Annotated in this window: 64 protein-coding genes, 1 other RNA gene, 1 pseudogene and 1 riboswitch (1 of these 67 running past the window's edge); of the genes and pseudogenes, 45 read left to right on the top strand and 21 right to left on the bottom strand. The window is 49.4% G+C overall.

What is annotated here, in order from left to right; all coding sequences use genetic code 11:
- A protein-coding gene (locus NSMM_RS04830; protein ID WP_090285150.1) for an IS66 family transposase crosses the window boundary here: on the top strand, positions 1 to 66 show its end. Its footprint begins 117 nt before the window's first position; 66 of the gene's 183 nt are visible here — the last part of the coding sequence; its start codon lies off the left edge, out of view; the stop codon is at positions 64 to 66.
- Between the two features lie 615 nt (positions 67 to 681).
- Here NSMM_RS04830 and NSMM_RS04820 read toward each other — a convergent pair.
- Positions 682 to 990, bottom strand: coding sequence for an RnfH family protein (locus NSMM_RS04820; protein WP_090285148.1), 309 nt, complete (start codon positions 988 to 990; stop codon positions 682 to 684).
- Positions 974 to 1,414, bottom strand: a complete 441-nt coding sequence (locus tag NSMM_RS04815; RefSeq protein WP_090285146.1) for a type II toxin-antitoxin system RatA family toxin — start codon at positions 1,412 to 1,414, stop codon at positions 974 to 976. Before NSMM_RS04815 ends, NSMM_RS04820 begins: the two co-directional genes overlap by 17 nt.
- A 158-nt stretch (positions 1,415 to 1,572) precedes the next feature.
- On the opposite strand from NSMM_RS04815, the gene smpB reads away from it, so the two are divergent.
- The 8 genes from smpB (at position 1,573) to argB (ending at position 6,121) form a co-directional block, all read left to right on the top strand.
- Entirely contained in the window at positions 1,573 to 2,025 is a 453-nt protein-coding gene (gene smpB, locus NSMM_RS04810; protein ID WP_090285144.1) for an SsrA-binding protein SmpB, read from the top strand.
- A gap of 42 nt (positions 2,026 to 2,067) precedes the next feature.
- On the top strand, positions 2,068 to 3,138 hold the full coding sequence (locus NSMM_RS04805) for a COX15/CtaA family protein (RefSeq protein WP_090285142.1): 1,071 nt from the start codon (positions 2,068 to 2,070) through the stop codon (positions 3,136 to 3,138).
- Between the two features lie 26 nt (positions 3,139 to 3,164).
- Positions 3,165 to 3,629: an RDD family protein gene (locus tag NSMM_RS04800; RefSeq protein WP_090285140.1), complete on the top strand. Its 465-nt coding sequence runs from the start codon at positions 3,165 to 3,167 to the stop codon at positions 3,627 to 3,629.
- A gap of 217 nt (positions 3,630 to 3,846) precedes the next feature.
- Positions 3,847 to 3,978: a hypothetical protein gene (locus NSMM_RS16755; protein WP_281200888.1), complete on the top strand. Its 132-nt coding sequence runs from the start codon at positions 3,847 to 3,849 to the stop codon at positions 3,976 to 3,978.
- Positions 3,979 to 4,053: 75 nt separating this feature from the next.
- Positions 4,054 to 4,197, top strand: a complete 144-nt coding sequence (locus tag NSMM_RS15995) for a hypothetical protein (protein ID WP_218121013.1) — start codon at positions 4,054 to 4,056, stop codon at positions 4,195 to 4,197.
- Between the two features lie 105 nt (positions 4,198 to 4,302).
- Complete coding sequence (locus NSMM_RS04795) at positions 4,303 to 4,674, top strand: response regulator (protein ID WP_090285138.1); 372 nt, start codon at positions 4,303 to 4,305, stop codon at positions 4,672 to 4,674.
- Entirely contained in the window at positions 4,671 to 5,192 is a 522-nt protein-coding gene (locus NSMM_RS04790; protein ID WP_245654686.1) for a chemotaxis protein CheW, read from the top strand. Before NSMM_RS04795 ends, NSMM_RS04790 begins: the two co-directional genes overlap by 4 nt.
- 41 nt (positions 5,193 to 5,233) lie before the next feature.
- Positions 5,234 to 6,121 (top strand): acetylglutamate kinase, encoded by an 888-nt coding sequence (gene argB / locus NSMM_RS04785; RefSeq protein WP_090285136.1) that lies wholly within the window; start codon positions 5,234 to 5,236, stop codon positions 6,119 to 6,121.
- A gap of 21 nt (positions 6,122 to 6,142) precedes the next feature.
- Here argB and glgA read toward each other — a convergent pair whose 3' ends face one another.
- From glgA to NSMM_RS04770, 3 genes are all read right to left on the bottom strand, one after another.
- Positions 6,143 to 7,630 (bottom strand): glycogen synthase GlgA, encoded by a 1,488-nt coding sequence (glgA, locus tag NSMM_RS04780; RefSeq protein WP_090285134.1) that lies wholly within the window; start codon positions 7,628 to 7,630, stop codon positions 6,143 to 6,145.
- A gap of 66 nt (positions 7,631 to 7,696) precedes the next feature.
- Entirely contained in the window at positions 7,697 to 8,140 is a 444-nt protein-coding gene (locus NSMM_RS04775; protein ID WP_090285132.1) for a universal stress protein, read from the bottom strand.
- A gap of 68 nt (positions 8,141 to 8,208) precedes the next feature.
- Positions 8,209 to 9,078: an alpha/beta hydrolase gene (locus NSMM_RS04770; protein WP_090285130.1), complete on the bottom strand. Its 870-nt coding sequence runs from the start codon at positions 9,076 to 9,078 to the stop codon at positions 8,209 to 8,211.
- Positions 9,079 to 9,383: 305 nt separating this feature from the next.
- Between NSMM_RS04770 and NSMM_RS04765 the strand changes: the two genes are divergently transcribed.
- On the top strand, positions 9,384 to 10,172 hold the full coding sequence (locus NSMM_RS04765) for an SH3 domain-containing protein (RefSeq protein WP_090285128.1): 789 nt from the start codon (positions 9,384 to 9,386) through the stop codon (positions 10,170 to 10,172).
- A gap of 148 nt (positions 10,173 to 10,320) precedes the next feature.
- On the opposite strand, the gene NSMM_RS04760 is transcribed toward NSMM_RS04765, so the two are convergent.
- The 10 genes from NSMM_RS04760 to rluD form a co-directional block, all read right to left on the bottom strand.
- Positions 10,321 to 10,845, bottom strand: a complete 525-nt coding sequence (locus NSMM_RS04760; protein WP_090285126.1) for a cytochrome P460 family protein — start codon at positions 10,843 to 10,845, stop codon at positions 10,321 to 10,323.
- 127 nt (positions 10,846 to 10,972) lie between these two features.
- On the bottom strand, positions 10,973 to 11,728 hold the full coding sequence (locus NSMM_RS04755; RefSeq protein WP_245654684.1) for a lysophospholipid acyltransferase family protein: 756 nt from the start codon (positions 11,726 to 11,728) through the stop codon (positions 10,973 to 10,975).
- Complete coding sequence (gene gmhB, locus NSMM_RS04750) at positions 11,712 to 12,251, bottom strand: D-glycero-beta-D-manno-heptose 1,7-bisphosphate 7-phosphatase (protein WP_090285122.1); 540 nt, start codon at positions 12,249 to 12,251, stop codon at positions 11,712 to 11,714. Before gmhB ends, NSMM_RS04755 begins: the two co-directional genes overlap by 17 nt.
- Positions 12,252 to 12,258: 7 nt before the next feature.
- A complete protein-coding gene (glyS, locus tag NSMM_RS04745; RefSeq protein WP_090285120.1) occupies positions 12,259 to 14,382 on the bottom strand; it encodes a glycine--tRNA ligase subunit beta in 2,124 nt (707 codons plus the stop codon).
- Positions 14,379 to 15,308 carry a glycine--tRNA ligase subunit alpha gene (locus NSMM_RS04740; protein WP_090285118.1) on the bottom strand — a complete coding sequence of 310 codons (930 nt, stop codon included), beginning with the start codon at positions 15,306 to 15,308 and terminating at the stop codon, positions 14,379 to 14,381. Before NSMM_RS04740 ends, glyS begins: the two co-directional genes overlap by 4 nt.
- 33 nt (positions 15,309 to 15,341) lie before the next feature.
- Positions 15,342 to 16,835: an apolipoprotein N-acyltransferase gene (lnt, locus tag NSMM_RS04735; RefSeq protein WP_090285116.1), complete on the bottom strand. Its 1,494-nt coding sequence runs from the start codon at positions 16,833 to 16,835 to the stop codon at positions 15,342 to 15,344.
- Positions 16,836 to 16,878: 43 nt separating this feature from the next.
- On the bottom strand, positions 16,879 to 17,247 hold the full coding sequence (locus tag NSMM_RS04730; RefSeq protein WP_090285113.1) for a DUF6164 family protein: 369 nt from the start codon (positions 17,245 to 17,247) through the stop codon (positions 16,879 to 16,881).
- Between the two features lie 97 nt (positions 17,248 to 17,344).
- The gene (gene rpsI, locus NSMM_RS04725) at positions 17,345 to 17,737 is read right to left on the bottom strand and encodes a 30S ribosomal protein S9 (protein WP_090285111.1); all 393 of its coding nucleotides are present in this window, start codon (positions 17,735 to 17,737) and stop codon (positions 17,345 to 17,347) included.
- A gap of 9 nt (positions 17,738 to 17,746) precedes the next feature.
- Positions 17,747 to 18,181, bottom strand: a complete 435-nt coding sequence (rplM, locus tag NSMM_RS04720; RefSeq protein WP_090285162.1) for a 50S ribosomal protein L13 — start codon at positions 18,179 to 18,181, stop codon at positions 17,747 to 17,749.
- Positions 18,182 to 18,275: 94 nt separating this feature from the next.
- Positions 18,276 to 19,286 (bottom strand): 23S rRNA pseudouridine(1911/1915/1917) synthase RluD, encoded by a 1,011-nt coding sequence (gene rluD, locus NSMM_RS04715; RefSeq protein WP_090285109.1) that lies wholly within the window; start codon positions 19,284 to 19,286, stop codon positions 18,276 to 18,278.
- A gap of 146 nt (positions 19,287 to 19,432) precedes the next feature.
- Between rluD and leuC the strand changes: the two genes are divergently transcribed.
- From leuC to ppa, 18 genes are all read left to right on the top strand, one after another.
- Entirely contained in the window at positions 19,433 to 20,836 is a 1,404-nt protein-coding gene (gene leuC, locus NSMM_RS04710; protein WP_090285107.1) for a 3-isopropylmalate dehydratase large subunit, read from the top strand.
- A 34-nt stretch (positions 20,837 to 20,870) separates the two neighbouring features.
- The gene (locus NSMM_RS04705; protein ID WP_090285105.1) at positions 20,871 to 20,996 is read left to right on the top strand and encodes an entericidin A/B family lipoprotein; all 126 of its coding nucleotides are present in this window, start codon (positions 20,871 to 20,873) and stop codon (positions 20,994 to 20,996) included.
- 21 nt (positions 20,997 to 21,017) lie between these two features.
- A complete protein-coding gene (gene leuD, locus NSMM_RS04700) occupies positions 21,018 to 21,656 on the top strand; it encodes a 3-isopropylmalate dehydratase small subunit (protein ID WP_090285103.1) in 639 nt (212 codons plus the stop codon).
- 15 nt (positions 21,657 to 21,671) lie between these two features.
- Positions 21,672 to 22,733, top strand: a complete 1,062-nt coding sequence (gene leuB, locus NSMM_RS04695; protein WP_090285101.1) for a 3-isopropylmalate dehydrogenase — start codon at positions 21,672 to 21,674, stop codon at positions 22,731 to 22,733.
- Positions 22,734 to 23,011: 278 nt separating this feature from the next.
- Positions 23,012 to 24,133 (top strand): aspartate-semialdehyde dehydrogenase, encoded by a 1,122-nt coding sequence (gene asd, locus NSMM_RS04690; RefSeq protein ID WP_090285099.1) that lies wholly within the window; start codon positions 23,012 to 23,014, stop codon positions 24,131 to 24,133.
- Positions 24,134 to 24,344: 211 nt separating this feature from the next.
- The gene (locus NSMM_RS04685; protein WP_245654683.1) at positions 24,345 to 26,582 is read left to right on the top strand and encodes a motility hub landmark protein FimV; all 2,238 of its coding nucleotides are present in this window, start codon (positions 24,345 to 24,347) and stop codon (positions 26,580 to 26,582) included.
- Positions 26,583 to 26,870: 288 nt separating this feature from the next.
- Complete coding sequence (gene truA, locus NSMM_RS04680; RefSeq protein WP_090285094.1) at positions 26,871 to 27,653, top strand: tRNA pseudouridine(38-40) synthase TruA; 783 nt, start codon at positions 26,871 to 26,873, stop codon at positions 27,651 to 27,653.
- Between the two features lie 31 nt (positions 27,654 to 27,684).
- Positions 27,685 to 28,311, top strand: coding sequence for a phosphoribosylanthranilate isomerase (locus NSMM_RS04675; protein WP_090285093.1), 627 nt, complete (start codon positions 27,685 to 27,687; stop codon positions 28,309 to 28,311).
- Positions 28,298 to 29,497, top strand: a complete 1,200-nt coding sequence (gene trpB / locus NSMM_RS04670) for a tryptophan synthase subunit beta (protein WP_218121012.1) — start codon at positions 28,298 to 28,300, stop codon at positions 29,495 to 29,497. Before NSMM_RS04675 ends, trpB begins: the two co-directional genes overlap by 14 nt.
- A 54-nt stretch (positions 29,498 to 29,551) precedes the next feature.
- Positions 29,552 to 30,379 carry a tryptophan synthase subunit alpha gene (gene trpA, locus NSMM_RS04665; RefSeq protein ID WP_090285091.1) on the top strand — a complete coding sequence of 276 codons (828 nt, stop codon included), beginning with the start codon at positions 29,552 to 29,554 and terminating at the stop codon, positions 30,377 to 30,379.
- A 3-nt stretch (positions 30,380 to 30,382) separates the two neighbouring features.
- Positions 30,383 to 31,252 (top strand): acetyl-CoA carboxylase, carboxyltransferase subunit beta, encoded by an 870-nt coding sequence (gene accD / locus NSMM_RS04660; protein ID WP_090285090.1) that lies wholly within the window; start codon positions 30,383 to 30,385, stop codon positions 31,250 to 31,252.
- Positions 31,253 to 31,416: 164 nt separating this feature from the next.
- The gene (gene folC / locus NSMM_RS04655; protein ID WP_090285087.1) at positions 31,417 to 32,700 is read left to right on the top strand and encodes a bifunctional tetrahydrofolate synthase/dihydrofolate synthase; all 1,284 of its coding nucleotides are present in this window, start codon (positions 31,417 to 31,419) and stop codon (positions 32,698 to 32,700) included.
- Between the two features lie 16 nt (positions 32,701 to 32,716).
- Positions 32,717 to 33,385 (top strand): SPOR domain-containing protein, encoded by a 669-nt coding sequence (locus NSMM_RS04650; protein ID WP_090285085.1) that lies wholly within the window; start codon positions 32,717 to 32,719, stop codon positions 33,383 to 33,385.
- Complete coding sequence (locus tag NSMM_RS04645; RefSeq protein ID WP_090285083.1) at positions 33,386 to 33,883, top strand: CvpA family protein; 498 nt, start codon at positions 33,386 to 33,388, stop codon at positions 33,881 to 33,883.
- 94 nt (positions 33,884 to 33,977) lie between these two features.
- Positions 33,978 to 35,495, top strand: coding sequence for an amidophosphoribosyltransferase (gene purF / locus NSMM_RS04640; protein WP_090285081.1), 1,518 nt, complete (start codon positions 33,978 to 33,980; stop codon positions 35,493 to 35,495).
- A gap of 18 nt (positions 35,496 to 35,513) precedes the next feature.
- Positions 35,514 to 36,686 (top strand): O-succinylhomoserine sulfhydrylase, encoded by a 1,173-nt coding sequence (locus NSMM_RS04635; protein ID WP_090285079.1) that lies wholly within the window; start codon positions 35,514 to 35,516, stop codon positions 36,684 to 36,686.
- Positions 36,687 to 36,703: 17 nt separating this feature from the next.
- Positions 36,704 to 38,215: a threonine ammonia-lyase, biosynthetic gene (gene ilvA / locus NSMM_RS04630; RefSeq protein ID WP_090285077.1), complete on the top strand. Its 1,512-nt coding sequence runs from the start codon at positions 36,704 to 36,706 to the stop codon at positions 38,213 to 38,215.
- Positions 38,216 to 38,345: 130 nt separating this feature from the next.
- On the top strand, positions 38,346 to 38,894 hold the full coding sequence (gene ppa, locus NSMM_RS04625; RefSeq protein ID WP_090285075.1) for an inorganic diphosphatase: 549 nt from the start codon (positions 38,346 to 38,348) through the stop codon (positions 38,892 to 38,894).
- Positions 38,895 to 38,959: 65 nt separating this feature from the next.
- Here ppa and NSMM_RS04620 read toward each other — a convergent pair whose 3' ends face one another.
- A complete protein-coding gene (locus tag NSMM_RS04620) occupies positions 38,960 to 40,765 on the bottom strand; it encodes a S8 family serine peptidase (RefSeq protein ID WP_090285073.1) in 1,806 nt (601 codons plus the stop codon).
- A 79-nt stretch (positions 40,766 to 40,844) separates the two neighbouring features.
- A riboswitch (cyclic di-GMP riboswitch) is annotated at positions 40,845 to 40,927 on the bottom strand.
- 124 nt (positions 40,928 to 41,051) lie between these two features.
- Here NSMM_RS04620 and apaG point away from each other — a divergent pair.
- From apaG to NSMM_RS04605, 3 genes are read left to right on the top strand one after another with little or no spacing between them, the layout of a single operon-like run.
- Positions 41,052 to 41,435: a Co2+/Mg2+ efflux protein ApaG gene (gene apaG / locus NSMM_RS04615; RefSeq protein WP_090285071.1), complete on the top strand. Its 384-nt coding sequence runs from the start codon at positions 41,052 to 41,054 to the stop codon at positions 41,433 to 41,435.
- Positions 41,432 to 42,157, top strand: a complete 726-nt coding sequence (locus NSMM_RS04610; RefSeq protein ID WP_342671776.1) for an SAM-dependent methyltransferase — start codon at positions 41,432 to 41,434, stop codon at positions 42,155 to 42,157. The genes apaG and NSMM_RS04610 overlap by 4 nt, the downstream gene beginning before the upstream one ends.
- 2 nt (positions 42,158 to 42,159) lie before the next feature.
- On the top strand, positions 42,160 to 42,681 hold the full coding sequence (locus NSMM_RS04605) for a hypothetical protein (protein WP_090285067.1): 522 nt from the start codon (positions 42,160 to 42,162) through the stop codon (positions 42,679 to 42,681).
- A 228-nt stretch (positions 42,682 to 42,909) separates the two neighbouring features.
- Here NSMM_RS04605 and NSMM_RS04600 read toward each other — a convergent pair whose 3' ends face one another.
- From NSMM_RS04600 to NSMM_RS04590, 3 genes are all read right to left on the bottom strand, one after another.
- Entirely contained in the window at positions 42,910 to 43,722 is an 813-nt protein-coding gene (locus tag NSMM_RS04600; protein ID WP_143001860.1) for a PEP-CTERM sorting domain-containing protein, read from the bottom strand.
- A 214-nt stretch (positions 43,723 to 43,936) separates the two neighbouring features.
- Complete coding sequence (gene ssb, locus NSMM_RS04595) at positions 43,937 to 44,392, bottom strand: single-stranded DNA-binding protein (protein ID WP_090285064.1); 456 nt, start codon at positions 44,390 to 44,392, stop codon at positions 43,937 to 43,939.
- Complete coding sequence (locus tag NSMM_RS04590) at positions 44,393 to 45,751, bottom strand: MFS transporter (RefSeq protein ID WP_090285158.1); 1,359 nt, start codon at positions 45,749 to 45,751, stop codon at positions 44,393 to 44,395.
- Between the two features lie 216 nt (positions 45,752 to 45,967).
- Between NSMM_RS04590 and NSMM_RS16980 the strand changes: the two genes are divergently transcribed.
- Positions 45,968 to 46,072, top strand: coding sequence for a neutral zinc metallopeptidase (locus tag NSMM_RS16980; protein WP_218121011.1), 105 nt, complete (start codon positions 45,968 to 45,970; stop codon positions 46,070 to 46,072).
- A gap of 126 nt (positions 46,073 to 46,198) precedes the next feature.
- Here NSMM_RS16980 and typA read toward each other — a convergent pair whose 3' ends face one another.
- Positions 46,199 to 48,013 carry a translational GTPase TypA gene (gene typA / locus NSMM_RS04585; protein WP_090285062.1) on the bottom strand — a complete coding sequence of 605 codons (1,815 nt, stop codon included), beginning with the start codon at positions 48,011 to 48,013 and terminating at the stop codon, positions 46,199 to 46,201.
- A 142-nt stretch (positions 48,014 to 48,155) separates the two neighbouring features.
- Here typA and NSMM_RS04580 point away from each other — a divergent pair, with 142 nt between their 5' ends.
- From NSMM_RS04580 to NSMM_RS15990, 13 genes and pseudogenes are all read left to right on the top strand, one after another.
- Positions 48,156 to 48,749: a riboflavin synthase gene (locus NSMM_RS04580; RefSeq protein ID WP_090285060.1), complete on the top strand. Its 594-nt coding sequence runs from the start codon at positions 48,156 to 48,158 to the stop codon at positions 48,747 to 48,749.
- 6 nt (positions 48,750 to 48,755) lie between these two features.
- Positions 48,756 to 49,865 (top strand): bifunctional 3,4-dihydroxy-2-butanone-4-phosphate synthase/GTP cyclohydrolase II, encoded by a 1,110-nt coding sequence (gene ribBA, locus NSMM_RS04575; protein ID WP_090285058.1) that lies wholly within the window; start codon positions 48,756 to 48,758, stop codon positions 49,863 to 49,865.
- 40 nt (positions 49,866 to 49,905) lie between these two features.
- A complete protein-coding gene (gene ribH, locus NSMM_RS04570) occupies positions 49,906 to 50,400 on the top strand; it encodes a 6,7-dimethyl-8-ribityllumazine synthase (RefSeq protein WP_090285056.1) in 495 nt (164 codons plus the stop codon).
- The gene (gene nusB, locus NSMM_RS04565) at positions 50,397 to 50,885 is read left to right on the top strand and encodes a transcription antitermination factor NusB (RefSeq protein ID WP_090285054.1); all 489 of its coding nucleotides are present in this window, start codon (positions 50,397 to 50,399) and stop codon (positions 50,883 to 50,885) included. Before ribH ends, nusB begins: the two co-directional genes overlap by 4 nt.
- A 35-nt stretch (positions 50,886 to 50,920) precedes the next feature.
- Positions 50,921 to 51,904, top strand: a complete 984-nt coding sequence (thiL, locus tag NSMM_RS04560) for a thiamine-phosphate kinase (protein WP_090285052.1) — start codon at positions 50,921 to 50,923, stop codon at positions 51,902 to 51,904.
- A complete protein-coding gene (locus tag NSMM_RS04555) occupies positions 51,885 to 52,427 on the top strand; it encodes a phosphatidylglycerophosphatase A family protein (protein WP_090285050.1) in 543 nt (180 codons plus the stop codon). The genes thiL and NSMM_RS04555 overlap by 20 nt, the downstream gene beginning before the upstream one ends.
- 12 nt (positions 52,428 to 52,439) lie before the next feature.
- Positions 52,440 to 52,967: a CinA family protein gene (locus NSMM_RS04550; RefSeq protein ID WP_090285048.1), complete on the top strand. Its 528-nt coding sequence runs from the start codon at positions 52,440 to 52,442 to the stop codon at positions 52,965 to 52,967.
- 44 nt (positions 52,968 to 53,011) lie between these two features.
- An RNA gene (gene rnpB, locus NSMM_RS04545) (RNase P RNA component class A) lies at positions 53,012 to 53,316 on the top strand.
- A gap of 315 nt (positions 53,317 to 53,631) precedes the next feature.
- On the top strand, positions 53,632 to 53,760 hold the full coding sequence (locus NSMM_RS16750; protein ID WP_281200887.1) for a hypothetical protein: 129 nt from the start codon (positions 53,632 to 53,634) through the stop codon (positions 53,758 to 53,760).
- Positions 53,761 to 53,773: 13 nt separating this feature from the next.
- On the top strand, positions 53,774 to 54,019 hold the full coding sequence (locus tag NSMM_RS04540) for a hypothetical protein (RefSeq protein WP_090285046.1): 246 nt from the start codon (positions 53,774 to 53,776) through the stop codon (positions 54,017 to 54,019).
- A 53-nt stretch (positions 54,020 to 54,072) separates the two neighbouring features.
- Positions 54,073 to 54,276, top strand: coding sequence for a hypothetical protein (locus NSMM_RS04535; RefSeq protein ID WP_090285044.1), 204 nt, complete (start codon positions 54,073 to 54,075; stop codon positions 54,274 to 54,276).
- Between the two features lie 15 nt (positions 54,277 to 54,291).
- Positions 54,292 to 54,519, top strand: a pseudogene (locus NSMM_RS16975) (relaxase/mobilization nuclease domain-containing protein); the annotation flags it as partial.
- A 60-nt stretch (positions 54,520 to 54,579) separates the two neighbouring features.
- Positions 54,580 to 54,750 (top strand): hypothetical protein, encoded by a 171-nt coding sequence (locus NSMM_RS15990; RefSeq protein ID WP_218121010.1) that lies wholly within the window; start codon positions 54,580 to 54,582, stop codon positions 54,748 to 54,750.
- 81 nt (positions 54,751 to 54,831) lie between these two features.
- Here NSMM_RS15990 and NSMM_RS04530 read toward each other — a convergent pair whose 3' ends face one another.
- Positions 54,832 to 55,782 (bottom strand): IS1595 family transposase, encoded by a 951-nt coding sequence (locus tag NSMM_RS04530; protein ID WP_090285042.1) that lies wholly within the window; start codon positions 55,780 to 55,782, stop codon positions 54,832 to 54,834.
- Positions 55,783 to 55,784 lie beyond the last annotated feature (2 nt).

The raw sequence follows: 55,784 nt of genomic DNA, 5'->3' as shown, positions 1-55,784 counted from the left end.
ACGCTGTCGACGTGGATTGAAAAACCAGCCAGGTGTTGCGACGAAAGCTCGGCATCAGGTCCATGACCAAGAATGAAAACGACACAAACCATATTAACATTAGACAGCCTCAGCCAATCAATCACCGAAGCTTATATGAATGTTCCACCATAAGAAGGCATGACTGAAATTGAAGCAATAATCTCGGACAGCAGGCATCCTTAACGCCGTGATGGCGCAGCTTGGCATTGTATTGAATACAAACGTACTACTTTTCTGGTTCCATCCCAGGAAAAATACTCTCTGCTTGGATAAGTGACAGTTTGAATGTAATACTTTCGCACTATATCTTGGATGAATCACACGGCGTGTTGCCAAGACTTCATCATCGCTTGGGGTCGTCTAATCAAGAAATTCGAGATTTTGTGGAGTCGCTGGAAACGTCATATTCGCACTTGCGAGATGTGACAGATCATTCATTCTTGGAACACTTTTGGCTTCAAGCGCTAATTACCTCGTTACTGGTGATAAGAATCTGCTCACTTTAGTTGATAAATACCCAATTCTTACACCAACCAACTTTTGGCAATTACATGGAAGCTGATTTGCATAAAATAGCGAAAACGGTTTCAGGTTCATAACTAGGTACTCTTATTCTTGCGCAGAGTAATCCCAATCGTTGTTGGGCCCAATTGATAGAACTCACCGTTTTTGCCGGCCAGCCGAACGCATTCTGCGTTTCTCCTTGGGGTCAATTGCCAGCGGGCGATAGACTTCCACTCGGTCATTGGCTTGCAATACTGTTTGCATATTCGCGCGTTTGCCGAAAACACCGACGAACTGTGTTGTGCAATTTTTGTCCGATAAAAACTTTTCAATACCAGATAGCGCGATTGCCTGCGCAATGGTTGTGCCAGCGACTACTTCAAGTTTTTTCAGGAACTGGTGCTGAGGAAACGCGCAGGTAATTTCAATCGGAATGTGGGTTGGCGGATCAGGCTGATGTGCCATAAACTGCTTCCGCGCGCGCAACAAAAGCTTCCACAAAATTGTTGGCGATCAGGTAAAAAACCGGACCCACTACCTTTTCCAGCAGCTTATTCGAGAAAGTGTAATGCAGGCTGAATTCAATCTTGCAGGCATTATCTGATAGAGGAATAAAACGCCAGTGCCCATCGAGCTTCTCAAAAGGTCCTTCCAGCAGTTCCATCTGAATTAGTTCGGGTGGGCGTCGGTTGTTCTTGGTGGTAAAACTATGTTTGATGTGGTGATAATTGATGTGAATCGTTGCATGTGCCACTTCATCATCTTGTATTTGCATGGAGGCTCCAGAACACCACGGCAGGAAGGCCGGGTAGTTCTCTACCGTATCTACCAGATTAAACATTTGTGCTGCCGAATAACTAACTAACACGGATTTTTCTATTTCAGCCATACATTAAATTATCCTTTGCGAATGGTGTTATGCCAGAGGAAAGTCTGATCAAATGGTAGCGTGATCTTATCCGACCATTTTTCAGCCTTTCCCAAAAGCTGCTACACTAAACGAAATTTTTCTAAAAGTCATATTCCTTTTTCCCGTACAAATTGTCGATGAGTATTGCGCAAAATAAAAAAGCCTTTCACGATTACTTTATCGAAGAAAAATACGAAACGGGTTTGGTGCTCGAAGGCTGGGAGGTCAAGGCCATTCGTGCGGGGCGTGTTCAACTGAAAGAAGCTTATGTTGTTATTCGGCGCGGAGAATTATTTCTGATTGGCTGTCACATCAGCCCTTTACCTGCTGCTTCTACTCATATTCATCCGGATCCGGTTAGAACGCGCAAGTTATTGTTGCATGCGGCTGAAATTAGTAGGCTCATCGGAAATGTCGAACGCGCCGGCTATACCCTTGTGCCGTTGGATATGCATTATAAAACAGGTAGAATCAAACTGGAAATTGGCCTGGCCAAAGGTAAAAAACAACATGACAAGCGTGAAAGCGAGAAAAATAAGGAATGGGAGCGTGACCGGCAGCGTTTGTTGCGCATGCGTAACAACTCTTGATTGATAATAAATTTTGACAATCATGCATATAACTCATCTACCATGAAAACATCTGCAATCCCGGTTCTGCCAGTGCGCAGCCATACCGCCATCGCTGTTTGGTTGCTGATTTGTTGTGTGCTGGTCTTTGCGATGGTTGTTGTTGGTGGGGTGACTCGACTGACCGGTTCGGGATTGTCAATCGTCGAATGGCAGCCTTTGATTGGTACCATACCGCCGCTATCCGAACAGGATTGGGTGATCCTGTTTGAAAAATACCAGAAAATTCCGCAATATGAGCTGGTGAATAAGGACATGTCGCTGGATGCGTTTAAGGGTATATTCTGGTGGGAATACTTCCATCGCTTGCTTGGGCGGTTGATTGGGCTGGTCTATTTTGTGCCTTTGGTTTATTTCATCGTGCGCAAGCAGGTTGATCGTGCGCTGGGCCTCAAGCTGTTCGGTATTTTTATACTGGGAGGGCTGCAAGGATTGATGGGCTGGTATATGGTAATGAGCGGTCTGTCAGAGAATACTCATGTCAGTCAATACCGGTTGATGGCACATCTGGGATTGGCATTCGTTATCTATGCCGCAATGTTCTGGGTAGCAACCGGGTTGTTATCGCCTGGATCAAATGCAAGTGCTGATGCCAGCAACGCAGACTCTGCCAAATCTTTGGTCAAATTGCGCCATTTCTCGCTGGCGCTGACCGGATTGGTTTTTATCATGGTGCTGTCTGGTGGGCTGGTGGCCGGCATCCATGCCGGAAAGGCATACAATACCTTTCCATTGATGGATGGGTTCTTGATTCCTCCGGCATTGTTCGTGCTTGACCCCTGGTACCGGAATTTTTTCGATAACATTACGACGGTGCAATTCGATCATCGCCTGATTGCCTGGCTGCTGATCTTTTTAGTACCCTATTTTTGGTTCAAAGCCCTCCGCACGACAGATTTGTCGACTTCTGCCCGACTGGCATGTCACCTGCTCCTACTCACGTTGATAATACAGGTGGGATTGGGAATTACCACACTGCTGTTAGCAGTCCCGTTAACTTTTGCTGCCGCGCATCAGGCTGGCGCTGTCCTGCTGTTTACCGCGGTACTGTGGTGTACACGTAAATTGACCTAATATGTTGATAGCTACAATCAAAGGCAATGACCAAGCTGCTAAATAAAACACATTTTTCAACAGAAAGAGTGGTGCCGGGGTTCGGTCGGCGCGTGCTGGCCTTGTGCTATGAATTCATCCTGTTGCTTGGTGTATGGTTTGTAGTCAGTCTGCTGTTTCATCTCGTCTTTCGTGATCCGAACGCCGCTTATTTCAGGCCGTTATTTCAGTTCTACCTGCTGTCGATCGGTGGTATTTATTTCACCTGGTTCTGGACGCATGGTGGTCAGACGCTGGCCATGCAGACGTGGCGGATGAAACTGGTATCGATTGAGACAACAGGTGATGACCGGGTCACTGTCCAGCAGGCAGTCAAACGCTATGTAATGGCAGTCATCGGTATCAGTTTCTTTGGAATTGGACTATGGTGGGCGTTGTTCGACCGTGATCGCCAGTTTTTGCATGACCGATTGGCACATACGCGCATCGTTCAACACAGCAACCAGCCGTAAAGAAGCTTTATGAAATATCGTACCTGCCATGAACCCGTTGATGACTGGCGCCACTGGTCCTGATTGGCCAGCCGCTTGTAGCAAGTCTGCGAGCATCGGGATATTCAGTCAAGGTGCTTAGTCGCCACGCTGGACGTGCCCAGCCAGACACCCGGCACATCTGCGTATAACTGGGACTATAAGGCACGAATCGATACCTGATCAGGCACTTCCTGATGTGGATGGAATCGTTCATCTGATGGGGAAGAGCTTGGGTAAAGGCGGTGTGTTGGGAAAGCTGCTGCCACTATTCAGGATGGGGCTGGGTGGAAGTATTGGTGATGGCTACCGTGGATTCTCATCTCGATGATATTTTCCAATATGGCATAACGCAACGTGTAATACGCGTTACAGTGCTTCGGTCAATGCGGTCGCGCCCAACCTGGTGCGACACTTGGTATCTGCACAGATACTTGGCGAAGTATTGCGTCGACCAGCGCTGCTCACCACTCCGACTGGCGTGCCGCGGCTAATTCCCGGTGAGGCGGCGGAGCTGGGATTGGATAGCTATCGGATCTCCTCTCAATAATTGATGGAGACATATGATTTTAGCTTCAAATTTGATACCCTATCTGCAGCATTGAAGAATCTACTTGAGAAGTATTGAGATAGGTATTTAATATACAAGTAAAAGATGATAATCAACACGATACTGGTGATTGATGACTCACCAACAGACCGGCATATCCTGAGCAGAATGCTGACCAAAGGTGGTTATCAGGTTGGAACTGCTGAAAGTGGTGAAGAGGGTGTGCTCAAGATCAAGCAATACATGCCGGATCTGGTGTTGATGGATGTGGTAATGCCGGGAATCAATGGTTTTCAGGCTACCCGCATGTTAGCCAGGGATGATGAAACTCGGCATATTCCCGTTATTCTCTGCACATCCAAAGACCAGGAAACCGACAAAATATGGGGCCTACGGCAGGGGGCGCGAGCGTATATCACCAAGCCGGTGAGTATCGACGATTTATTACAAAAGATTAAGAACCTTGATTTTCCATGAGAAGCAAACCGGGCATCATGTTGGACTATCAGCTGGCATTAAACGCACAAATCGACAAAATCAACCCAAACCAACCGGCAACTATTCCGGTATTGGGATTTTTGATTGGGAATGATCGCTGGCTGGTTGGCATGAACGAAATTGGCGAGGTATTACCCGTTCCCAAAATTACGCCTGTATTTCTGACACGCTCCTGGTTTCTCGGTATGATCAATGTACACGGCAATCCTTATGGATTATGCGATCTTACTCAATTCATCGGAGATGCGCCAACTACTGGGCACAGCATAAAAAACCGGGTAATTCTCGCTACTTCGCGTCTGCATGCCAACTGTGCCATTTTGACAGGTGGCATGCTCGGGATCAGGAGCATGGCTGAGTTTACTCTGTCACCGGATAGCGATGACCCTCGTCCTTTTGTAACCGGCATTTATCATGATCGACAGGGTCGGTCGTGGCGAGTACTTAATCTTGCCAGACTGGTGCGATTACAAGCTTTTTATCAGATTGCCCGGTAGAGGTAGAAATAAATGCTGCTGTCACCTGAGCGTCCAACATTATGTTGAATCCCGTTACCGCCAATGAAAAGGCAAGGACTCTTGCCGAGGCACTCCCTTATATTCGTCGTTTTCACGACAAGACCATTGTTATCAAGTATGGTGGCAACGCCATGGTTGATGAAGCGCTCAAGCAAAGCTTCGCCAGTGATGTGGTATTGCTGAAGTTGGTTGGGATGAATCCGGTTATCGTTCACGGTGGGGGGCCACAGATTGACCAGATGCTGAAGCGCGTCGGCAAGGAAGGCGTCTTTATCCAGGGAATGCGTGTCACTGACAATGAAACGATGGATGTGGTCGAGATGGTCCTCGGCGGGCTTGTCAATAAGGAAATAGTTAATCTGATCAACCGACATGGTGGGCATGCAGTTGGATTGACCGGAAAGGACGGAGCTTTTATCCGCGCAAAACGAATGCTGATGGCGGATCAGAAAAAGGCGGGCGAGTGGATCAATATTGGTCAGGTCGGTGAGATCGAGCATATCGACCCATCCTTGATCGCGTTATTGGATAGTCGTGACTTTATTCCAGTAATCGCGCCGATCGGGGTAGGTCAGGAAGGGGAATCCTACAACATCAATGCAGATATGGTTGCCGGCAAACTCGCAGAGACGCTCAAAGCGGAGAAATTGATCCTGATGACCAATACATCGGGCGTGTTGGATAAAAGTGGTAGTCTGTTGACAGGCTTAACGGCAAGCCGGGTAGATGAACTGTTTGCCGATGGCACAATTTCTGGCGGTATGCTTCCAAAGATCGGTTCCGCACTCGACGCTGTCAAGCATGGTGTCAAATCCTGCCACATCATAGATGGCCGGGTAAAGCATGCCCTGTTGCTGGAGATTCTGACCGACGAGGGCGTAGGGACCTTAATCCGAGCAGATGAATAAAGCTGTTTCCAGCTTACCCGGTTAGTTGAATGCAATTTTTTGATAAATCGAGCGATAAGCTAGTGCGCTCGTTTTCCAGCTGAAGTCCTTGCGCATAGCATTGCGTTGCAGGCTGCGCCATAATCGGCGATTACCATAGGTAGCCAGGGCCCGCTCAATCGCGGCGAGAAAAGATTGTGGTGTCACGGCATCAAAAATAAATCCGCTGGCGGTCTCATTGGCGATGGTTCTGGGCGTAGTATCCACGACAGTATCCTGCAATCCTCCCGTGGCATGGACCAGTGGTAATGTGCCATAGCGTTGGCTGTACATCTGGTTTAACCCGCAAGGTTCAAAACGGGAAGGCATCAGGAAGCAATCAGCGCCCGCTTCGATCTGATGTGACAGCGGTTCATCGTAGCCAATGCGGACTACAATATTTTTTGGGAATGCCTGCTGCAGTGCAATCAGCTGATTCTCCAGTGCAGTATTTCCACTACCAAGCACAACCAGCTGTGCAGACCATTTTTCCAGCATGGGGGCAATCTGCAGCAATAGATCGTAGCCTTTCTGGTGACTGATACGGCTGATGGCGGCAAACAGGGGGATGGTAATATTGACTTCTAGTCCGAGTGACTGCTGCAAGGCGAGCTTATTAACAGATTTGGCCGCCAGCGTTCTGATCGAATAATTTTTGCAAATATAGGGATCGGTCTGCGGATTCCAGATAGTTGTGTCGATGCCGTTGAGGATGCCGGACAGATGATTACGGCGTTCAGTCAGCAATCCCTGCAGGCCAAAACCCAGTGTTTCTTGCTGTATTTCCTCGGCATAGCTGGGGCTGACGGTAGTAATGTGGTTAGCATAAAAAATACCCGCCTTGAGGAATGACATATTGCCGTAATATTCCAGCCCATGCATACTCAGACTTTCTGACGGCAATCCAAGTCTGCCAACTTCTCCGGGCGGGAAGCAGCCCTGAAAGGCCAGATTGTGCAGCGTCATGAGGCTGGCAGCTTTTTTTCCATCATGAAAATGTAGATAAGCCGGTGTCAGACCACTCTGCCAGTCATTGCAGTGAACAACTTCAGGTATCCAAGCCAGTGGGCTGGCGTCACTTGCCAGCAGCGCACCGATTCTGGATAGCAGGCCAAAACGCTGGGCATTATCCGGCCAGTCCTCTCCGGCAGCGTTGCTGTAAGGCCCGCCCTCTCGTTTATATAATTCCGGACAATCAATTACATAGATAGGAACATAGTCGTTCACATGTACCTGTAGTCGGGATGCAATCAGCGTAGCGACCGGAAAATGTGGCGAGAAATTGAATTCGGCCAGTTTGCGTTTGACTTTTAACCCGGATAATACTGACGGATAGCCTGGCAACAAAATACGGATATCGATGTTAAGATCGCGAAGTGCTGCAGGCAGGGCAGCACTGACGTCACCTAGTCCTCCGGTTTTGCATAGCGGAAAGATTTCGGGAGTAATGAACAGTGCGCGCAATTTTTTGCGCAAAGAAGAAGGCTTCACAGGGAACAGGCTCAAGAAATGTGTATTGTAGCGAAACGGTTATTGCCGTGCTGCCCCAATTGGCTATCAGGAATGTTGCAGTCTGACAGCCAGCACATCACATTTGGCGTGGTGCAGTACACCATTGGCAGTTGAGCCAAGCAGCAAAGCCAGGCCATGTCTGCCATGTGAACCTACTACAATTAGATCAACATTTTCCTGCTCGGCAATCCGAACAATTTCCTGCTTGGGTTCGCCCCACACTAGCCAGCGGTGTGCGGGTTCGATTGCTATCACTTCAGCCAGTTTGTTCAGTCTGTTTTTCTCAGCCTCAAGCATGGCATAGGTTGTTTTTGCATCAAGAGGGATCATGGTTCCATAAGGCGTATCCGGCATGGGAATATTATCCAGCACGTGAATGATGCTCATTTTGGCGCCCGTTAACGCGGCCTGGCCGCGTGCCTTTTGCATAACGTAGTCGTCCTGATCCGAGAAATCTACTGCCAGTAAAATATGTTGATATCCAGTCATGACAATCCATAAGACGTGAATTTAAAAAGGCCGATCAAAGACAGCATTGCTGAAAATCAGGTCTGTAGTCATTTCCGGAGGTAGCTGGACAAGAAATCATCAATCCGCTCCTCGTAGGTTTTTCCGGCGTAGGTATGCATATTATAGTGTTCTGCACCTTCAATTACCCAGAACTCCTTGGGTGGCGACGCAGCTACAAATAAATGTGCCGCTTCCGATTGCGTGGTGTGCTGGTCTTGTGTACCTGCAATCAGCAATAAGGGAGCATGTAAACTACCAATTCGGTCGATCGGATTCAATTCATTGACAGGTAAATCTAGCAGGAAAGCAAAATAAGGCAGCAGCAAAAACTTGAGATACACTCCTGTCTCTCCCAAGTGCAACCTCAGTCGATTCTCGACAGCTTGTGCAAAAGTGGGATGTACTGATTCCAATATCACGGCATCCAGTCTGAGTGGGGGATCAGCCAGTAAAATGGCAGCAGCCCCAAGAGTAGCGCCGATAGCGCCAATACGTTCCCGGGGAAACTGCTCGCGCAGATAAGCGATGGCAGCAGCTACGTCATTGGATTCACGCGCACCAAATGTGATTCGATCACCTGGCGTTTCGCCATGTGCCTGCAGGTCGATCATTAGCACACTGTAACCTTGATTACCAAGGAAACTTGCCCGCCCGAGCATTTCGAGGCGATTGCTGCGCATCGAATGCACAAGCAACACTGCGCCGTGGCCAGGTCGCCCTTCAATCAACCAGCCGTGGACAGTATGATGATTATTCGTATTTATTCTGACATTTTTTACCGGAAAGTCTGGGACCAGGATCTCGACCGAAGTCGGAGCTGGTCCGGTTGCAATTTCCCCCAGTATCACAGTGACGATTCCCAGCAGAATCAGAATGGCAGCAAATTGAATGGCTAACCAGCGCAATAGTGTTTGCATTTAGATCATTCAGTGTCTTGAATGCTGCATTTTAGGGCAGGAAAGGAGTCGCTGCAAATGTGTCGATACGGTAAATTGGAATCGCGATGACCTGACGTATATAATGGGTTTATGGTGGATTAAGCCCCTTTCCCCCAGCTTTTCGTGACTTGGCTTTGAGATATCAATGAAATAATTCGTCAATTAATGGTAATGCTTGTCATTTTCTTATGTATCGAGAAATACCAAATTACAGACAGTCGCGGCGTAGGCGTACTATCTTAACTCGACTCCTGTCGGTCAGTCTAATAGTAGTCAGCATTGGCGTGTCCGGATGTGCATTCCATCAACCAGGTCTCGGGAATACCGACAATGCTACGGCTACTCCTGTTCCCAAAAGATCAGTTGCATCCTGGCCGGGTAAGCGTGTCGTCATTCCTGTTCCAGAGAAAATGCCGACAGTGAAAGCATATCAGCATGAAATTGTCAGATTAAAACGGTTATTGACTGAAAAGGACAAACTTATCCAGAGCCAAGCCACCAGAGAGCTAGATCCGGATCAAACTCAGGAGCAGACCTTGCTGAGGCCAGCAAGCGGTGTTAGTCAGGCCAAGAGTCAGCAATATCGACTCGCCACGAAACCCGAAGCTGCTTCCAAAATCGCTGAAGTTGAAGTTTCGCTGAATATGCTGAAACAGTCTGCCGTCGCCAAATACAACCCTGCATTGCTATCGCTTGTGCAGTCTTTTCTGGATGCCGCCCTCCTGGCTTATGAACATGCAGATTTCAGTAGCGCCATGAGTTATGCCGCGCAATCCCAGGAAGGTATTGAAATGATCACTAGATTGACAGAAAAATCATACGAGCAACAGCCAACTTCTGCGATATTGAGTACTCCGCTTCTCTTGCAAACCAAGCAAAACGAATCACTGAAAATCGCTCCAAACGATAACGCAGAAACACAAAGCATGTTGGCACCGAACACTGCCGTAACTGCCACTACCTATCACGGGTACTGGCTACGTATTGAAACTCGGGATGGTCGCTCAGGGTGGATTCGGAGCCAGTCTATTGACGCCAGAATTAATCTCCCCAATCAAGAAAATGAGAATTGAATTTCTGGCCTTGCTTGTTTCCAATAAAAAGAGCGCTGACGTCCATGCATGGACACTCGTGATGTCCGACTTTCAGTCAAAATTTTGAGATAGCTAAGCGTGCATTCCCGTTTTTGCGGAAATGTACGCTTAAATAACCAATCTTTTATTAATGCCCGGTAGCAAAATCCACCAATTTCTGGAAACTGAATAAATAATCCTGCTGTTGCAGTGGAGTGTGACACTGCACGCAGTTGAGGTCATTTACTTTTACCGTACCATCGGGGTTATAGACAGCGAAACCCCAGTCTCCGGTACGGTCAGAGGATTGATAGGCGCTATCCCAGTTATTTCTTTTTTCCATAACCGCTACGGCTGCCAGTTTGTCAATTTCGAAAAGGCCATTCTGCCCGGAGATTATTTTGTCACTGGTATCTTTTTTTGGTTCATAGATTTCCATGATGACGACCGAACCGGGAGCGGCTTCTTCGCCTTTCTTGTAGCTCTCCACCGCAATCTGATTTGCGTAGAACTTTGCTACCTGGGTTTGATTGGCGCGATTGGCGACACTGTATTGAGAAAAAATCTGCTCATAGCCTTCCGGAAATTTGACGAAATCTGGATTGCCACCGCCATTGGCATGGAGTGGTACTAATAAACTTATCAGAGTCATAGCCCATATTCTTGACTTCATTTACGTTACTCCTCATTTCATTATTGGATTGATAATCAAAAACGGTCAAGGGCAGCTAGTGGCTACGCCTGCCGTTTTCGATTCCATTATAGACATACAGACTGAAACTCGAAAGTAGGTATTGTGATCAATCGCTGTTTCTACTTTCAGCATTGCTGATGCGCGCGGTTTCTGATTCGATCCATGTTTCCATCCTCTGGATCAGCTCAGCTGGTTCCATGCCAGCCGGGTTGACGGGTTCGCCGATACTTACTACGATTGTGCCGGGGTATTTGATGAACGAATTCTTTCCCCAGAATTCACCAGCGTTGTGTGCGACCGGAACGAGCAATGTATTGGCATGCACTGCCAGCCAGGCACCGCCAATACGGTACTTTCTTTTGCTGCCAGGGGGAACTCGCGTACCCTCAGGAAATACCACGATCCAGAAATTTTGTTTCAACCTTTCTTTGCCCTGCTCGACAATCTGCTCCAGTGCAGCTTTACCCGCGCTACGGTCAATGGCGATCGGGCTGGTCATCGCTAGCCCCCAGCCAAAGAAAGGAATACGCAACAACTCCTTTTTAAGTACCCAGACCTGCGGTGGGAAAATCTGCTGTAAAGCGAGTGTTTCCCAAGCAGATTGATGCTTGGAGAGAATGATGCTGGGTTGACTGGGTATGTTCTCCCGACCGATAACGCGATAGTGCAGGCCGCAGACATGCCATAGCAGAAACAGCATTAGTCTGGTCCAGCCGTAGGTGACGCGATAGCGCTGATGGGGAGACAACGGATAACAGGCGAGCGTAACCAGCGCATACGGCGGCGTAATGATTGCCTGCAGCAGCAGGTAGATCAGCGAGCGGGCACCCGCAAGCCACTTCTTTCTACGCACTAATGCCAAAACTGTCTACCACCGCAGCCAAATCTGAAAAAATTTGTGTGCCCTCGGGCAATTTACCAGCTTTCTGGGTGTTTTTACCATTTCCGGTCAGTACCAGTGCTGGTGTGGCTCCCACCTTGGCAGCCGCCTGCAGGTCGCGCAGTGAATCACCTACGGCCAGCACATGATCAAGCCCGATGCCATAGCGTTGACTGATTTCTTCGAACATGCCAATGTCGGGTTTGCGACAGGTGCATTTGTTGCCGTCGGCATGAGGGCAGAAAAATAGAGAATCGATTCTTCCACCTGATTGCTGCACCAACCGGAACATCTTGTCGTTGATGGCGTTGAAAGTGCTCATATCGAGTAATCCGCGCCCGATCGTGGCACAATTCATCGCGATGACTACCCGGTAACCGGCGTGTGTCAGGCGAGCAATCGCCTGTAGACTTCCCGGAATCGGCAACCATTCGTCAGGTGACTTGATGTAAGTATCGAGCGCTTGATTGATGACGCCATTCCGGTCGAGAATGATCAACTTCATGACAGGCTTATCCAGCAAGACAGGCTATATCCGCTACCCGGTTCATCGCAGCTTGTAATTTTGCCAGCAGGGCGAGGCGTGTTTGACGCAACAGCAGATCTTCGCAGTTGACCAATACCTGATCAAAGAAATGATCTGTCGGTTCTTTCAATGCTGCCAGTTTTTGCAATGCATTGACATAATCTCCATTGCTGAATGCAGCATCGACCTCTTTCTCGATTGCGGAAAGTACCTGATAAAGGGTAATTTCTGCTGGTTCCCGTAGATTGGCCAACTGCAGCGACATATCTGCATTATTTGATTTCTTGAGTATGTTGCTGACACGCTTGTTTGCCGCTGCCAGACTGGCTGCTTCGGGTAACGCTGCAAAAGCCCGTACAGCAGCGAGCCGTTTTGGAATGTCATAGAGGTGCTGCGGTCGCAGGTTGAGTACAGCCTCGATTTCCTGTGGACGGTAGCCTTGCTCGCGCAGATTATAAGCGAGCCGGTCAAAGAAAAATTCCTGCAACTGCGAGGCGAGCTGCGGCGAAACTGGCCGCACATGGCTTGTTACCGGATCACCGAGAATGGCGATCGTTGTTGCAAGCAGTTCATCGAGCGATAATGGCAGGTTTTTTTCGATCAGAATGCGGATGGTACCGAGAGCATGCCTGCGTAGTCCGTAGGGATCCTTATCCCCACTTGAGGTCAGTCCGATACTGAACATGCTGACAAGTGTCTCCAGTTTGTCAGCGAGCGCCACACAGACCCCGACCAGGTTACGCGGTAATTCGTCTCCGGCAAAACGGGGCTTGTAATGATCCTCGATTGCAAAGGCAATGGCGTCGGAGATCCCTTCGTATTGCGCGTAGTAGCGCCCCATGATGCCCTGTAGCTCGGGAAATTCGCCTACCATATCCGTCAGCAGATCCGCCTTGGCGAGACTGGCAGCTTGTTTTGCCTGTTTTGCCAGTGCATCGTTTCCCAGCTGGGTGGCGAATGCCTGTGCCAGCCGACACAGATAGGCAATACGCTCTCCTTGCGAACCCAGTTGATGATGGTAAATCACCTTGTCAAGGCCGGGCAGGCGGGAGGCCAGCGTGGTTTTTCGATCCTGCTCAAAGAAGAACTGCGCATCCGCAAGCCTTGAACGGACGACACGTTCATTGCCGGTAATGATGTTGGTTGCATCGGTCGGCGTGATGTTGGCGACGATCAGGAAGCGATTGGCGAGCTGGCCGGCAGCATCCACCAGCGGAAAGTATTTCTGATTGGCCTTCATCGTCAGAATCAGGCATTCTGCCGGTACTTGCAGGAATTCCGCAGGAAATGAGCCAACCAGGATGTTGGGACGTTCGGCCAGTGCGGTCACTTCATCGAGTAAGGCGGTATCTTCGATCACTCTCAAGTCAAGACTGGCGGCGGTAGCTTGCAATTCATGCCAGATAAGCTCATAGCGTCGGTCGAAGTGAGGGATTACCGCTCCATCGGTTTGTAACCGTGCTTCATAGTGATCCGCATGTCCGATCATCAGATGCTCTGTTTTGGCTTCAAAACGGTGTCCCTGAGTCATACTGCTCGCAACCAGCCCAAATGCCTGAATGGGGATGATCGCATCCCCGTGCAATACCAGCAAACCATGTACAGGTCGCACAAAATGCACATTCTGCCAGCCATCAGCAAGCTGATAGGCCATTACCCTGGGAATTGGTAATTGTTGCACGACCTCATTGAGCGCAATCTGCAAGCCATCAGCTAGAGACTCCCCCGGCTGAGTGCGATCCAGAAACAGCACATTTGACTTGCCTTCACGTATTTGTCTGAGCTGTGGCACGACTGTTGCCTCTGCACCAAGCGCTGCCAGTTTTTTCAGCAAGGCGGGTGTAGCCTGACCTTGGGCGTCCAGACCAACTTGAACTGGCATCAATTTTTGCGAAACGGGTTGTTCGGGAGCCTGTGCCAGCACTGCCGTCAGGTGAATGGCCAGTCGCCTGGGTGTGGCGAATACTGTTGCACAGGATGCTTCCGTCGCAAGATTTTGCCGACACAGGCTTCTTTCAATGCCTTCCGCAAAAGCTGCAGCGAGCTTTCTGAGCGCCTTGGGTGGCAACTCTTCCGTCAACAGTTCGACCAGCAGGTTTTGGGAATTCATGCGGATTTGGTCTGGAGCTGTTCAAGCAGTTCTTCCACCCATTCTCTGGGTGCTCGCGGAAAGGGAGGTTGCAGACGCGCGCGACTGTCATAATAGGCTTGCGCAACACGTCGTGCCAGATTGCGAATTCGTGCAATATAAGCGGCGCGCTCGGTCACCGAGATGGCATTACGCGCATCGAGCAGGTTGAACGTATGTGCGGCTTTCAACAGCTGCTCATAAGCTGGTAGAGCGAGTTGTACATCCATCAGACGGTCGCACTGCGCCTCGTATTCACCAAAGGCCAGTAACAGAAAACGGATATCGCTGTATTCAAAGTTATAGGTGGATTGCTCCACCTCATTCTGGTGGTAGACGTCATAATAACTGAGTCCTTTGGTCCAGCTAAGATCAAACACACTTTCCACCCCCTGTAAATACATGGCGAGGCGCTCCAGTCCGTAAGTGATCTCACCGGTAACCGGTCGGCAGCTCAATCCGCCCACCTGCTGGAAATAGGTGAATTGCGTTACTTCCATGCCATTCAGCCACGCTTCCCAGCCTAATCCCCAGGCGCCCAGCGTGGGATTCTCCCAGTCGTCCTCGACCAGACGAACATCGTTCTGCTGCAAATCCAGCCCCAATGTCTGCAATGAGCGAAAATATAAATCCAGAATATTGCGGGGCGCAGGTTTGAGCACTACTTGAAACTGATAGTAGTGCTGAAGCCGGTTGGGATTATTGCCATAACGTCCATCTTTGGGGCGGCGCGAGGGTTGCACGTAAGCAGCTCGCCAGGGTTCAGGACCGATAGCACGCAGAAATGTCGCGGTATGGCTGGTACCCGCACCAACTTCCATATCATAGGGTTGCAGCAAAGCACACCCCTGCTGTCCCCAGTATTGCTGCAATGTCAGAATAATTTCCTGAAAAGTTGGTGTGGTCATGCGCCTGCCCGTGTGATTCAAAATATCGCGATTCTACAGGTTTTTGCGCAGTGCCGAAAACACTGTGACGCTGCCAGCCAGCAACAGCAGGCTGATCAGACCCAGGATCGGTCCGTTGCCATACCGCACGTACGGAGTGGCGCCACTGAACCCCTGTACTTCTCCGTTCAGTGCGCCAGTCGTAAACATTTCCAGCGTTTGTAGCACCCGTCCGCGCTCGTCGATGATTGCGGTTACCCCTGTATTGGTGGCACGCAGCATGTAGCGCCCGGTTTCGAGCGCGCGCATCTGCGAAATCTGTAAATGCTGCCAGGGGCCGATCGACCGTCCGAACCAGGCATCATTACTGACATTCACCAGCAGTTCAGCTTTAGGAAGTTGCCAGATAATTTCTTCGCCAAATACGTCTTCGTAGCAGATATTGATCGCGACTTGCTTCCCCGCGAGTTGCATTGGCTGCTGGTGCCTGCTGCCACGAGAAAAATCTGACAATGGAATATTCAGGACTTCAACGATGCGCCCAAATACCGGTTTTAGCGGAATATACTCGCCAAACGGTACCAAATGATGCTTGCGGTATTTTTGTTCGGGTGATATCCCAAAACTGAACATCGTATTGTAATATTCGTCATCAGTTGTGCCCCGTTCCGCCATACCGATCAGGGTATCTCCCTGATTGCGCCGTGCATGATCTCTGAGGATTGATCGATATGACTCGGGTAATTCCTCGCTGAACAATGGAAAGGAGATTTCCGGCGTGATGATCAGTTGACCTGAGCTTTCCTTAACCAGTTGCAGGTAAGTCTGCAACGAGGTTAGCGTATGATCGGGACGCCATTTCAGATCCTGTGGAATATTGCCCTGCAGCAGACTTACTTTGATCGGCTCACCAGAGGGTGTAACCCAACTGAGCTGTTGCAATCCCCATCCAGCCAGCCAGATTACGATCAGCGGTACGCCAAACCGCCAGTTTTTCCATTGCTCCTGCCAGCAGGCCAATCCGGAGGCAGTTAGAATCAGCAGGAAAGAAACGCCGTATACTCCGATAATGGATGCAAAACCGGCTAGCGGACTGGCCGGTGCTTGCGAATAACCGACCGCCAGCCAGGGAAAACCGGTAAACAGCACACCACGCAACCATTCACTAAATGTCCAAAGGGCAGCAATGATCCATGGCCAGATCAGCGACCTGCGCAAAGCAGTGAGGTTGGCAATACCGGCGGCCAGCCCGGGAAACAGGGAAAGATAAATGCACAGCAGTATCAGCGCGATGATTGCCAGTGGCGGTGGCATGCTCCCGAAATCATGTAAACTGATGTATAGCCAGCTTACACCGACACCAAACAATCCTGCGGCAAAGCTGAAGCCGATTAAGGCAGCCTGAAAAGGGGTGGCACTTTTACGCAGCAATATACCCAGTAATGCCAGTGTGAGCAACGGCAGCAGGTAAAAATAGAATGGCGCGAAACCTGGAACCGTCAGGATGCCAAGCAGACAGGCGGATAAGGCTCTTGAGGTATGCTTCAAATCAGCGCAATAAAATAATTTTTATGAATACTATTCGGTAGATCTACCATTTTCCAAGCTCTACCACGATCTTGAATGGCAGATAAAGCAACACAATAACGATAAAAATATAGCCAATGAACGCGAGCGGATTTTCCAGAAAACTATCTTTCAGTGTTTTTTGTTTACCCGCTTGTTTTAGTTTGGCATATTCTATACGTATACGTTGGGTACGGTCTATCTGATAAGCATCCAGCAACTCTTTGGCTTCCGGATAGCGCGAGTCGTCCTGCAGCCAGAGTGCCGGCAGTGAAATGCCCCAGTTACCCGCTGACGTTTCATAGTATTCGATCTGCTTTTCTGTCAGTAGCGCACGAATCTCATCCGCTTCATCATCCGGCACTCCTCGCAGTTTGAATAGTAGTTTAGACATTGCCGGTAAAAACTCCCATTCCTATAAATAATCGAAGTTACAGTAATCCGGACACAAGAAAGCCGCCCTGAAGGCGGCTTTCTTGATGGTAAACAGCTTAGCGTTTTGAGAATTGCTTACGCCGACGAGCCTTGCGGAATCCAACTTTCTTTCGCTCCACCTCGCGTGCATCACGTGTCACAAGACCTGCCTTTTTCAGAACAGGCTTAAGGGTTTCATCGTAATCAATGAGTGCACGCGTAATGCCATGACGAACCGCGCCCGCCTGACCGGATTCACCGCCGCCATGTATGTTCACCATGATATCGAGAGTGTTGGTGTGCCCAGTAAGTTCCAGAGGTTGACGTACCACCATGCGCCCGGTTTCCCGCGAAAAATATTCATCTATGGGTTTACGATTCACAGTAATGGTGCCTGTTCCAGATTTGATGAAAACTCGTGCGACAGCGCTTTTTCTACGCCCGGTACCGTAATTGTATTGGATTGCCATAAGTGAATGTTATGTATTGATCTCTAGAGGTTGTGGTTGTTGAGCAGTGTGGGGATGCGTGCTTCCAGCATAAAGTTTTAGCTTTTTAAGCATGGCATAGCCAAGGGGCCCTTTGGGAAGCATACCCTTGACGGCTTTCTGAAGTGGTCTGTCAGGAAAACGAGTGTGCATCTTGCGGAAAGTGGTTTCGTAAATTCCACCGGGATAGCCGCTATGACGATAATATTTCTTGTCGTCAGCCTTGTTTCCTGTAACTCGCAGCTTGTCAACATTAATTACCACAATATAGTCGCCTGTATCCACATGCGGGGTATAAATCGGCTTATGTTTTCCGCGCAGACGGTGGGCAATGGCCGCGGCCAGTCTGCCTAGAACTTTGTCGGTCGCATCAACCACAAACCACTCGTGATTGACTTCATGTGGTTTGGCAGAAAAAGTCTTCACTACTGATTTCCCTTTGAGGTACAAAAATGAAGCGCGATTATCAGCCAGCGCCATGAAAATGTCAATCTTCTGAAAGAGTATTATCAAAAAACAATCAGAAAGATCTTAATGTTCTCAACAAATCGGCAATATCATTTGGTATGGGTGAGTTCCATTGCATCCATTGTCCGGTCTGTGGGTGGTTCAGTTCAAGCCGCAGTGCGTGCAGGGCCTGCCTTGGAAATTGCAAAATCGTTTCAGGCAAGCGAGCATTAATTGGATCAACAAATTTTCCGCCATAGACAGGATCTCCGGCCAGAGGATGACCGATTGCACGTAAATGAACGCGTATTTGATGTGTGCGACCAGTTTCCAGGCTGCAACGCAATAGTGTGCATGTCTGAAAATTCTCCAAGATATAGTAGTAGGTACGTGCAGGCTTACCGTTTTCGGTAACCGCCATTCGTGTCCGGTGCTTGGGATGTCTGCCAATGGGTGCATCCACCACGCCATTTTTTCTGATATCGCCCAGTACAATTGCCAGATAGTCTCTTTTCACGGATCGTTGCTGTAATTGCCTGACCAGGCTGAATTGTGCTTCAACAGTTTTGGCAACGACGAGCAGCCCGGATGTCAGTTTATCCAGGCGATGAACAATGCCTGCGCGGGGGACGTGGTTGAGCTGCTCTGCATGATTGAGTAATGCATTAAGCATGGTGCCCTGCCAGTTGCCATTTCCTGGGTGGACGACAAGTCCGGCGGGTTTGTCGATTACCAGCAAGTGACGGTCTTCGTACACAATGCTTAGTGGTATCGCCTCAGGGTGATGGCAGCGATCTGTATCGATCAGGCCGGGCAAAACTCTGATTTTCTCACCCCCCCATATTTTCTGTCGGGTGCTGGCGATCATGCCATCTACACTGATACGGCCCTGTTTGATCCATTCTTGCAGTCTGCTGCGCGACCATTGCGGCAATAAACGAGCCAGAACCTGATCAAGACGCAGGCCGGCAGTGTTTTCGGGTGCGTCCAGATCGAGTACATCATCATCCCGTTCAATCGACGTGGAAAGTATTTGCTTTACGTTATAATCCTCAAAGGAATGTTTACGTTTGGTATGACTCATTGTGTATCACAATTTTTTGAAATGAAAGAGAGGGTTCACTGCTTCCGGCATATCATGCGCTTTCCGAGAGACTAAAAGAATTATAATCTTCTGGTTAAAGAGTATTCCTGAAAATCCAGGCAGTCATCTAGTTTAAGATTAAGGCCATGAAAACGTTATACGATAAGCTGTGGGAAAGTCACGTTGTACATGCGGAGTCAGATGGAGCCGACGCCACGGTTCTGCTGTATATCGACCGGCATTTGGTGCATGAAGTGACAAGCCCGCAGGCATTTGAAAGTTTGAGAATGGCTGGGCGCAAGCCATGGCGAACCAGCTCAATTTTGGCGGTGGCGGATCATAATGTTCCAACAACGGATCGTCGGCACGGTATCAGCGACCCTGTATCGCGTCTACAGGTCGAGACGCTCGATCAAAATTGTGATGAATTTGGTATTACTGAATTCAAAATGGACGACCTGCGCCAAGGGATCGTGCATGTCATTGGGCCGGAGCAGGGTGCTACTTTACCTGGTATGACGGTAGTTTGCGGAGATTCCCACACCAGCACGCACGGAGCATTTGCCTGCCTGGCCTTTGGTATTGGCACTTCGGAAGTTGAGCACGTGCTGGCAACACAATGCCTTGTGACCAAAAAATCCAGAGCGATGCAGGTGCTGGTGGAAGGGGTGTTGCCTGCAGGTGTGACTGCCAAGGATATCGCCCTTGCGGTAATTGGCGAGATTGGTACCGCTGGCGGAAATGGATATGCTATTGAATTTGCTGGTAGCGCAATCCGGGCGCTGAGTATGGAAGGACGCATGACGTTGTGCAATATGGCAATTGAGGCAGGTGCGCGCGCTGGTATGATCGCAGTAGATGATGTGACTATCGATTACCTCAAGGATCGACCTTTTGCGCCAAAAGGTTTGTTATGGGAACAGGCAATAGCTTATTGGCGGACACTTAAGAGTGATGAAGATGCCATTTTTGATCGAACGGTAAGAATGGATGCGACCAGAATCAAGCCACAAGTGACGTGGGGGACTTCGCCCGAAATGGTTGCGTCAGTAAATGGACGTGTTCCTGCTCCGTCCGATATTGTGGATGTGGTCAAGCGCAATGCCGTGATGCGTGCGCTTGAATATATGGATCTGCAGCCCCATATGCCCATCACTGAAATCTATCTCGACAAAATTTTTATCGGTTCTTGCACCAACTCTCGCATTGAAGATTTGCGGGCGGCAGCAGCTGTAGTGGCTGGAAAAAAAATCGCTTCCAACATCAAACTTGCCATGGTTGTGCCGGGATCGGGTCTGGTAAAATCACAAGCAGAGCAGGAAGGGCTGGACAGGATTTTTCGGGAGGCGGGATTTGAGTGGCGCGATCCAGGGTGTTCGATGTGTCTCGCTATGAATGAAGATCGATTGGGTTCGGGAGAGCGCTGTGCTTCGACTTCCAATCGCAACTTTGAAGGCAGACAGGGCCCAGGTGGAAGAACCCACTTGGTAAGTCCGGTAATGGCGGCAGCGGCGGCTATTGCAGGTCATTTTGTTGATATTGATTCATAATTTAATTATTACTTTTCTTCAGAGGATATTGCCCATGAAAAATAGCTGTTTATTATTGTTGTTGGTATTAGTGTTGTCATTGTCATCCTGTAATACTATGCAGGGTCTTGGTAAGGATGTTCAGCGGGGTGGTGAGGCAATTGAGAAAACGGCGAAATAAATTCGGTTATTAGATTAATAGATGAAGAAATTTGAGCAGTGTAATGGCCTGGTGGTACCGTTGGATCGCGCTAATGTCGATACCGATGCAATTATTCCCAAACAGTTTCTGAAATCAATCAAACGTTCCGGGTTTGGGCAGTATCTGTTTGATGAATGGCGTTTTTTGGACCATGGTGAACCGGGAATGACAGTGGCCCAACGCCAGATCAATCCGGATTTTATTCTGAATCAACCGCGATATCAGGGTGCGGAGATTCTGCTCGCACGCGATAATTTTGGCTGCGGATCCAGCCGCGAGCATGCGCCGTGGGCGTTGCAGGATTATGGATTCAGCATCATCATCGCCCCAAGTTTTGCCGATATCTTTTTCAACAATTGCTTCAAGATAGGTTTGTTGCCGATAGTGCTGGATGGAACGATTGTAGATCGCCTGATCAAGGCAACTGAAGCTACAGTTGGCTATCGATTGTTAGTTGAACTTAATGCGCAGATTGTTTCAACCCCTTCAGGAGAACATTACTTTTTTGAGATAGATGCTTTCCGCAAACATTGTCTACTGAATGGCCTGGATGAAATTGGTCAGACTTTGCAACATGCTGAAAAAATAAGGGACTACGAGAAAAAACGACGGATAGAGCAACCGTGGTTGTTTGCGTAACATAAGCGGAATAATATGAAGATTGCATTGCTTGCAGGGGACGGTATCGGGTCGGAAATAGTTGCTCAGGCTGAACGGGTGCTACGGTTTTTTATCGAGGAAGGCCAGAAAATTGAGATTGAGCCCGGTTTATTGGGCGGGTGCGCGGTTGACGCTTGCGGTGAGCCTTTTCCGCCTGCAACGCAGCAATTAGCTGCCGATGCCGACGCACTTTTGCTGGGCGCGGTTGGTGGACCGCGCTACGATTTATTGCCTCGTGAAAAACGTCCAGAGCAAGGATTGCTGTCTATTCGCAAGGCTTTGAATCTGTTTGCTAATTTTCGACCTGTCATGTTGTTTCCTGAGTTGGCAAATGCTTCTACGCTGAAAGCGGAAGTTGTCTCTGGTCTCGATATTCTGATTGTGCGTGAATTAACGGGTGATATTTACTTTGGGCAGCCACGTGGTATTGAAATCAGAGAAGGTCAGCGGTTTGGTTTCAATACCATGATTTATTCAGAGTCAGAGATTGCACGGATTGCGCATGTTGCTTTTCAGGCTGCCCGCAGGCGCAACGGCAGGTTGTGCTCTATTGATAAAATGAACGTGCTGGAATGCACCCAGCTATGGCGAGATGTCGTCATTGAAACAGCCGAGATTTATCCGGATGTTACGCTATCCCACATGCTGGTGGATAATGCTGCCATGCAGTTGGTAAGGGATCCCAAACAGTTCGATGTTATGGTGACCGGCAATATTTTTGGTGACATTCTTTCGGATGAAGCATCCATGCTGACTGGCTCAATCGGCATGCTTCCGTCTGCTTCTCTGGATGAGAACAACAAGGGATTATACGAACCGATACATGGATCGGCGCCGGATATTGCTGACAAAAATATTGCCAATCCGTTAGCGACTATTTTGTCCGTTGCGATGATGATGCGCTATTCTTTCAGTGAAGAGCAGCTGGCTGTCAGGATAGAGCGCGCAGTCCGACAGGTGTTGGCGGAAGGTTATCGAACGGCTGATATCTTTGAGACAGGTATGCGCAAAGTCAGTACAACCGAGATGGGCGATGCAGTATTAAGCTATTTGTAGGCACGGTCCCAAAGGGCGTCTATTAAAACTCATTTTTGTTGCCGTATGTTGTTGTGCATGAAAATACTTTCTATATATCAAATAGATGTTGCACCAATATTTTTTATACTTGCCCGGTATCGTTTAGAGCTCTGAATTTCAGGAAACGCCCTAAAGTCGACTATTGAAATTCACGTAATAACTCTTTGCGGATTCTTATAAAAATCCATATCTACAGACACTCCTCGAAAAGAATGTCTGTTTAATTAGTTTTATCACAATACGAGTTTAATCATCAAATGAAAAGAGTTGGTTTTGTTGGGTGGCGGGGAATGGTCGGTTCTGTATTGATGCAGCGGATGCGCGAAGAAAATGATTTTGATCTAATCGAGCCAATATTTTTTTCAACTTCACAGGCGGGTGGTGTAGCCCCCGAAATCGGGCGCGACGTTCCCCCGCTCAAAAACGCTTTTGATACTAATGCGCTGCGGGGTATGGATATTATTATTTCATGTCAGGGCGGTGATTATACTAATGAAATTTTTGGCAAACTGCGTACTGCCGGCTGGAATGGTTACTGGATTGACGCGGCTTCAACCCTCAGAATGCAGGATGATGCTGTCATCGTACTCGATCCGGTCAATCGTCCGGTTATTGAAAAAGCTTTGCGCCGTGGAGTGCAAAATTTTATTGGAGGTAATTGTACGGTCAGTCTGATGCTAATGGCGGTTGGGGGATTGTTTGAGCATGACCAAGTCGAATGGGCAAGCATTATGACCTATCAGGCCGCTTCAGGGGCGGGCGCACAGAATATGCGAGAATTACTGACCCAGATGGGGCAGACTTATCAGGTTGCCAAGGATTTGCTGGAAAACCCGGCATCCAATATCCTGGATATTGATCGCCAGGTATCCCAAAAACTGCGTGACCATGACTTCCCAGTTGAAAATTTTGGTGTGCCACTGGCTGGCAGTTTGATCCCATGGATTGATCGTGAAATTGCGCATGGACAAAGTCGCGAAGAGTGGAAAGGTCAGGCTGAAACCAACAAGATACTCGATCATACTGTCAGTCCGGTTCCAATCGATGGTATCTGTGTGCGGGTAGGTGCCATGCGCTGCCATTCGCAGGCGTTAACGATTAAACTTAAGCGTGATGTTCCGCTGGATGAAGTTGATGAAATGATTTCGACAGCGAATGACTGGGTACGAATTATTCCCAATGAACGGGAAATTACGACCAAAGAACTCACACCAGTTGCCGTAAACGGTAAGCTGGATATTCATGTTGGCCGCATTCGTAAATTAAATATGGGTGGGAAATATTTGTCTGCTTTTACAGTAGGTGACCAGTTGCTGTGGGGCGCGGCAGAACCATTGCGCCGGATGATGCGAATGATCGTCACTGAGCAGGCTTGCTGATATCCTTATAGCATAGTTTTTGGCTGGAAATGACAAATTAAGCTGATTTGATCAATCAATTCTGATTCCACTTGGCATATTTCGATGTTAGTATCAAAAAGTTATTTTGGGAAATATCAGGGGTAACTGTGTGAAAAAAATTAAATACATGCGGAAGATAATATTTCTTCCCCACTTGCTGCTAAATATATCGCTATTGATTTGTCTGTTCATGGCCCCATGGATAGTGCTGGCAGCGGGCCTGGGTAAGCTGACCGTGGGTTCTTATCTAGGGCAACCATTTAAGGCTGAGGTAGAGCTGGTTGCAATCAAGGAAAGCGACATTCCCACCCTGACAGCGAAGTTGGCATCACCGGAGGCATTCCGACAAGCTGGGCTGAAATACCTTGATTATCATGCTGGTTTATCGGTAACGGTAGCAAGGCGAGTTGATGGTCGCCCATACTTGCAGATGGCTTCTTCGCAAAGCATTAATGAGCCCTTCATTAACTTGCTGATTGAACTGAATTCGGCAGCTGGCCGCTTGTTGCGGGAATATACAGTTTTACTTGATCCGGCAGAAATGCCACTCACGCCACAAGTCCCCGTTACACAGAATGACGCGGTTAAAGCGGGTACTGACGAATCTGCGCGAGCATCTACCGAAGGGATGGCAAACACTAGGTCAGTTGTATCAAGCGTCCGGCAGCAATCTGCCGATGACTGGAATGAAGCCAGTTATGGTCCTGTGGTATCCGGTGACAATCTGACCCGAATCGCACGGCAAATAACGCCAGATGGTATTGATCTTAACCAGATGCTGGTAGCGTTATATCGTGCCAATCGTGATGCTTTTATTGAAAAAAATATGAATTTGCTCAGAATTGGAGCAGTTCTTCGTATTCCCGAGCAACAGGAAATTGCATCAATCTCACCAAAAGAAGCGGTACGTGAAGTCAGAACGCAAACAGCCGACTGGCATAGTTATCGCCAGAGAGTTGCCGATATGGCCAACGGGATTGTCAGCTCGCAATCGCAGCAATCAGCATCGGGTAAAATTACATCGGTTACCGATGAGGCCACTTCGGCAGAAGGCGCCATATCCCAAGAGGTGCTGCGACTCTCTAAAGGGGAGCTGCTTCAGGACAAACAACCGACCAATGCTGAGGTTGCGAAAGGTTCATCTCAGCAACATATGCAAATGATGGAAGAAGACGCCATCGCGAAAGAACGTGCTTTGCGAGAGGCAAATGAGCGTGTTGCCCAGCTGGAGCAGAATGTTAACAGGCTGCAGCGCTTATTGCAGCTTAAGGATGAAGGACTGGAATCGGCACAGCTTGGCCAGCTTTCTAAGTCAGTATTGACACCCGCTGAGCCGGCCAGTATACCATCTGCAGAAGCACCATCAGTGCCTGCAGATGAATATGCCGGTCAGGATTTTGCAAGGGACTCGTCGGTCATGCCGGAATTTACAATCCCTGCTCAACCCGTAACAGATCCGATCCCTGCAACTATTTTGCAACCCGATCTCACAGATCCGGACGAATTCGCCTGGCTGGATGCGCTCATTGATTTCGCGACCGAAAATGTTATGCTGATCGGTGGTGCGCTGGCAGTTTTACTGGCTACTTGGCTTGGTATTTCCATGTTTCATCGTCGTCAGGAGCAAGCGGAGATAGACGCATATGATGACATAGGAAATTATGAAGTGATTGAGCCGGGGAGTGCTTCGGCTTCGGAAATTTCCGGCACACGCACAGAAAATGATGTTCCTGGCCAGTCTGATTTTGATCGAGAAACAGAAAAGAGCGGAGTTGAAGGAACGTCTCCCAACCCAGCATTTTTCTTTGGCAGGAAACTGGATGAGAGTCCGTCTACAGAAGAGGTATCTACAGCTGGATCTGCTCAAACCAGTTCAGAAGATTCAATTGAATTATCAAGAATATTTCAAGAAGAGATTAAAATTGAAACTGATTCCGATTCCGATGAAAGAGATGAAGGTTCCAAACAATCGGCTGACATTATGGCTGAGAAGGCAATCGATACGTGGCGTTCCCCTAGTAGCGAAACTCGTGAAACTGAGGAACACGTCGAGAAGAATATTTTTGACGAAGATGCGCTGGTTGATGAACCTGCGGCCTCCAAGGATAGTCACGAAATTGATTTTGAATCGAACTATGCAGACCATGCGGAACAGGCCGGGCATAAATCTGTCAATCTCGACGAAAAATTCGCTCGTATTGATCTGAATTTTGGAGACGAATCTGCAGCAACGCCGGCATCCAAAAACTTTGTGGAAGCAGGAAGCGATCACTGGCAGGAAGTTTCCACTAAAATTGATCTGGCAAAAGCCTATCTTGAAATGGAAGATCGGGATGGCGCTCGAGAAATTCTTCAGGAAGTTCTGCAGGAAGGTGATGCTGAGCAACAGGAAACAGCACGAACCATGCTGTCTGAAATCGGTGATTAAATGATTAAACAGGTCGGGTTGCACATTACGTAACCCAAGCGAAGCTCGTTTCGGTTGGGGCATCGTATCAAATGGCCTGCGTTACGTTCTTTAGTTGACCTCCAAAATTTAAAGTTTTAAGCAAGACTGAGTGCGAATAAAAAATGTTGACGCCGCATGTATGTGAGAAAACGTTTTTATGCAGCGAAGTATTGTGATGAGCTGTGGTTTTTGGGACGCGTCTTTTATTGAACCCGTTTATTTTATGATCACTGTCCGAAACCAACAGCTGGCAATCATCTCCTTTTCGTGAAAGTTGCCTTGGTGCTGGAATACGATGGACAAGGCTATTGTGGCTGGCAGAAACAGCCTGCGCGTCCGTCTGTTCAGTCTGAACTGGAAAACGCATTATCGCATATCGCCTGTCAGTCTATTCGGACGGTAGCTGCGGGACGTACCGACGCAGGCGTACATGCCTTGTATCAGGTTGTACATTTTGAAACCAATGTTGCGCGTCCTATGACTGCCTGGGTCAGGGGAGTGAATGCGTTAGTATCCCCTGCGCTTTCGGTGCTATGGGCTGGTGAGGTTCCTCACGATTTTCATGCCCGTTACAGTGCAAATGGGCGTACTTACGTATATCGCCTACTAAATCGTCCTGTTCGCCCTGCGGTTCTGCAAGGAAAAGTTGGTTGGATTCACGACCCCCTTGATCTCAGGAAAATGCAGGCCGCGTCCGAGTGGTTAGTCGGGGAACATGACTTCAGTACATTTCGTTCAGCCGAATGCCAGGCAAAAAGTGCGGTGCGTCAAATTCACAAACTTGAGATTACGCAGCAAGGGCCACTCCTGACTTTTGAGCTGCACGCCAACGCTTTTTTGCAGCACATGGTTCGCAATATTGTCGGCAGCCTCGTTTATATTGGTAAGGGACGATATTCTACCGAATGGATTCAAATGATCCTGGATAAACGCGATCGTGCTTTAGCCGCCCCCACCTTTTCGCCGGATGGATTGTATCTGGCGGGTGTGCATTACCCTGATATCTGGCACTTGCCGACAATCAAGGCACTGCATACAAGCATCTCGTGATGTTTGGCAGAAACCGAAGGAAATAACTCTCATGCAGATTCGCGTAAAAATATGTGGCATCACCTGCCCGGAAGATGCACTGGCAGCTGTAGCATCCGGGGCGGATGCTATTGGTTTTATTCTCTGGGAACAGAGCGCGCGTTTTATTTCACCGGTCGATGTCAAAAAAATCACCGAATTTTTACCACCTTTTGTGCATACTGTGGGAGTGTATGTCAATCCGGAAAAAGCGTGGGTAGAAAAAAGTGCAGCAATAGCAAATTTGAGTCTATTGCAGTTTCATGGTGATGAATCTCCCGAATTCTGCAGCCAGTTTCATTTACCTTATATCAAGGCGTTTCGTGTCAAGGAGGGATTGGATTTGCTACAATGCGCACAGCAACATGCGAATGCACGTGCCTTGTTGCTGGATGCATATAAGGCGGGTATGCCGGGTGGCACAGGCTGTGTCTTCGACTGGAAGCTGATTCCCGCTGCTTTACCTGTGCCTTGGGTGCTGTCAGGTGGGTTGCATCCGGAAAATATCGTGGAAGCAATCCAGCATACGCGTCCGCTAGCTGTGGACGTATCCAGCGGTGTTGAACTGACGCCGGGTATCAAGGATATCAATAAAATAGCTGCATTCATGCAAGGAGTCAGAGCTTGTGAAAATTTATGATCTACCCGACAAACACGGTCATTTTGGTCCTTATGGTGGCACATTCGTAGCCGAGACGCTAATTGCGGCACTGAACGAATTATGCGAGCATTATGAGCGTTGTCGTAATGATCCAATATTTCAAGCGGAATTTTCACAAGAACTCAAACATTACGTGGGACGTCCCAGTCCGGTATATCATGCGAAACGCTGGTCAGAGCATCTGGGTGGCGCGCAGATCCTGCTCAAACGCGAGGATCTCAATCATACTGGTGCACATAAAATCAACAATACGGTCGGCCAGGCACTGCTTGCCAGGCGTATGGGCAAAACCCGCGTGATTGCAGAAACGGGCGCTGGTCAGCATGGCGTGGCAAGTGCAACGGTAGCTGCGCGTTATGGTATGGAGTGCGTGGTTTACATGGGGTCCGAAGATATGAGGCGGCAGGCAACCAATGTTTACCGCATGAAATTACTTGGTGCGACGGTCGTGCCGGTAGAGTCTGGCTCGCGCACGCTTAAGGATGCACTCAATGAAGCCATGCGCGACTGGGTGACCAATGTTGAAAATACTTACTATATTATTGGTACGGTAGCCGGGCCGCACCCCTATCCAATGATGGTCAGGGATTTTCAGGCTGTTATCGGTCAAGAAGCAAAAATGCAAATGCAGCAGGACTATGACCGGCAGCCGGACATACTGATAGCCTGTGTTGGTGGTGGATCAAACGCAATCGGGCTTTTTTATCCATTCGTCGATGATACCGGTGTACGCATGATCGGTGTTGAAGCAGCAGGCAAAGGGATCGGGACTCACCAACATGCCGCTACGCTGGTTACCGGTAAGCCGGGTGTCCTGCATGGTAACCGCACCTATCTGATTCAGGACGAGAATGGTCAGATTGTCGAGACTCATTCCATCTCTGCTGGATTAGATTATCCTGGTGTCGGGCCAGAGCATTCCTGGCTCAAGGATTGCGGGCGTGCCGAATATGTCGCAGTAACAGACGAGGAGGCATTATCGGCTTTTCATGCTCTTTGCCGGTTTGAGGGTATTATTCCTGCACTGGAGTCGAGTCACGCGCTGGCTTATGCTGCCAAGCTCGCTCCTACGTTGGGTAAAGATAAGCTTCTGCTGATTAATCTTTCGGGACGGGGCGATAAAGATATGGCAACTGTCGCAGAACAATCTGGAATTGCACTCTGATCAGGTGGTGATCATTACCTTTCCGCCGTCTGACTTATTTCACCTGAGAAGGAAATGAACCGAATCACATCAACTTTCGCAGCATTAGCGCAACAAAAAAGAAAAGCCTTGATTCCTTTTATCACAGCCGGCGACCCTGATCCTGCTGTCACAGTGGCACTGATGCATCAGTTGGTACAGTCTGGTGTGGATATTATCGAATTAGGCGTGCCGTTTTCAGATCCGATGGCGGATGGTCCGACTATTCAGCGTTCTTCGGAGCGAGCATTGAAACATCACGTTGGCCTGAGAGACGTGATTGTCATGGTGGCGAAATTTCGCCAGAAAAACCAGGCGGTACCGGTGGTGTTGATGGGTTACGCTAATCCTATTGAGGCGATGGGATATGCAGCTTTTGCCGAAGCTGCCAGTGAGGCAGGGGTCGATGGGGTGCTGGTTGTCGATTATCCGCCAGAAGAATGCGCCGAGTGGGTGCAGCAACTGAAAAAATGGGATATTGATCCGATTTTTTTGTTGTCTCCCACGACACCGGAAACGCGCCTGAAACAGGTTGCCCAATTAGCGAGCGGCTATGTTTATTATGTTTCATTAAAAGGTGTGACGGGTGCGTCACACCTTGACCTTGATAGTGTCAGGGATAAACTTGTTCAGCTTCGATCGTATATCAATCTCCCAATTGGGGTTGGTTTTGGTATTCGAGATGAATCAACTGCTCACGCGATCGCTCAGTTGGCTGATGCAGTAGTGGTTGGTAGTCGTATTGTCGAAGAAATCGAGCAAGCTTCCGGCGATAACCCGCTGGAGGTTGTCGGAAATTTGGTTGCTTCCATGCGTCGTGCCATCGATAGCGCGAGTCTTAATGAGGTTGTCACGGAAAAATAAGTCATGAGCTGGTTTCATAGTATTATCCCACCAAAGATCAAGCGTAAGGAAAACGGCGAGAAGAAAGCTGTGCCTCAAGGTTTATGGAGCAAGTGCGCGGCTTGCGAGGCGGTACTTTACTATACTGATCTGGTCAAAAACCTCAATGTTTGCCCGAAATGTGGGCATCACAACCGTATTGCTGCACGAGAACGGCTCGAATTATTACTGGATCCGGCTGATCGTAAGGAAGTCGCCGCGGATGTGACCCCGCTGGACCCGCTTAAATTCAAGGATGGTAAACGCTACACCGAGAGATTAACGCAGGCAAGTGGGTCTACTAATGAGACGGATGCCTTGATTGTCATGCAAGGCACTATTCTATCAGTACCTGTCGTAACAGCCGCATTTGAGTTTGGTTTTATGGGCGGGTCTATGGGATCAGTAGTTGGTGAACGTTTTGCTCGCGCCGTTGAGGTATCGCTGAATCAGCATTCACCTTTTATCTGCTTCAGTGCAAGTGGCGGTGCGCGGATGCAGGAAGGTTTGTTTTCACTGATGCAAATGGCCAAAACCAGCGCGGCATTGGGACGGCTGGCCCAAAATAAATTACCTTTTATATCAGTGCTGACTGACCCTACGATGGGGGGGGTATCGGCAAGTTTTGCTTTTATTGGTGATGTGGTAATTGCAGAACCAGGTGCGTTGATTGGATTTGCCGGGCCGCGTGTCATCGAGCAAACGGTCAGGCAAACGTTGCCCAAAGGATTTCAGCGAGCAGAATTTTTACTTGAACACGGTGCAATTGATCTGATTGTAGACCGTCGCGAAATGCGAGAGCGATTGGCTAATTTATGTAATTTGTTGCTACGTACGCCTGCGTCCCGAAAATAGCAATAACCAGGCGTTGTATTTTGCAATAACGCCATCCACTCTTGGGCCTGCCTGTATCTAAACAACCATCGGCTAAAACCGGCAGTTTTAACCTTGTGATGGACAATAACCCAACTGGCTATTACGCCAAATATCATTATTTCTGCTCCGGCCATTGCTGAATCATGACAGCTAGATCGTTAAAAGACTGGCTTATTTACCTGGAGCAGATTCATCCCAGGATGATTGACATGGGACTGGAACGAGTCCAGCAGGTCAGACTGGCTGCTGATCTGCATCCTCAATTTCCAGTCATCACGGTAGGGGGGACTAATGGAAAGGGCTCGGTCTGCGCTATGCTTGAAGCAATTCTGAGTGAAGCTGGTTATCGCGTTGGCTGTTATACGTCGCCACACCTGCTGCGTTTCAATGAGCGTATTCGCATTCATCGCCAGGAAGCTCCCGACGAAGCAATATGTGCCGCGTTTTCTGCAATAGAATCAGCGCGGCAGATGCATCAAACCTCATTGACTTATTTTGAGGTAGGCACGCTTGCGGCCATGTGGCTTTTTATACGCCAATCAGTAGAGGTTGCGATACTGGAAGTAGGATTGGGAGGACGTTTGGATGCGGTTAACGCCTTTGATCCGGATTGTGCCGTGGTGACCAGTATTGATCTGGATCATCAGGATTACCTCGGCAATACTCGGGGGGCGATTGGTTTGGAAAAAATCGGGATCTTTCGTAAGCATAAACCAGCCGTGTGTGCTGAACCGGAAATCCCGTTCATCGTGCGTCAACATATGCAAGAGATGGGTGCCAATCTTTTTTTGCTAAATGAGCATTTCAGTTACCAGTCGGAAGATTTGTGCTGGCATTATCAGGGCCATCATCGCCAGGATTGCAATCTACCGTTGCCAGCCCTGAATGGTGCCTGTCAGTTGCAAAATGCCAGTGCCGTTCTGGCAACGCTGGAAGCAATGGAAGCGAAACTACCTGTCGCACAGGACTGCATTCGCCGGGGTTTGGAGAGAGTCAGTCTGACGGGAAGATTTCAGCAAATTGCCATCAATCCAGCAGTCGTAGTGGATGTGGCGCATAATCCTGGCGCAGTGCGCCAGCTTGCTGCTAATCTGAATGCTGCAGTACCCGATGGTCAGACCATTGCAGTTGTGGCCATGCTGAAAGACAAAGATATTGTTAGCACTATTCGTGAACTGGTCGGTTCTGTAGATTGCTGGGTAGTGGCCGGACTGGAAGTATCACGTGGCGCTTCGGCCAAGGAAATGCAGGTTGCGCTACGGCAAGCGGGTATTGACCATAAGTGTTTGATTGGCGTTTTTTCGAATGTTTCGCTTGCCTATGCTTATGCCTGTGACTATGCCAATGAAAATGATAGAATATGCGTATTCGGATCATTCCACACAGTTGGTGCTGTGCTGGAAGTATTTGCGGCTATCAACCGTTGAAAAAGTATAAATCAATATGAACAGAAATATTAGTGAAGAAGAAAATCTGCTAAGAAAACGAGCAAGAAGACGCTTGGTTGGCGCAATAACGCTTGTCATTCTGGCAGTGGTCTTTTTGCCGATGATTCTCGACGATGAGCCCAAACCGGAGCAACAGGAGATCGATATTCTGATTCCACCCGAGAATCTGGTAGACGAATCCTACCCGTGGATGACCCCTGAGGATGATCTGGTCTTGGGTGGAAATAAACCTAGCTTGCCACAGGAAGAGCTGCCGTTACCTTTCAGTGACGACATGCCTGCCATGACTGCCGACACTCTGCCTGATTCCGTGAATATGAGAGGACAGATTCCGATTCCTGCCAAAAAACCTGCCCACATACTCACTGTTACACAGCCAGCGCCCGAGAAAAAAACTATCACAGAGAGCGCTACTAGCGCCATCAAAAATTCCGATGGTGCCTATGTCATTCAGTTGGGTGCGTTCTCCGATCCATCCAAAGCCAGTCTGCAAAAACAGAATTTGATCGCCAGTGGAGTAAATGCCTATACAGAAACGATCAAGATTGGCGGTAATGAAATGACCCGTGTACGTATTGGTCCGTTTGCTACTCGTGAGCTGGCGGAAATCGAACATGATCGATTAAAACAACTCGGCTTGAGCGGCGTTGTCACCAGCAAGTAAATGACTGTCTTTGATTATTTCGTTATTGGAGTCATCTCGATCTCGGCACTGCTAAGCATTACTCGCGGCCTGGTTAAAGAAATTGTGTCATTACTGGCGTGGATCATCGCTTTTTTTGCAGCAAGTCGTTATGCTGCTGAAGTTGAACCCTTATTATCTGGTTTTATTGAAGATGATTCGCTGCGTATGTTGATGGCTTACGCAGTAACTTTTTTCATTGTTCTGGTTATAGTGATGTTGTTATCAATGCTATTGTCCACTTTGACCAGAAGCGTTGGCTTGGGCCTGGTAGACCGAATGCTGGGAGCAATTTTCGGTTTTGCACGCGGTGTAATCATTGTGATCGCGCTAGTGCTGGCAGCGGGATTAACACCATTGCCACAATTGCCTGTCTGGCAGCAGGCCGTATTGAGTAAACCACTTGAAATTCTGGCAGCTGACATCATCCCTTGGCTACCGACGAGTTTCAGAGACTTGATTGATTTCGAAAAAAAATAAAATAGAAGTGGCGACAGAACACTGCGGTTGGCATGACCGTCAGTAAATGGCAGCACAACTTTTCTACTGAACGACTTTTTTCGGTGAGTGTTTTATGTGTGGGATTCTAGGTGTGGTGGCGCGGACACCCGCTAACCAACTGCTTTATGATGGCCTGTTGATGCTGCAGCATCGTGGCCAGGATGCTGCTGGAATAGTTACCGCCCAGGGAAACACTTTTCATATGCATAAAGGGCTCGGTATGGTGCGCGATGTTTTTCGTACCCGTAACATGCGCGCCCTGGCCGGAAATATGGGTATCGGGCATGTTCGTTATCCGACTGCCGGGTCATCCAACTCGCCCGCCGAAGCACAGCCGTTCTATGTCAACTCCCCGTTTGGCATTGTGCTGGCACATAACGGTAATCTGACCAACGCCGATGCGCTGAATCAGGAGCTGTTTCTCGCCGATCGCCGTCATGTCAATACCAATTCCGATTCCGAAGTCTTGCTGAACGTGCTAGCACACGAACTGCAGGAACGGGCGACAGGTTACCAGCTTGATCCTGCTGAAATTTTTTCGGCTGTATTCGGCGTGCATGAGCGTTGCCAGGGTGCCTATGCGGTTATTACCATGATTGCCGGTTATGGTCTATTGGCGTTTCGTGATCCCCATGGTATCCGTCCGCTGGTATTCGGTTCAATTGAAACTGGGAATGGTACAGAGTACATGGTGGCATCAGAGAGTGTGGCGCTGGACACACTCGGGTTTCGTCTGATACGTGATGTTGCTCCCGGAGAGGCTATTTTTATTGATGTCGATGGTCGTTTTTACAGCCAGCGCTATCTTGGCCCTGCCAGCCTGAATCCGTGCATATTTGAATATGTTTATCTGGCGCGCCCGGATTCCATGATGAACGGGATCTCGATTTATGAAACGCGACTGAACATGGGCATCAACCTAGCGGATAAGATCAGTGCAACCATGCGTCATCTGGATATCGACGTGGTAATTCCGATCCCGGAATCCAGTCGTCCGAGCGCGATGCAGCTGGCCAATCAGCTTGGAATCGAGTTTCGTGAGGGGTTTGTCAAGAATCGCTATGTTGGCCGGACATTCATCATGCCGGGACAGCAGCAGCGCAGAAAATCGGTACGCCAGAAACTGAATGCGATTGAAATTGAATTTCGTGGTAAAAATGTGCTGCTGGTGGATGATTCCATCGTGCGCGGTACTACCAGTCGCGAGATTGTGCAAATGGCACGTGAAGCAGGTGCAAATAAGATTTTCTTTGCTTCTGCCGCACCACCGGTACGCTATCCGAATGTCTACGGAATCGATATGCCTACCCGCCAGGAGCTGATCGCGACTGATCTTGCTGATGAAGAAATCTGCTACAAGATTGGCGCAGATTATCTGGTTTTTCAGAATTTGGACGCTCTTAAACAGTCCATCACCCGCGCAGATCCATCAGTGAAAAGTTTTGAGACATCCTGTTTTGATGGCCACTACATCACGGGTAATGTTACCCAGGATTATCTTTCTAGAATTGAATCCAAGCGCAAGATTGTGAGTTCAACTCGGGTTGCACACGCCACCCAGCTGGACCTCAGTCTCTTGCTGGCCGACTGATCTGTTGGGAGTTAACAAATGACTAAAGAGCTGGAACTGGAGACGCTGGCCATTCATACGGGCATCGAGCGTAGTCAATTCAATGAACATTCTGAGGCACTCTATCTGACCTCCAGTTTTGTGTTTGATAGCGCTGCCCAGGCGGCTGCACGCTTTTCCGGGGAGGAACCCGGTAACATCTATTCCCGGTTCACCAATCCCACCGTTTCGACGATGCAGACGCGCCTTGCTGCGCTGGAAGACGCTGAAGTCTGCATTGCAACTGCTTCGGGCATGTCAGCCATTCTGTCGTGCGTCATGGGTCTGCTGTCCGCAGGGGATCATATCGTCGCCTCACGCAGTATTTTTGGTTCGACCGTCAATCTTTTCTCAAATATCTTCAGTCGCTTCAACATCGAAACCACTTTTGTTTCGGCAACTGATCCGATGGAATGGCAGCAGGCCGTGAAGTCCAATACCCGTCTGTTTTTTTTGGAAACTCCTTCCAACCCATTGACGGAAATATCGGATATTGCTGCGCTGGCAGACATTGCCCACAAAACTAAAGCGTGGCTGGTGGTTGATAACTGTTTCTGTACGCCCGCATTGCAACAACCGCTCAAGCTGGGTGCGGATATCGTCATTCACTCTGCAACCAAGTATCTGGACGGGCAGGGCAGGGTTCTGGGTGGTGCCATCTTAGGAAATAAAGATCTGTTGATGGATGGCGGCATATTCGCTTTTTTGCGTACGGCAGGGCCGACATTGAGTGCATTCAACGCCTGGGTCATTCTGAAGGGGCTGGAAACTCTGAGTTTGAGAATGCAGGCACATTCTGCGCATGCGCTTGAAATCGCGCAGTGGCTCGAAGCTCATCCGGGTGTTGCACGGGTTTATTATCCAGGATTATCCTCGCATCCGCAGCATACTCTCGCGATGCAACAGCAGAAAGCCGGCGGCGGAATCGTTTCCTTCGAGATCATGGGAGGCAGAGACAAAGCCTGGCATGTCATCGATTCCGTGCAGCTATTGTCGATTACTGCGAATCTGGGGGATACTAAAAGTACACTTACCCATCCCGCTTCCACCACGCATGGCCGTATTAGTCAGCAGGCGCGCGATGCTGCCGGCATCACCGAGGGACTGTTACGTATTGCGGTAGGACTGGAGTCGCCTGAGGATATAAAAGCAGACTTGTTGCGCGGCCTATGAAATCAGTGTTCCGATAAATGAAGTATGATTATCTGCAAAAAATCCTTACTGCCTCTGTCTATGATGTCGCAGTAGAGACACCACTTGAGGAAGTACCACTACTCTCCTCGCGTATGCATAACCGCATCTATCTCAAACGAGAAGATTTGCAACAGGTTTTCTCCTTTAAGCTGCGAGGTGCTTACAATAAAATGGCCAAACTTACCCCTGAGCGACTGCAGCACGGGGTGATTGCGGCTTCCGCAGGTAATCACGCACAAGGTGTGGCGCTGGCGTCCCAAAGACTGGGTTGCCCAGCTACGATCGTAATGCCGACCACCACCCCGCAGATCAAAGTCAACGCTGTGATGGCACGTGGTGCAACGGTGCTGCTGCATGGAGATTCCTACAATGATGCCTACGAGTACGCGTTACAACAGGCGGAAAAGGATGGCACCACCTTTGTTCACCCTTACGATGATCCCGACGTCATCGCTGGCCAAGGGACCATTGGCATGGAAATCCTGCGTCAACATCAGGGTAAGATACATGCCATTTTTGTACCAATCGGTGGTGGTGGATTGATTGCCGGTATTGCTGTTTACATCAAACAATTGCACCCGCTAACAAAAATAATTGGCGTGGAGCCGATCGATTCCGACGCCATGTATCAGTCGTTACAAGCAGGACAGCGCGTCACGCTCTCGCAGGTTGGATTGTTCGCGGATGGCGTGGCCGTCCGCCAGGTTGGAGAAGAAACTTTCCGCTTATGCCAGGAGTGGGTGGATGAAATCATTCTGGTCGATTCTGACGCCATTTGCGCGGCAACCAAGGATATTTTCGAGGACACCCGCGTCATTCTCGAGCCATCGGGCGCACTGTCAGTTGCGGGGCTCAAGGCCTATGTCGAGCGTGAGCATTTGCAGCACGAAGCTCTGGTGGCGATTGCTTCTGGGGCGAACATGAATTTTGACCGCTTACGTCATATTTCCGAGCGCGCGGAGCTGGGTGAGCAGCGTGAAGCGATCCTGGCAGTCACTATTCCGGAAAAACCCGGTAGCTTTAAGAATTTCTGCAGCCTACTGGGGATGCTTAGCATTACCGAATTCAACTACCGTTACGCCGATGCTAGCGAAGCGCATGTGTTTGTCGGTGTTTCGGTCAGGAACCGAGAGGAGGCGCTGGATCTGATTCAACGTCTGCAGGCAAATGGTCTGCATACGGAAGACATGACTACCAATGAGATGGCCAAACTACATGTGCGTCACATGGTTGGTGGCCGCTCACATCAGGTAAAAAACGAAATTCTTTACCGTTTTGAATTTCCAGATCGCCCAGGTGCATTGATGAATTTTCTGAACCAGATGAGCTACCACTGGAACATCAGTCTGTTTCATTATCGCAATCATGGTGCAGATTTTGGGCGTGTACTGGTCGGCATGCAAGTGCCGTCCGACGAAAAGGATGAGTTCAGTGCCTTTCTTGACAAACTTGGCTATCGTTATTGGAATGAAAGCGACAATCCAGCGTACAAGCTTTTTTTGTCCTGAGTTTTTAGTTTAATACCATGTTTTTATGTTTTGACGTGCCAGCACGTTACCGTGCATCTCGTTAAACAGACCTGTGTTCTATTGTTGGTAACATCCTTTCCCCCTTTTTTAATACTTGTAAAGCTATTTTATGAATTTAGATAGAGTCAGTTCCGGTAACAGCCTCCCCGATGAAATCAATGTCATCATCGAAATACCTGCCTTGAGTGATCCTGTTAAATATGAGGTGGATAAAGAAACAGGCGCGATGTTCGTTGATCGCTTCATGAGTTCAGCGATGCACTATCCCTGCAATTATGGTTACGTGCCGCATACCTTGTCGAAGGATGGCGATCCAGTGGACGTGCTGGTAGTGACACCTGTGCCGTTGATTGTCGGTTCGGTTGTTCAATGTCGGCCAATTGGGGTGCTTAAAATGACAGATGAATCAGGTGATGATGCCAAGATACTCGCGGTTCCGATCAGTCGGTTGTGCAAAGCCTATCAGAAAGTGCGGGTGCTGGATGACATGCCTCCTTTATTGCTGGAGCAGATTGCGCATTTCTTTGAGCATTACAAGGATCTGGATGAAGGAAAATGGGTCCGTGTACAGGACTGGGGCGGTCTTGAGGATGCCAAGCAGGAAATTTTGTCGAGCATCACCATGTACAAGGAAGCACCAGTCAAGCCTAATTTTTGATTTGATATTGAGCAAAAACAAGAGATATGCCTGCTGGATGAAACCACCCGGCAGGCATTGGCAGTTTAGTTGCTCACATTAACGGTTTTGCTGATGGTGTTACCTTCAGCATCGCTGGCTTCTACCGTGACGGTGAACCATGTGCCGCGCGGTGCATCATCCCAGCTTCTCCAGCGATAGCCCAATGATGTGCTGGTGCTGGATGCAACGATGCTGCCATTGATCGACAGTGCCATTTCTACAGTAGCCTCACTGGCTCGAGCAATTACCGCCTGATTGCGTCTCACTTTCATGCCGTCAGTGAGATTGAACTCGGTAATTTCAGGTAATACCGGATCAGCAACGGGATCATCCGATTTGTCGGAGTTTTTTACAGTGACGATAACCGGTGCAGAGCTTCCCTGGTTGCCAGCCGCATCAAATGCATGGGCGGTTATAGTGTGTTCCCCCTCATTCAGCTGTGTTGTATCCAGCATGAAAGCAAAAGGCGCATCGGTATCGGTAATAACCGACTGCTCATCAATGCGCAGCTCCACTCGCACCACACCTTTGTTGTCGAAATAATTTACATCCACTGGCACATCGCCTGATATCTGTCCGCCTGTCGGGGATGCGATGCTGATCTCGGGCGGAATGTTATCCGCACTGATTTTTGTATAGGCAGCTTCCACAGCACGCGCTGCATTGATCCGGCCATGACCGTAGTACTGGTCAAAACCGGGCTCACCCAGATCAATGGCAGTCGATGTGAGCAATTCATCAATATCCGTGGGAGCGAGATCCGGATTGGCCGATAACATCAGGGCAATGGTGGCGGCCGTAATCGGGCTGGAGAAGGAAGTGCCGGAAACATAACCATAGCCACCACCATTAGTTGTCGTGTAGATGCTGGCGCCTGGCGCGGCGACGTCGACCAGCGGTCCATAGGTCGACCAGCTTGCGCGGGCATCATTACTGCCAGTGGCGGAGGCGACAATCACGGCATCGGTAGGTGGGGAGTTCAGAAGCGTGCCGCTGTTACCAGCCGACATAACTACAACGCCGCCTTTGCTACGCATGTAATTTGCGGCATTGTGAATCGTCGCACTGTCTGCACCACCGTAGCTGATATTGGCAACCTGCGCGCCATTGTCCGCTGCCCAGCGAATTGCCTGAGCCATAGTGCTGATATAAGCCATGCCATCAGGCCGGGAAATACGAACCGGCATGATGCGTGCGCTCCACGCAACCCCGGCACTGCCCTGACCATTGTTGGCAGCTGCAGCCGCAGCGCCAGCCACTTTGGTACCATGACCGAAAATATCCGAACTATCTGCATTATTATCGTACATGTTCCAGCCAGAAACCATATTGGCCGCCAGATCAGGATGGTTGCTATCCACTCCGGTATCGAGGATTGCAATCGTGATACTGTCACCGGCTGCAATATCCCATGCAGCAGGCGCGCCTATCTTGGGTAATGCCCAGCTGTTTCCCAGGGCAGGATCAGTGATGGTCTGTCCTGGCTCAATCAGCCTGTCAAGCTCGACGAATTTGAAGCGGTGGTCTTTACGGAGTTTGTTCATGAATTTGACTTCATCTACACCATCCGGTAGTTCGTAAATATAGGCATTGAGTTTTTTCAGTTTGTGCCGGGACTTGATGCCATCCACTTTATCGATGGATTGCGCGGCAACACCGGCGCGCGGCATGACCAGCAGGCGCCCCCTGGCCCATTTACCGGAATCGGGGAATTTCTTTGAAATAACGGGCTGCTTGCTGTTTGCTTCTTTGGTTACTTTGGCGATGCTCGTGCCAGGGAATGCGACTAATAAGCCCAGTAAAAAAAAATGAATGGTAAAGCGATGTTTAGGAAACAAAAAGGGTAGCATGATGCTTGGCTCCTGTAGTTGACAAAATACCGACTAAAGGTTTGCAAGCACGCTTAAATAAAAAGCATGAAATGCGAACTTCGGCAACCCCGCTTTCTTGACAATTTGTCAAGACCGGAAGCTTTGCGCCCCTACCTCACGATAGGTTAGCCTTTATCGGTAAGAGCTATTGACGGCGGTACACTGGTAAACTTGAGATATTCCTGAGACGCAGCAGGTAATCCCCGAAGGGGATGCTCGCAAATATGAGTTTTTAGAAATGCCCAAAATGAGATGAATTAACCTAATGATGGACAACGAAAAATACTGCATTGAAGTGAAGATCAAAACCACTTATCTGCCCGAACAATCAGACGTCGGGACGGAACATTTTGTCTTTGCCTACACGATCACCATTGTCAATACTGGCAGAGTCGCTTCACAGCTTATCAGTCGTCACTGGATCATTACCGATGGGGATGGCAGTGTGCATGAGGTGAGAGGGCTGGGGGTAGTGGGGGAACAGCCTTTGCTGAAACCTGGAGAGAGTTTTGAGTACACCAGTGGCACCGCCATTTTTGCGCCGGTGGGTTCCATGAAAGGTAGCTATCAAATGGTAGCCGAGGATGGTTTCCATTTTTCCGTGGAGATACCCGAGTTCATCCTGAGTGTGCCAAGAGTGCTGCATTGACTGGTAAAATGAACCCAAAAGGCAGGCTCTATCTGGTTCCTACTCCGTTGGGAGAGAGTGGACTGCCACCAGTTTTGCCGGCCGAGGTGCAGCAGCGATTGTCCGCCATCAGGCATTTTGTGGTGGAACACTCGAAAACAGCTCGCCATTTTCTCAAGCAGATTGCCGGTTTGCCACCGCTGGCTTCCCTTGAACTCATGGAGCTCAGCGAACATACGGCGGCAAAGGTGCTGCCGGATTTGCTCGCGCCCCTACTGAATGGGCGGGATGTCGGGTTACTGTCAGAAGCTGGCTGCCCCGCGGTTGCCGACCCGGGTGCGTCACTGGTGCGGCTGGCGCATCAACAGGGTATCCAGGTAGTACCACTGGTCGGACCATCCGCCATTTTGCTGGCATTGATGGCTTCTGGTCTGAATGGGCAACGTTTCTGCTTCCACGGGTATCTGCCAGTCGTGCAGGATGCGCGTGACGAGAAAATCCTACAGTTGGAAAAGCGTTCTCGGCAGGAAAATGAAACCCAGATCTTCATTGAAACGCCATACCGCAATCTGCGTTTGCTAGAAGCGTTGTTACAACGCTGCAACGCACAGACACAACTGTGCATAGCATGCAATCTGACACTGGTGGATGAGTATGTTTTCACCCGGGCAATTGGCGAGTGGCGTCAGAACAGTTTGCCAGCCATTCACAAGCGACCGGCTGTCTTTTTATTGCAGGGGTAGAGATGTCGCGTCAGGTCTTATCACAGGAAACGTACAGCTTACGCGCTGGTTGGGCTGTCTTGCTGTTGATGCTCGGATCGGGTGGGGCACACATATACGCGCAGCCTGCATTGAGTGTGCAGTTGCCCGTCGGCAGTCACACAAGACTACTACGCGTGGCCTCTGCCACTCATCCCGCCAGTGGCGCATGGCATCCCTTTTATCTGCCGTATGGCTGGATAGGTCCAGTTTATCCAGTTCCTTCCTTTTACGCAGACTGTTCCCTGTTTCCCAACTGTACCATTTTTGCACCTTATCCACCGCAGAAGGCGCGCAGACAGAAATCACCACCCCCAGCGAAAGTTTATGGCGAACCGTATCAGCCGGATGCTGCCATGGAAGCATGGCGTGCCAGCTTGCGACCCATACCTGCCCCTTTTCGTACTGATGAGCGCCTCATTCAACCACAATTTCGTGATCACAGCCTGATCCGGCCCGAATTTGAACAGGCCGGCAAGCTATTGCCGATTTTCCCGCCGAAATAGCACAAAACCCCGAGCTACCGAGGTGGAATCATCCAGACTGGAGAGTTCCGGCATGGCCATTTGGAGCAAAGCAGGTTTACCCAGTATGTACATGTCGGAAAACTTTACATTCTATTGTTGATTCCGGCATCGAGTTTGCTTGTCCATATAAAAAACGCCGGTTGCCCGGCGTTGGAGTGATTGCAAGTATATCGTTGTTATATTTTGTTATTTAATTTCTGTCGAAGATCAGACCAGTCTGCGACGATGGGTGGCAGCAAAACCAAGCAGGCCGGTGCCGATTAGCAGCAGGCTCATGGGTTCGGGGATTTCATTCAGACCACTGGTGCTGGCCGTCAAAAAGGCCCATTCTTCAAATGTACCGGCAGAACCCGAGCCTGGTTGTAAACCAAAGCGTGACCACAAGATGAAATAGTTATTTGCATTCTGTCCGGCAAAAACCGTTTCTGGCACTTTCAACAACATGTCACTCACACCATTACCGGGTTTGCCGTTTCTGTTTGCATCGAGCAGAACGTAATTATCAACGGTTCTATCCATGTCCCACAGCAATGTTCCTGAAATACCATTTGCGTTTCCGTTTGGATCTACTGATTGGCTGGATTGACCGCCGGTCGTTGAGGAAAATAATTTCAAACCATCCAGAGATAGTAGTCTGCCATTCTTCCCCCCAGGTTCCCCGATATCCAGTACAAACTGGTAAAAACCATCAGTGCTTTGCAGTTCACCAAATTGTACGTCGCGCGTAAAATTTCCACCTTTGTTATCAAAAACCTTATTTGCATTTGTATTGTATCCCTGTTCATTGCTGTTTTTTTGAACTCTGAGGAAGGAATTCAGTACGCCGGTTCCGCTCGGCTGAGTTTGATCAAAGGCAAAAGTCAGCGTATTGCCGCCGCTGGTTATGGTGCCACTGTTTGTGGCAGTAGAAGATAAGTCTACTGCCAGGACTGCCGCGCTAGTTTCATGAATCGTTGACAAGCTTAATGCCAGCGTGGTTACCGCAATCGATAACATTGAAGTCAGTTTGTTCAGTTGCATTTCATTGCCCCCCACTCGAGTTGATCATTAAATTTTTACCACTATATTTATAAAAGCACGATCCATGCCAATTTAATAACTATATGATTTCATCGTAATATTTTTGAAGAATGGTATTCCTGGCACGAAAGTGTAAATTTGATCGACACTGGGTGATGTGTTGCTGAAGTTGGTGGGGCGTTACTCGATTTTTCCGGCAATTCGCCTGAGTCATTTAAAACGGAATGTCGTCTTCCATGTCGTCAAAGCCGCTGCCAGCCGGGGAGCTGTTTTTACTGCTGGAATGACTCCCTTGTTCATTTTCGTGGTCATTCGAGGTATCCTGATAGCTTGCCCCGGAACGGCTGCCGAGCATCTGCATGCGGTCGGCGACGATTTCGGTGGTGTAGCGCTCGACGTTGGATTTGTCCGTCCATTTACGGGTTTGTAAACGTCCTTCTATATAAATCTGTGAGCCTTTCTTGAGATATTCACCTGCGATTTCGGCCTGTTTACCGAACATGACGATGCGATGCCATTCTGTACGCTCCTGCTTCTCGCCGGTTTTGTCTTTCCAGGTGTCGGTGGTGGCAATGTTCAGGTTTGCCATTGCATCTCCGCTGGGCATGTAGCGAATTTCCGGATCACGTCCGAGATTGCCGATCAACATGACTTTGTTCAATGAGGCCATTTATACGCTCCTTTGCAATAACTGAATCACTTTGTCTTCCTCAAATCCTTTCATATCCACTTTCAGGTAGGCAACCTGTTCATTAGTCAGCACCAGAGCTTCACTGACACCGGGCAAGGCTGCCAGCGCCTGTGAGAGTTGGCTGGCCTGGTGGTTGTCCATTCTGCTTACCGCATACATCTTGGAGCGCACCGCCGCTGGCGCCTGCATGGTGATTGCCAGCAATAGCCAGACCACCAGTAACCCGCCGCACAGAGCCGTCAAGGCAAAAGCGCCATGATGCTGAAACAGGTAACCGCCGAGACTTGCGCCAACGAATGCACCGAGAAACTGAGTGCTGCTGTATATGCCGATAGCCGTGCCTTTCGCGCCAACTGGCGCAATTTTGGAGATCAGCGAAGGTAGACTCGCTTCCAGCAGATTGAATGCCGTGAAAAATACCAGCAGTGCGAAAGTCAGCCCGAACAGCGACTGACTGAACAGTCCCATGAGAATCTGTCCGGTGAGCAGCAATGCCACGGCTGCGGTGAACACGGGTTTCATCTGTGATTTTTTCTCGGCATAGATGATGGCCGGAATAATCAGTATGATCGATAATACCAGTACCGGAAAATATACCTGCCAGTGATGATCGGCTGCAAGACCAGCTTCACGTAAAGACAGCGGTACGACCAGCCACAGGGCCATCAGTACTGCATGCAGAGCGAAAATACCATAGTTCAGCCGCAGGAGTTGCGGGTTGCTCAAGACTGTTTTGAAGCGGCTGGATGCGACCTCGGTATCCGAATGAAAACGACTGACGATTGGATTAGGCACCACTTTATAAACCACCCAGATAGCGAGCATCGCCAACAAACCTGTCAACAGAAAAATACCCGGCACACCAATCCATCGGTTGAGTATGGGCGCCAGGATTAGTGATATGGAAAACACGACACCAATGGTTATGCCAATCATTGCCATGGCTTTGGTACGGTGTTCTTCGCGGGTGAGATCGGCAGCGAGTGCCATGACCGCCGCCGAGATCGCCCCCGCGCCCTGCAGAATCCGGCCAAAAATCACCCAGTAAATATCAGTAGCGCTGGCCGCGACAAAACTGCCTAGCGCAAACAGGATCAGCCCGAAGTAAATGACCGGTTTACGCCCGATACGATCAGACAACCAGCCAAAAGGGATTTGCAGGATGGCCTGGGTCAATCCGTAAGCACCCAGCGCGATGCCGATGAGGGTGAAGCTGGTGCCGCCCGGTAAATCTTCTGCGTAAAACGAAAATACCGGCAGAATAATGAACAGGCCAAGCATGCGCAGCGCGTACACACCAGCAAGCCCGATGGAAGCACGTAACTCCACCGGCGTCATTTTTTCAGTAATTTCAGGGGAAGTCTTGGGCGGGGAAGTCGATGACATGAAGCTGATCAGTGATAGGATATGAATCTGAAATGCGGCTATATTAGCAGGTGTTGGCTGGGGCTTCAGGTTTTTCTGTTGGCACGGATCGGTTTGCGTTGACCAATCGGATTTAACAGGTGGCCTTGAAGAAGCAATGTCAACCGCCAGCGCCATCGGTGACTCCGGATGCTTACCCACTACACAGCAGAGCAGCGTATACGGTGGTTTCGTATCGGGTTTGAAACGGGCGAGGTCAAGCGATGTGATGCTTTCTCTGCTGCCCGGTTGTAGAATACAAAATTTTTGCTAAGGGCCTGGAAGGAAATAACTGTTACAGATTGTGCTGGATTTTTGTAACGTCGAAGACGGACGAAAGGACCAGTAAGATGTGATAGCTATTTATTGACAAGCCCTAAATCAAGCTGCTGATCTTGCCGCACGTTTACGTTCATGCTCCAGCAGAAAACGCTTGCGAATGCGAATGCTCTTGGGTGTAATTTCCACCAACTCATCATCAGCGATGAATTCAATAGCAGACTCGAGCGTTAATTCAACAGGTGGAATAAGCGCAACCGCTTCGTCGTGACCAGAAGCGCGTATATTGGTTAACTGTTTACCTTTGACCGGATTGACGATTAAATCATTGTCACGGGTGTGTATGCCGATGACCATGCCTTCGTAAAGTGGGTCGCCCGGCTTGACAATCATGCGGCCACGATCCTGCAGTTTCCACAAGGCATAAGCGACGGCTTCCCCGTGTTCGGCGGATATCAACACGCCATTTTTGCGCGCTGCAATATCGGACCGGACGGGGCCGTATTCATCAAAAACATGGCTCATAATGCCGGTACCGCGCGTCATGGTCATAAATTCTGACTGGAAACCGATCAAGCCGCGTGCGGGAATGCGATAATCCAGACGTACTCGCCCACGACCATCCGAAACCATATCCAGCAAATCACCGCGACGGGTACCGAGGGCCTCCATGACAGCACCTTGATTCGCTTCATCCATATCAACGCTCAGGGCCTCGAATGGCTCGCACTTAACACCATCGATTTCGCGCATGACCACGCGGGGACGAGAAACCGCCAGTTCATAGCCTTCGCGCCGCATGTTTTCAAGCAAAATCGTTAAATGCAATTCACCTCGCCCTGAAACCAGAAAGGAATCGGTATCGCCTGTTTCTTCAAAGCGTAAAGCTACGTTGGTCAGCAGCTCTTTTTCAAGGCGTTCCCGCAATTGGCGGCTGGTCACAAATTTTCCTTCCTTGCCCGCGAAGGGTGAGGTGTTAACCTGAAAATTCATCGATAGCGTCGGTTCATCCACGACTGGCATAGGCAAGGCTTCAGGGTGACTGATATCCGTTAAGGTAGTGCCAATCCCGATTTCCTCAATACCGCTTACCAACACGATATCCCCGGCAACGGCTTCACTTAGCTGAACACGATCCAGCCCATGAAAGCCGGATACCTGGTTAACACGTGCTTTTTTTGCAGGCTTGTCACCGGTGATGACCATTACATCCTGCCCGGGTTTCAGACGTCCACGATTGATACGGCCAATACCGAGACGCCCGACAAAACTTGAATAATCGAGCGCAGTAATCTGAAATTGCAGTGGTTCATCCGGGTTGCCTGTCGGGGCGGGAACATATTTGAGAATCGTGTCAAACAGAGGACGCATGTCCTTGCCAGGTTGCGCTGGATCCAATGAAGCATAACCATTAAGCGCGGAAGCATAAACAACTGGAAAATCAAGCTGATCCTCGGTTGCGTTCAGTTTGTCAAACAAATCGAAGGTATGATTGACGACCCAATCAGGTCGCGCACCCGGGCGATCAATCTTATTCACGACCACGATTGGGTGCAAGCCCAGCGCCAGCGCCTTGCGCGTGACAAAGCGGGTTTGCGGCATGGGACCTTCGACCGCATCCACCAGCAATAATACACCGTTAACCATGGACAATACTCGCTCAACCTCACCCCCAAAATCAGCATGGCCGGGCGTGTCGATGATGTTGATATGCACCCCTTCGTAATCAATGGCACAATTCTTGGAGAAGATGGTGATACCTCGCTCCCGCTCAATATCGTTGGAATCCATTACGCGTTCAGCGATAGTTTGGTGCGCTGAAAAAGTGCCGGCCTGATGCAGTAATTTATCAACCATGGTAGTTTTACCGTGGTCAACGTGGGCGATAATAGCGATATTACGGAGTGCGCGTGTCATAATGAACCAGTCCTTGGAAAACGAATTTTGCAGCCAAATGCAAATCGCTAATTATACCAGTGTATCTGGCTCGCCGCAGTTATCTGTTTGATCTATCGGATTGATGATCTATATGGTTTTCAAAAATTACAGGCAATTTTGAATGTTTACCGGCATTGTTAAAACTGTTGGCAAAATAGAGCATGTTGATTACCGCGAGGACATTTTGCAGATGCGTATTCATCCGGGTGAAATCGACTGGCGGGAGGTTGCCCTGGGGGACAGTATTGCGGTCAATGGCGTATGCCTGACTGTGATGGCGATTGACGATAACAGGTTGTCATTTGAAATATCCGGTGAAACACTGGCCTGTACAAATGGTCTGGATAAGGTTGGCAATCGGGTCAATCTTGAGCAGGCTTTGCGCTTATCTGACCGACTCGACGGCCATCTGGTCAGCGGACATGTCGATGGCGTAGGTGTTGTCAAGGAAATCAGCCAACATGAGGATCGCTGTCAATTGGTTATACAGGCGCCAGACGCCTTGCTTAAATACATCGCGGCAAAAGGGTCGATTACGGTTGATGGTGTCAGCCTGACCATCAATCGGGCCGAAGGAAATGTCTTTGAGGTGAATCTGGTACCCTACACGCTGCAGCACACCAATTTCGCCTTTCTGAAGCCTGGGGAAAAGGTGAATCTGGAAACCGACATGATCGCCCGATATGTCGCTCGTTTATTAAATCATGCAGGATAACGAAACATGAAGCCCGTGGTGAGTTCCATCGAAGAAATACTGGCCGATTTTAAGGCTGGAAAAATGGTTATTCTGGTGGATGAGGAAGATCGCGAGAACGAGGGCGATCTGGTGTTGGCAGCAGATTTCGTCACACCGGATGCAATCAATTTCATGGCAAAGCATGGCAGAGGGCTGATTTGCCTGACGCTGGAGGAAGCGCGCTGTCATCAACTCAAGCTGCCGATGATGGTGACTGCCAACCATTCGCCGCTAGGAACAAACTTCACCGTATCGATCGAAGCTGCGAGCGGTGTAACAACCGGCATCTCGGCAGCTGATCGCTCTCGTACCATTCAGGTGGCGGTAAAGGCAGATGCCAGGCCGGAGGATCTGGTACAGCCGGGTCACATTTTTCCACTAAAAGCACAAAAAGGGGGGGTGCTGGTACGCGCGGGCCATACTGAAGCAGGTTGTGATCTGGCGCGCCTAAGTGGTCTGACGGAAGCGGCAGTTATCTGCGAAATTCTCAAAGACGATGGTGAAATGGCGCGTTTACCTGATTTAATTGACTTTGCAGCTGCGCATCAGCTCAAAATTGGCACTATCGCCGATCTGATTCAGCACCGCAATCGCACTGAGAGTCTGGTCGCCAGAACGGCTGAAAGACTGCTGCAAACCGCACACGGGGAATTCAACCTGGTTGCTTACCATGACAAAATATCGGGTGTGACGCATCTCGCGCTGGTAAAGGGTAATGTAGATACAGACTCGGAAGTGCTGGTCCGCGTTCATGAACCGGTTTCGATCATTGATGTACTGGAAATCGACGACTGTACTCATGCCTGGAGCGTTCACGACGCCATGGCACTGATTGCCAGAACCGGTCAAGGCGTGATTGTGCTCCTGAGTCGTAAAGATGACATGCATGTTCTGTTGGAGCGTATCATGCCAGCACAACTTTGCCTTGAGGACAAATCCAGGCCAGATTTACGTAATTATGGTATTGGCGCACAAATTCTGCGAGATCTCGGCGTTCAGAAAATGCGCCTGCTGGCAACGCCACGCAGAATGCCGAGTATGACGGGATTTGGCCTCGAAGTTACTGGCTATCTGGAATCCGAATCAGACACTTGAACTAAACACGTTTTTTAATATTATCTAACAAGGAATTAAAATGGCCTACTATGACAATATCCCCGAACTTGAAACCGAACTTGACGGCAGTGGGCTCAGCATCGGTATCGTCATGAGTCGGTTCAATCTCGATGTAGCAGAAGGATTGCTTGGTGCTTGTACTGCAGAGCTCATCAAACTAGGCGTAAATGAATCCGATATGCTGCTTGTAACCGTCCCCGGAGCGCTGGAAGCTCCGCCTGCGCTGCAGAAGCTTGCGCTAACCGATCGGTTTGATGCGCTAGTTGCACTCGGGGCAGTTATTCGTGGAGATACCTATCATTTTGAGGTGGTTGCCAATGAATCGGCGCGTGGCCTGATGATGGTCACGCTGGATTATGATATTCCGATTGCGAACGGCATCCTCACAACCAACACGGACGATGAGGCCATTGCGCGAATGAGCCGGAAAGGCACTGAAATAGCACGGGTTGCAGTGGAAATGGCGATCACGATTTCCAAGCTCGACGCAATCAGCGCTGACGATCCGGAATGACGCAACCCACTTCCATTCCATCAGTAAAACCTGCACCCAAATTCAAAAATCGTCGTCGTCTGTCGCGGGAACTGGCGGTGCAGGGAATTTACCAGTGGCGTCAAGCACAAGGCGAAGTACGTGACATCATCGCACAGCTACACGAAACCAAAATCTTTGCCCGCGCTGATAAAACCTATTTTGAGGATTTATTAAACGGAGCATTGGAACACGCTCTGGAACTGCAAACTCATATTCAACCTTGCCTTGATCGTCAACTGACCGAGCTGAGTCCGGTCGAATATTCAATTTTGTTGCTGGGTGCTTACGAACTTGTGCATCATCCGGAGATCCCCTATCGCGCTATTATCAATGAGGCTATTGAACTGGCTAAAAGCTACGGTGGGACCGATGGCCATCGCTATGTCAATGGGGTGCTGGATAAACTGGCAACAGCACTGCGCATAGCCGAGACCGGTATGTCGACATCCAGCAAAAAAAAATAAGTATATGATAACGCTCGTTCTACATTAATTTTTCCATGAATTCTGAGTTCGACATCATTCGCCGTTACTTCACGCGCCCATCCAGACGGGCATTATTAGGTGTCGGCGATGATGCTGCGATTATTACCTGTCGCACCGGAATGGATCTGGTGGCTTCCACAGATACCCTGGTGGCAGATCGCCATTTTTTCGCACATACTGACCCAGCTAATCTAGGGCATAAATCGCTTGCGGTGAATCTATCGGATATGGCGGCTATGGGTGCAACACCCCGCTGGGTCATGCTGTCATTGACGATTCCCCGGGAATTGGCGCAGGATGATGCCTGGTTGAACGCTTTTTCCAGTGGATTCTTCACGCTTGCCGATCAGTTTGATGTGGAGCTGATCGGAGGCGATACCACCTGCGGACCGTTAAATATCGGCGTGCAGATCATGGGTGAAATCCAGCATGGCAGGGCATTGAAACGCAGTACCGCAGTAGCTGGAGACGATATCTGGGTTTCTGGTGAGCTGGGCAATGCCGCGCTGGCATTGGGTTATCTGCGACGCAAGATCGTATTGACGCCACAGGAAGCACAAGCCTGTCTAAGTCATCTGGATAAACCCGTTCCCCGTGTTGGTCTCGGTCAACAGTTACAGAAACTGGCAAGCAGTGCCATTGATATTTCTGATGGACTACTCGCCGATCTTGGGCACATCCTTCGGTCTTCGGGCATCGGTGCGAAAGTTGATTTTGAACGTATCCCCTGCAGCAGCGCACTAAGAAAAAAACTAATGCCAGGACATCTTGAACGTAAGCTTGCCATGGATTGTTTGCTGGCAGGCGGAGACGATTATGAGCTATGTTTTACTGCAGCCGCAAATAACCATGAAGCGCTTGTCCAGTTATCGCAACAGAGTAATATCCAGTTGTCCTGTATTGGTGAAATTGTTACCGGCGATGGTCTGACCCTATCAACTGTAGCCGGTGTTCCCATTCATCATGAGAGAAAAGGCCATGATCACTTCCTTGCCTGAAAATTATTCACCGGAATATCCACGCAAAAGGCACCCGGATATTACCTTTGTGCATATCCGGCTGGCTCATTTTATTGCCATGGGCGCCGGGGTCGGTCTGATCCGGTACGCACCGGGCACGTTTGGCACACTCGCTGCTTTTCCTTTGTACTGGTTTCTAGACCACTGGCTGGATGCATTCTCGCTGCTACTCGTCATCGACGTATTTTTCATTCTAGGAATCTGGGCCTGTGCCGTCACGGGCCGCGCGCTTAACGCACCTGATCATTCGGGAATGGTATGGGATGAAATTGTGGCCTTCATGCTGGTACTCTTCTTCATTCCGGATGAATGGCAATGGCAACTCACTGCATTTCTGTTGTTCCGTTTTTTTGACATCATAAAACCAGCGCCAATTAACTACTATGACCAACAACTCGAAGGGGGATTTGGTGTTATGTTTGACGATCTGCTGGCAGCGTTTTACACGCTGCTTTGTCTGGCTGGCTGGAAATCAATGGTGCTGTTTGAAAGTTATTTTTAGGATTTTCCGGGTATGCTAAAACCCAGTGATAAGGAGTTGCTTGCCCTGGCACAGCAGACGGGGGCGCTGCTCAAACAAAACGGATTGATGCTTGCTACAGCGGAATCCTGCACTGGTGGCTGGATTGGACAGGTTGTCACCGCCGTACCGGGCAGCTCTGACTGGTTTGATCGGGGATTTATCAGCTACAGCAATCTCGCCAAACAGCAGATGCTGTCGGTAACACCTACGATACTGACACGTTTTGGCGCTGTCTCCGAACAAACTGCACGAGCGATGGCGTCTGGTGCGATCAAAATGAGCGCGGCACAGGTAGCTGTTGCCGTTACGGGTATCGCTGGTCCGGAAGGCGGAACGGCAACCAAGCCGGTTGGAGCGGTTTGTTTCGCCTGGTCAATTGTCAATCAGGAAAACCAGTCGGCCAGTAGTCGTACCTGTTTGTTCAACGGCGACCGAGAAGCGATCAGGCGTCAGGCAGTGGCAACTGCGCTACAAGGTCTGCTGGAGTTATTGAAAGACGTTGAACCTCGTTGTGCATGAATGCTTCCCTGAAGCAGGCCATGTTTTCGGGTAGAATGATTGACGAAGCTGGCTAGACAGTCGCTGCCTGGCAACCCAGGGAGAGGAAAGTCCGGGCTCCGCAGAGCAGGATGCCGGTTAATGGCCGGCCGCTATAAGTCGTAAGACCCAAGGCGAGGAACAGGGCCACAGAGACGAGCGTATTAAGTTACGGTGAAACGCGGTAACCTCCATCCGGAGCAAGACCAAATAGGCAGACGATGACGCTGCTCGCCGAGTCTGCGGGTAGGTTGCTTGAGCGAGTAGGTAACTATTCGCCTAGAGGAATGACTGTCCACGACAGAACCCGGCTTATCGGCCAGCTTCACTTTTGCTTCAGGACGTCTCTCATTCCCGCATACATATACATCCCCTTACAAGGCGTTCGCCGTAATCAACTTGCAGCGGGGCATATATCTCCAGGAGTACACCCATGTCGTGCACACAAATAAAAACGCCCAATCGGGACAGATTGGGCGTTGAATTTTGGTGGGTGGCTCGGGAATAACAAGAAATCTGAAACAAAGCTAAACTCAGCGTTCAACGCGGAAACATGCCGAGAACTTTTCGAGACGTTGGCGCAATGGAACACCTATCTTGAAGATCATATTCCATATTTTCAAAGCAAAGTACAGGAGCCGATACCATGAGCGGCTCTACCAATACTTTATCTGTGGGTGATGCGTTTTCGGTCAGCGCTGGCCGTCTTCGCAATAAAGCAAAACGGCGCTATAACCCCACCCTTTTCTTTGTGCCTTACAGCCTAGGAACGTAAACGGCTAGATGAAATGGCAGGTAATCAACCGCTCGGATCATATATTCGTGATCGTTTGTTTAGCGAAAAGGCCGAAAAACGCCGTAAGATCAAAAAACCCAAGCCCGATATTGTTATGCTGGCTATGGTGCTGAGAGAGTTGGGCCAGTCGCGGCTAACATCAAATATAAACCAATTCGCCAAGGCCGCTAATATGGGTACGCTCGATATCACCCTGGAAATTGAGCAAGAAATTGAACAAGCTTGTCTGGAAATCTAAGCCATGCGGGCACTGCTCATCGCAGCGCTTGGTGTGGTGCCGGAAGATGGCGAATGATTCTTGTCGGCAACCAGCGCGGCGGAGTCAAGAATTTGGTCTTGCACCTGCTCAAAGAAGAAAATGAGCATGTGGAAATCCATGAAGTGCGCGGCTTTGCTTCGCGCAATCTCATGGGGGCGTTGAATGAGGCCTACGTGATAAGTCGCGCCACGCGCTGCAAACAATTTTTATTTTCGCTCAGTTTAAATCCTCCATAAAATGAGAATGTTTCGGTTGAAGCATTAGAAAAAGTCGTAGATCAAGCCGAAGAGAGACTTGGCTTAACCGGCCAGCTTCACGTCATCGTTTTCCATGAAAAAAATGGACGCAGGTATTGTCATGCGGTATGGTCGCGGACCAAGGCGGATGAAATGAAAGCGGTGCAGCTTTCCTTTATCAAACGCAAATTAACTGAATTGTCGCGTGAATTGTATCTGGATACACGGCTGGACGATGCCTAACGGTTTAAAGCAATCTCATGCCCGTGATCCGCGCAACTTCACCGGGGCGAGGTTTTTGCTGTGTCCAAATGGGCTGGAATCAAAACAAAGGAAGTTCGCAGCCAATTGAACGATGAACAAATCCTGCCGTCGGTCGATGAAGCCAGAATCTGGATTGATAAGAATATGACCGTGCGGCTGGATAGGCTGTTCCAAGAACAGGCAAATGCATTTGAAACCCGTATGGCGTAGTTGGAAGAAAAGCGGCAAGCCATAACGCGCCAGCAAAAAGCCGAGCGGCAACAATTACGTGATGCGCAAAATATATCCTGATTAGTTACCTGTCTCAGAAATTCTCAATATACCGATCGGAAGAGGTTCTGTCGTTGCGGCGGCGCGCAGCAATCGCGGCACCATGGCAGCTAAATCAAAACGGCGATTGAAGCGATAGGAGAATTCTGCAAGATAGCGCTGTGCATACTTGGCGTGATTGAATGCATGGTAGGTTCCGCTGAAGGCAGTCTTGAGATTGCCAAGAAGCGTATTGACCCAGCGAAACTCGGCACGCTGCACAGCAGATTTGCCACTTCCCACAATATGGCGCTCATGCTGCGCGGCTGTATGCGTAACCGCCCCGAAACACCCCAAACCATCAGATACGACTCGTGCAGTAGATGACAGACATTCAGCCGACCACTGTTTGAGCGCTTCGTATGTAAAACCCGCTACGGGAGTCAAGCGTATATAAAGTGGCTTCCCCTCGCTGTTTGTTTGTATTGCCGCTACAAATGGCGTCTTACTTGCCGCGCCCCGGCCGCGCTTTCCCGGCCTTTCACCTCCCAGATAAGCATCGTCAACCTCTACGCGTCCATCCAGACGGCGTTGCTCTTCGCGCAGCAGCATGGTCTGTAACAGCCTATGCTTGATCGACCATGCCGTTTTGTAACTTACCCCCAGCTGACGTTTGAGTTCCAATGCACTGACCGCATTCTTGCTTTGCGTCATCAAGTAAATGGCCAGAAACCAGGTTCTTAGCGGTAATTTAGTATTTTCAAACACGGTGCCGACAATTGAAGAACATTGGTAGCCACAATCCAGGCATTCCCATAGCTTGCGGCCGTTATGGGTACAGGAATATCGCTCCCCATCGCAGCGCAGGCATCTCCAGCCATGTGGCCACCTCGCAGCAAACAATGCTGCTTCACATTGTGCTTCCGTGCCATATTGATGCAGAAATTCATGCAGTGACAGGCCTGCCTGAAACTGAATTTTATTCATCGCCATTG

It is taken from the genome of Nitrosomonas mobilis, assembly GCF_900103035.1.
GTDB classification, from domain to species: Bacteria; Pseudomonadota; Gammaproteobacteria; order Burkholderiales; family Nitrosomonadaceae; genus Nitrosomonas; species Nitrosomonas mobilis.
The sequence above is the reverse complement of the archived record's forward strand: the minus strand, read 5'-3'. Positions and strand labels throughout refer to the sequence as shown.

Bases quoted from the DNA above. Each gene is read 5' to 3' on its own strand.
- NSMM_RS04820 (WP_090285148.1), bottom strand. From the start codon at position 990: ATGGCACATCAGCCTGATCCGCCAACCCACATTCCGATTGAAATTACC.
- NSMM_RS04815 (WP_090285146.1), bottom strand. From the start codon at position 1,414: ATGGCTGAAATAGAAAAATCCGTGTTAGTTAGTTATTCGGCAGCACAA.
- smpB (WP_090285144.1), top strand. From the start codon at position 1,573: ATGAGTATTGCGCAAAATAAAAAAGCCTTTCACGATTACTTTATCGAA.
- NSMM_RS04805 (WP_090285142.1), top strand. From the start codon at position 2,068: ATGAAAACATCTGCAATCCCGGTTCTGCCAGTGCGCAGCCATACCGCC.
- NSMM_RS04800 (WP_090285140.1), top strand. From the start codon at position 3,165: ATGACCAAGCTGCTAAATAAAACACATTTTTCAACAGAAAGAGTGGTG.
- NSMM_RS04795 (WP_090285138.1), top strand. From the start codon at position 4,303: ATGATAATCAACACGATACTGGTGATTGATGACTCACCAACAGACCGG.
- NSMM_RS04790 (WP_245654686.1), top strand. From the start codon at position 4,671: ATGAGAAGCAAACCGGGCATCATGTTGGACTATCAGCTGGCATTAAAC.
- argB (WP_090285136.1), top strand. From the start codon at position 5,234: ATGTTGAATCCCGTTACCGCCAATGAAAAGGCAAGGACTCTTGCCGAG.
- NSMM_RS04775 (WP_090285132.1), bottom strand. From the start codon at position 8,140: ATGACTGGATATCAACATATTTTACTGGCAGTAGATTTCTCGGATCAG.
- NSMM_RS04770 (WP_090285130.1), bottom strand. From the start codon at position 9,078: ATGCAAACACTATTGCGCTGGTTAGCCATTCAATTTGCTGCCATTCTG.
- NSMM_RS04760 (WP_090285126.1), bottom strand. From the start codon at position 10,845: ATGAAGTCAAGAATATGGGCTATGACTCTGATAAGTTTATTAGTACCA.
- gmhB (WP_090285122.1), bottom strand. From the start codon at position 12,251: ATGAAGTTGATCATTCTCGACCGGAATGGCGTCATCAATCAAGCGCTC.
- glyS (WP_090285120.1), bottom strand. From the start codon at position 14,382: ATGAATTCCCAAAACCTGCTGGTCGAACTGTTGACGGAAGAGTTGCCA.
- NSMM_RS04740 (WP_090285118.1), bottom strand. From the start codon at position 15,308: ATGACCACACCAACTTTTCAGGAAATTATTCTGACATTGCAGCAATAC.
- NSMM_RS04730 (WP_090285113.1), bottom strand. From the start codon at position 17,247: ATGTCTAAACTACTATTCAAACTGCGAGGAGTGCCGGATGATGAAGCG.
- rpsI (WP_090285111.1), bottom strand. From the start codon at position 17,737: ATGGCAATCCAATACAATTACGGTACCGGGCGTAGAAAAAGCGCTGTC.
- rluD (WP_090285109.1), bottom strand. From the start codon at position 19,286: ATGAGTCATACCAAACGTAAACATTCCTTTGAGGATTATAACGTAAAG.
- leuC (WP_090285107.1), top strand. From the start codon at position 19,433: ATGAAAACGTTATACGATAAGCTGTGGGAAAGTCACGTTGTACATGCG.
- NSMM_RS04705 (WP_090285105.1), top strand. From the start codon at position 20,871: ATGAAAAATAGCTGTTTATTATTGTTGTTGGTATTAGTGTTGTCATTG.
- leuD (WP_090285103.1), top strand. From the start codon at position 21,018: ATGAAGAAATTTGAGCAGTGTAATGGCCTGGTGGTACCGTTGGATCGC.
- leuB (WP_090285101.1), top strand. From the start codon at position 21,672: ATGAAGATTGCATTGCTTGCAGGGGACGGTATCGGGTCGGAAATAGTT.
- asd (WP_090285099.1), top strand. From the start codon at position 23,012: ATGAAAAGAGTTGGTTTTGTTGGGTGGCGGGGAATGGTCGGTTCTGTA.
- NSMM_RS04685 (WP_245654683.1), top strand. From the start codon at position 24,345: ATGGCCCCATGGATAGTGCTGGCAGCGGGCCTGGGTAAGCTGACCGTG.
- NSMM_RS04675 (WP_090285093.1), top strand. From the start codon at position 27,685: ATGCAGATTCGCGTAAAAATATGTGGCATCACCTGCCCGGAAGATGCA.
- trpA (WP_090285091.1), top strand. From the start codon at position 29,552: ATGAACCGAATCACATCAACTTTCGCAGCATTAGCGCAACAAAAAAGA.
- accD (WP_090285090.1), top strand. From the start codon at position 30,383: ATGAGCTGGTTTCATAGTATTATCCCACCAAAGATCAAGCGTAAGGAA.
- folC (WP_090285087.1), top strand. From the start codon at position 31,417: ATGACAGCTAGATCGTTAAAAGACTGGCTTATTTACCTGGAGCAGATT.
- NSMM_RS04650 (WP_090285085.1), top strand. From the start codon at position 32,717: ATGAACAGAAATATTAGTGAAGAAGAAAATCTGCTAAGAAAACGAGCA.
- NSMM_RS04645 (WP_090285083.1), top strand. From the start codon at position 33,386: ATGACTGTCTTTGATTATTTCGTTATTGGAGTCATCTCGATCTCGGCA.
- purF (WP_090285081.1), top strand. From the start codon at position 33,978: ATGTGTGGGATTCTAGGTGTGGTGGCGCGGACACCCGCTAACCAACTG.
- NSMM_RS04635 (WP_090285079.1), top strand. From the start codon at position 35,514: ATGACTAAAGAGCTGGAACTGGAGACGCTGGCCATTCATACGGGCATC.
- ilvA (WP_090285077.1), top strand. From the start codon at position 36,704: ATGAAGTATGATTATCTGCAAAAAATCCTTACTGCCTCTGTCTATGAT.
- ppa (WP_090285075.1), top strand. From the start codon at position 38,346: ATGAATTTAGATAGAGTCAGTTCCGGTAACAGCCTCCCCGATGAAATC.
- NSMM_RS04620 (WP_090285073.1), bottom strand. From the start codon at position 40,765: ATGCTACCCTTTTTGTTTCCTAAACATCGCTTTACCATTCATTTTTTT.
- apaG (WP_090285071.1), top strand. From the start codon at position 41,052: ATGATGGACAACGAAAAATACTGCATTGAAGTGAAGATCAAAACCACT.
- NSMM_RS04605 (WP_090285067.1), top strand. From the start codon at position 42,160: ATGTCGCGTCAGGTCTTATCACAGGAAACGTACAGCTTACGCGCTGGT.
- NSMM_RS04600 (WP_143001860.1), bottom strand. From the start codon at position 43,722: ATGCAACTGAACAAACTGACTTCAATGTTATCGATTGCGGTAACCACG.
- ssb (WP_090285064.1), bottom strand. From the start codon at position 44,392: ATGGCCTCATTGAACAAAGTCATGTTGATCGGCAATCTCGGACGTGAT.
- NSMM_RS04590 (WP_090285158.1), bottom strand. From the start codon at position 45,751: ATGACGCCGGTGGAGTTACGTGCTTCCATCGGGCTTGCTGGTGTGTAC.
- NSMM_RS16980 (WP_218121011.1), top strand. From the start codon at position 45,968: ATGCTTACCCACTACACAGCAGAGCAGCGTATACGGTGGTTTCGTATC.
- typA (WP_090285062.1), bottom strand. From the start codon at position 48,013: ATGACACGCGCACTCCGTAATATCGCTATTATCGCCCACGTTGACCAC.
- NSMM_RS04580 (WP_090285060.1), top strand. From the start codon at position 48,156: ATGTTTACCGGCATTGTTAAAACTGTTGGCAAAATAGAGCATGTTGAT.
- ribBA (WP_090285058.1), top strand. From the start codon at position 48,756: ATGAAGCCCGTGGTGAGTTCCATCGAAGAAATACTGGCCGATTTTAAG.
- ribH (WP_090285056.1), top strand. From the start codon at position 49,906: ATGGCCTACTATGACAATATCCCCGAACTTGAAACCGAACTTGACGGC.
- nusB (WP_090285054.1), top strand. From the start codon at position 50,397: ATGACGCAACCCACTTCCATTCCATCAGTAAAACCTGCACCCAAATTC.
- thiL (WP_090285052.1), top strand. From the start codon at position 50,921: ATGAATTCTGAGTTCGACATCATTCGCCGTTACTTCACGCGCCCATCC.
- NSMM_RS04555 (WP_090285050.1), top strand. From the start codon at position 51,885: ATGATCACTTCCTTGCCTGAAAATTATTCACCGGAATATCCACGCAAA.
- NSMM_RS04550 (WP_090285048.1), top strand. From the start codon at position 52,440: ATGCTAAAACCCAGTGATAAGGAGTTGCTTGCCCTGGCACAGCAGACG.
- NSMM_RS16750 (WP_281200887.1), top strand. From the start codon at position 53,632: ATGAGCGGCTCTACCAATACTTTATCTGTGGGTGATGCGTTTTCGGTC.
- NSMM_RS04540 (WP_090285046.1), top strand. From the start codon at position 53,774: ATGGCAGGTAATCAACCGCTCGGATCATATATTCGTGATCGTTTGTTT.
- NSMM_RS04535 (WP_090285044.1), top strand. From the start codon at position 54,073: ATGATTCTTGTCGGCAACCAGCGCGGCGGAGTCAAGAATTTGGTCTTG.
- NSMM_RS04530 (WP_090285042.1), bottom strand. From the start codon at position 55,782: ATGGCGATGAATAAAATTCAGTTTCAGGCAGGCCTGTCACTGCATGAA.